Origin of the sequence: Exiguobacterium sp. LL15, assembly GCF_024436095.1 — a bacterium.
Taxonomy (GTDB): Bacteria; Bacillota; Bacilli; order Exiguobacteriales; family Exiguobacteriaceae; genus Exiguobacterium_A; species Exiguobacterium_A indicum.
Genome location: NZ_JANFNX010000006.1, coordinates 1 through 41,535 on the forward strand (window position 1 = coordinate 1; position 41,535 = coordinate 41,535).

Here is a 41,535-nt window from a genome sequence, read left to right on the forward strand (position 1 = left end):
TGTATTCCGTAGAATACGATTTTTGCCTCATCGTTCAGTTTTCAAAGTTCGTCGTGTCGTTTTCAGCGACTTTAATATCTTAACAAGTTATCAACCCGATTGTCAACAACTTTTTTGATATTTATTTTTGTGTGTCACGACCATTCGCGGCACAAGAAGTAATATACCATGGCTTTTTAAATCGTACAAGCATTTTATTAGAAAAACATTTAAAAAGTTTTATTTACCCGTTTTTTGACTCGTTTATCCCTACATTGACTTCAAAAAGAACGCTCCGTTCCTTCTATAAGCTATAGAAGAAACGGAGCTCTACTCATTAATTTTGTTGGTGACGCATTGTCGGGAAGAGTAACACATCACGAATCGATGGCGCATTCGTCAACAACATGACGAGACGATCGATCCCGATGCCAAGACCACCCGTTGGCGGCATACCGTACTCGAGTGCTTCAATGAAGTCTGTATCCATTTCATGTGCTTCGTCGTTTCCTGCTTCTTTTTCGACGAGTTGTGCTTCGAAACGTTCACGTTGATCGATTGGATCGTTCAATTCCGTGAAGGCATTCGCATGTTCACGACGGACGATGAATAATTCAAAGCGATCCGTAAAGCGTGGATCCTCTGGATTTTTCTTCGCAAGTGGTGATACTTCAACAGGATGACCATAGACGAATGTTGGTTGAACGAGTGTTTCTTCTACTTTTTGTTCGAAGAACTCATTCAAGATATGTCCCGTCGTCATGTGTGACTGGACTTCAACACCGTGTTCATGCGCTAGTTCGAGGGCACGTTCGTTTGAAATCTGTTCAAAGAAGTCGACACCTGTCGCTTCTTTAACGAGATCTACCATGTGTGCTCGTTTCCAACCGACAGATAGATCGATGACGTCTTCTCCGTAAGTGACTTGTGTCGTACCGAGTACTTCTTGCGCGACGTGAGCGATCAGGTTCTCTGTTAAGTTCATGATGTCTTTATAATCCGCATACGCTTCATAGAGTTCGATCATCGTAAACTCTGGGTTATGGCGTGTTGAGATTCCTTCATTACGGAACACACGACCGATTTCGTAGACTTTCTCAAGTCCACCGACGATCAAACGTTTCAAATGGAGCTCGATCGCAATCCGCATGTAAAGCGTCATGTCGAGTGCATTATGATGCGTGATGAACGGACGAGCCGATGCTCCACCCGCAATCGTATGCAACATTGGTGTTTCGACTTCCAAGTATCCGAGGTTATCGAGATATTGACGAATTCCACGAATGACTTTACTCCGCGCGATGAATGTCTCACGTGATTCTTGGTTCGTAATGAGGTCGAGGTAACGCTGACGGTAGCGTTGTTCGATATCTTTTAATCCGTGATATTTATCCGGAAGCGGACGTAACGATTTTGTTAATAACGTAAATGCTGTAACGTGAACAGACAGTTCACCAACATTCGTTTTGAACACATATCCTTGAATTCCAACGATGTCACCTAAGTCACATGTCTTATAAATCTCGTACGCCTCTTCACCGATGTCATCTTTACGGACATACAACTGAATTTGACCTTGTACATCCTGAACATTCGTAAAGCCAACCTTCCCTTTACGACGTGTCGTCATGACACGACCCGCGATCGCAACTTCCGGTTTTAGTTCAGCTAATTCTTCTTTTGTATGTTCACCAAATGATGCACGAATGCTCGCAGTATCCGTCGAACGTTCAAAACGTGCGCCGAATGGATCGAGACCTTGTTCACGCATGGCGTTCATCTTACCGAGACGCACCTGCATTTGATCGTTCATTTCCATATCCTGACTCACTGTCTTCACTCCTTTTAATAATGGTTCACGACGATTCTCTCGAATAAAAAGCTGTCGGAATGACCGACAGCCCTTTTAGAAAACCGATACGCTCATCTTCAATGCAACTAGCGTACCACAAAACGACGCTGTCCGACTATACTTTACCTGTTAGGCATATGCTACGTCTTCTTCGAGTGTCTGCAAGTACTGCTGTAACAGTTCGACGAGTCCTGCGTGTGTGTCGATATTGAATAACGCATTGCGAACGCGACCGTTCCCCTTCATTCCTTTCAAATACCAGGCGACATGTGTCCGCATTTCGCGTACGGCGAGTTCTTCTCCCTTTAGCGCGACTAGTCGTGTGGCGTGTAAGAGACAGATATCAATCTTCTCACGCGCCGTCGGTTCTGCCGGAAGCGTTCCTGATTCGAGATACTGGATCGTCTGATACAACATCCACGGGTTCCCGAGAGCTGCCCGTCCGATCATGACACCGTCGACGCCGATCTCATCAATCATCCGTTTTGCATCTTGCGGCGTCTGAACATCTCCATTTCCGATGATCGGAATGTTGACCGCTTTTTTCGCTTCGCCAATGATGTTCCAGTCTGCGACCCCTTCATACTTTTGCGAACGTGTCCGCCCGTGGATGGCAACGGCTTTCGCACCACCCGCTTCTGCCGCTTTGACATTATCAACACAATAGATGTGATGACTGTCCCAGCCGGTCCGCATCTTAACAGTAACGGGTTTATCGATCGCTTGCGTCACCGCATGGACCATCTCATATACCTTATCCGGATCAAGCAACCATTTCGCTCCAGCATCACTTTTCGTGACTTTCGGGACCGGACAGCCCATGTTGATGTCAATGATATCGGCATTCGTGTTCGCTTCGACATATCGTGCCGCTTGAACGAGTGTCTCTTTTGAACCGCCATAGATTTGAAGGCTGAGCGGTTTTTCCCGTTCATCTACGTACAGCATCTGAAGCGTCCGTTCGTTTTCGTACAAGATCCCTTTATCGCTGACCATCTCCGCACAGACGAGTCCTGCACCAAACTCCTTTGCGATTAACCGAAACGCCGGATTACAGACGCCTGCCATCGGTGCCAAGATGACTTGATTCTTCAGTTTGACATCACCAATGTTAAATTCCATTATTGTTCCTCCGCTTCTAAAAGCCCACCTAACCGTCGTACACCGTTTCGTTCTGTCTCTGGTAACTGCTGATACAACTGCTCGACACTTTGCTCAAGACCGGGTATGACGCATGTTGCTGCGAGTTCACGTAATGGCGCAAGGACGAATGCCCGCTCTTGCATCCGCGGATGCGGAACGGTTAATCCTTCGAGGTCAATGCGTTCTTCCTCATATAGCAAAATATCTAAGTCAAGCGTTCGTGGTCCATTTTTGAACAAACGCTCGCGTCCTTCTAGCTGTTCAATTTCCTGCAGTCGCCCAAGTAAGACAGATGCCTCATCCGTCGTTTGAATCGCGACGACCATATTATAGAATAAATCCTGCTCGAGATACCCGACAGGTACCGTCTCATAAATGGAAGAGGTCTTTACGTCATGAACGGACGGTAATGCTCTCAGGCGAGCAATCGCTGCTCTTAAGTGAGCCGCTTTATCGCCGATGTTCGAGCCGAGTGCAATGTAAGCTTCCTTCATGCATAGTCCTCCCGAAGGCGATTGATCTCGACCGCCACATGTTCATAATGACCGGCAATCGGCGGATCCGGTTTGATGACCTTGATCGACGCTTCTTGAATTCGTTCGTCTAACGCAAATACTGCTTTTGCAATACGGTCCGCCAAGGCTTCGACGAGTTGGAGCGGTTCTCCTTCGACGACACGTTTCGTCGCTTCATACAATTCGGCGTAATTGACACTTTTCGTCAAATCATCCGTCCGACCGGCTTCTGCCAATGCAAGTCCGATCGATAAGTCGACATTGAAGCGTTGACCGAGTTTCGTCTCTTCTGCGAATACACCGTGGTACCCATAAAAACGCATTCCTGTTACATGAATTCGATCCACCGTTATTCCCCCTTCGTCGCAGCCAACATGATGTCCATCATCTGCGCTGCCCGTTTGACTTCTTTGACGTCATGCACACGCATCCAGTCACATCCTTGTTGAATTCCGTAACACACCGTCGCAATCGTTCCTTCGAGTCGTTCTTCTGTCGGTAATCCGAGCGCAAGTCCGATCATCGATTTACGGGACGTTCCGAGTAAAACCGGATACCCGAAGTCCGTTACGATCGATAGATGACGCATCAGGTACAAGTTCTCTTCATGCGTCTTCATGAATCCAATCCCAGGGTCGAGCCAAATATGCTCTTCCGCTACGCCTGCCTGTTTTGCTAACCGAATCGATTCCTCCAGGTCAGCCCGGACTTCTACCAGCATATCTGTCCCATGCGCCGTCTCCCGGTTATGCATCAAAATGATGGGTACTTTATACTGCGCAGCAACGTTGACCATCGAACGATCGCCCCACTTCGAGCCCCAAACATCGTTGATGATATCTGCTCCTGCTTCAATAGCAGCCTCTGCGACGACCGGTTTGTACGTATCGATCGATACGAGGACGTTCAGCTCTCGTTTGATGCGCTTGATGATCGGTAAAACACGGGTGAGTTCTTCTTCGACTGATACGAATGCTGCACCCGGTCGTGTCGATTCTCCACCGACATCGATTGCATCTGCTCCATCCGCGACGAGCTGACGCGCTTGTCGCATCGCTTGCTCGACATCGACATATTGTCCACCGTCCGAAAAGGAGTCCGGTGTCACGTTCAAGATACCCATGATGTAAGTCATCGTTGTTCTCTCCTTGTCGTCACCTGTTCGACGGATTGATCAAACAGCGTCATGATTTGTGCATATCCTGTTCCGTTGATTCCAGGGAAAGGGCGTCCGTCAAGTGACGAAATAGCGACCGCTTCCTGAACGGAATTCGTATAGATGATCTCATCTGCTTCTTCGAGCTGCGGTAAATAAGCCAAGCGTTCTTCGACCGGTACATATTGCATGAGGAACTGACGGGTAATCCCGTTCAGTGCACCGGTTTCAAGCGGTGACGTATACCATGTACTTCCGTAACGCCAAAAGATGTTTGACGTAATGCCCTCACAGACATGACCTTCCTTCGTCAAAAACAACCCTTCTGCTTCCGGATTGAACAATTGGCGTTTCGCCACTAGATTGTTCATGTAATGATGTGACTTCAAGCGGTAAGTCGTCTCCGGTGTACTGCGCGGTAAACGAATCGTCTCGAGTGCACGTTCCGCCCGTTTTCGCGGAGCGATTGGTTTCGCATAGATCAACACGGTCGGCGTGTCGTAAGGATCGATTGATAAACCGATCTCACGTGGACCGGCAGAGACGTTCAACCGAATGTATAAATCGTTCGCCCCATATGCCGCATATAAATCTTGGATCGCTTGCCGTAAGGCTTCCCGATCATATGCTAGCTGGATTCCGAGTGCGACACAACTCATCCGTAAGCGTTCAATATGATCATCGAACAAAAACGGATGTCCGTTATAGGTCCGAAACGTCTCGAATACACCCATCCCGTAGACGAATCCGTGATCGAGCGGGGAGATGCGTACTTCTTCTTCTCGTTTAATGGTTCCGTCATGCCAGAGATACATAATGCGTCAACTCCAAGAAATTTTTTAACATCTGCTTCCCGTCTCGCGTCAAAATCGCTTCCGGATGGAACTGGACACCGAGAATCGGCAACGTCCGGTGACGGAGTGCCATGATCTCCCCACCGGATTCCGCCGTCACTTCGAGCACTTCCGGGAATGTCTCGCGTTCAACGACGAGCGAGTGATAACGTGTCACCGGCGTCGCTTGTGGGATTCGTTCAAAGATGCCTTGTCCGTCATGCGTCAGTGGCGAGACTTTTCCGTGCATCAATTCCTTCGCGCGGACGACTTTACCACCGAATACTTGTCCAATCGCTTGATGACCTAAGCAGACCCCTAGTATCGGCACCTTCCCAGCAAAATAAGCAATCGCTTCTAGACTGATCCCCGCTTCATTCGGTGTACAGGGGCCCGGTGAGATGACCAGATGATCCGGTTGCAACGCTTCGATTTCCGCAAGGGTGATCGCGTCGTTGCGAAATACCCGGATGTCTTGCCCAAGTTCGCCGAAATACTGGACTAAGTTGTACGTAAAGGAATCATAGTTATCAATCAATACAATCATTGCGTTCCCTCCGCTGTTTCTTTTGTCACCCATAACGCTTTGGCTTTACTAAGTGACTCTTCGTATTCACGTGCTGCGTCCGAATCTGTGACGACTCCAGCACCTGCTTGAACATATGCCATCCCGTCTTTTGCGACGAGTGTCCGGATCAAGATATTGAAAATGACATCATCCGCCCAACTGATGAAGCCAAGCGACCCAGTATAGATACCGCGCTGGACCGGTTCCAGTTCTTCAATGATTTCCATCGTCCGGATTTTTGGTGCGCCAGTGATCGTACCACCTGGGAACATCGCAGCGAGCACCTGACTCCCAGAGTGTTCCGGAGCTACTTCCCCTCTGACGTTTGAGACGATGTGTTGTACGTGCGAGTATTTCTCGATCACCATCAGCTCATCGACATGAACCGTACCATAACGACTGACGCGTCCTAAATCATTGCGCTCTAAATCAACAAGCATCACATGCTCTGCCCGTTCTTTTTCATTATCGAGTAAGGTTTTCGCAAGTCGTAAATCCTCCGCTTCATCCTTCCCGCGCGGCCGTGTTCCGGCAATCGGACGTGTCGCTAACGCATCACCGATTTTTTCGACGAGCAACTCGGGTGAGGCGGACACGAGTGTTAAATCTTCATCCGCAAAGTAACCCATGTATGGAGAAGGATTGACTTGTCGTAATACATCATACAAATGTTCCGCTGTCGTCCCAAGCGGTTCCTGTTGACGGACGGACAAATTAACTTGGAAAACGTCACCGTCCTCAATATAGGATTTAATCCGGTGTGCCGCTGTCATGAACGCTTCCTGCCCGAAAGCCCGTTCTCGCTCACCTGATAAACCAGTCGGTGTAAATTGAGGTGCATCCGTCTCGATGCACCAACGCGCGACTTCCGTTTCAAGAACTCGCTCTGCTTCTTCTGCCGTGTCTCGTGTCACGGCAATGAACAATTGCTTCGTTTCTTCATCAAACACGGCGACTTCATCGTACCAGTAAAATGATAGATCGGGTGTTTGCAAATCATCCATCGCTCGTTCAGGTAGCTTTTCTAAATAACGGACGGCATCATAACTGACATATCCGGCAAACCCACCAAAGAACGGTGGCATTCCATCCGGTCGGACTGATTCACGGTCGACGCGAAGTCGTTCGAGTACATCAAACGGATTCGCCGTCGATGTCTCGACTTTTCCATCTGTCTCAATCGTCGTCGTTCCGTCCTTTGTCCGAACGTATCCGACAGGACGAGTCGCCGCCATCGTATACCGGCCGATTCGACCGCTTTCGAGCCAGACGTGTCCCGTTTTGCCATTCGTCTGTTCAACATATCGATTGTAAAATTGTTCTTTCGTCCATGGTACTGCTTTGTATTTCGTCTGTCGCATACGCGTCCCCCACTTCACACTATTCTGCTCTCATTATACGCAAAAAAGTACACGGAAGCTGAATGACTTCCGTGTACGTCCAGTTGATTACTTCGATTGGTCTGCTTCTTCCTCGATTTGATACAGCGGTGTACTTAAGTACCGCTCCCCATTCGAAGGAATGATCGCGAGAACGTTTTTCCCTTTACCGAGACGTTTCGCTGTCTTGAGCGCTGCTGCAATCGCAGCACCTGACGAGATACCGCCTAAGACACCATTCGTCTTCGCTGCTCGGCGTGCGTAATCGAATGCTTCTTCCGTCGTGATTTGCTCAACACCATCATAAATCTCTGTATCGAGAATCGACGGCACGAATCCAGCACCGATTCCTTGCAGTTTGTGTGGTCCCGGTTTACCACCTGATAAGACCGGTGAATCCGTTGGTTCGACGGCAATGATTTCAATCCCTTGGAAAGCATCACGTAACACTTTACCAGCACCGGTGATCGTTCCACCCGTTCCAATTCCCGCGATGAACGCATCGAGTTGCATGCCTTCGAACGCTTCGACGATTTCAGGACCTGTCGTTTTTTCATGAACGACTGGATTGGCACCGTTATTGAATTGTTGCGGCATGAAGTAACCGTGTTCTTCTGCTTCCGCTGTCGCGCGAGCGATCGCACCCTTCATCCCTTCAGGACCCGGAGTCAGAATCAATTCCGCACCATAGGCGCGAAGCAACGTCCGGCGCTCCATGCTCATCGTTTCCGGCATGACGAGGATGGCGCGGTACCCTTTCGCCGAAGCGACCATCGCGAGTCCGATTCCTGTGTTCCCACTCGTCGGCTCGATGATCGTGTCTCCTTCTTTGAGTTGACCCGCTTCTTCTGCGGCCTCAATCATAGATAACGCGATCCGGTCTTTTACGCTTGATCCAGGGTTCATGTACTCCAATTTCAGATACACATCTGCATCCTCAGGACCCGTTAGATGATGTAACTTGACGATCGGGGTGCGACCGACTAAATCTAATACTGAATTCGCAATACGCATGACCATTCCTCCTCATTAGTGAACCGCTTGAATTCCAAGTAATCCGATAAACTAATTATCAGCGGACTGGATGAAATCTGTCAATCAAAGCGTTTGACTTCCGGCTTTTTTCCATCCTTCGTCTGGCGTTCGACCGCTTCTTGAATCAAACGATCAATCGTCTGTTTTTCCTGTTCCGTTCGCATCGTCTGATAGACCATCGCGCGCGTGATTTTCTCATCACCGACTTCGGCGACGACATCCTCGAGCGGACCACCGATGCTGTCTTGAACGATTTTAGGAGAATCGACCTTTGGGAGCTCACCCATGAAGGCGTAAGCACCGGTCATGAAATTCGTCAACATTAAGATGAAGATCAACATCCACAAGTACTTAGGTTGTACATTCCCCATATTCGATCCCTCTTATGCTCTTTCGAGTGATTTTTCGCGAAGTTCCTCTAATTCTGGAACATCATAGTGATAATGCTCTGAACAGAAGTGACAAACAGCTTCCGCACCACCATCTTCATCAATCATCGCTTGAATCTCATCTGGTCCAAGGGCAATGATTGCTGTCGCTAATTTGTCACGGTCACACGTACATTCGAATGATACTGGAATCGTATCAAGATGTTCGTAGTCACCGAGAACGAGTTCTAACATTTCTTCTGGTGTTTTTTCCTCACCGACGAGAATCGAGATCGGTTTAAGGGCTCCAACACGTTTTTCGAGTGCTGCAATCGTCTCTTCCGATGCACCTGGCATCAATTGAACGATCAAGCCACCTGCTGCGATAACTGATTCGTCTTCTGGATAAACGAGAACGCCAGCCCCAACGACCGATGGGCTTTGTTCCGATACAGCGAAGTAATACGTAAAGTCTTCGCTGATCTCACCTGTTTGAATCGGCGATTGACCACCGACGAAGTCACGTAACCCGAGGTCTTTGATGACAGAGATGTTTCCGCGACCGACCGCTTCACCGACTTTTAGTTTCGTCAGACCATCTGCATTGACATACGTATCCATCTCGACACGGGGACGACTCACATATCCACGTACGACACCTTTTGCGTCGGCATCGACGATGATTTTCCCAATCGGTCCATCGCCTTCGACTTTTAATGTGACACGTGTATCGCCTTTTTGCATCGTACCCATCATTGCACCGATCGTCAGTGTCCGACCGAGCGCTGCTGTGACGACAGGTGTCGTCTGGTGGCGCAGTTGTGCTTCATAGACCGTCTTCGTCGAACGGATTGCAAACGCACGGACTTCTCCATTGAAGCCTAACGCCCGTACTAAATAGTCATCTTTTAATTGTGCTAATAATTCTTCACGTTTCATCTTGATTCCCTCACTTATTTCGTTCGTAGATAATCCGTAATCCATCTAACGTCAAGAATGGATCGACGATCTCAATCATCGTGGATTCCTCGCTGATTAATCGGGCTAAGCCGCCGGTCGCAATGACCTTCGCTTCTCCCATTTCTTCTTTCATCCGGTGAACGAGTCCGTCCACCTGTGCCACATATCCGAAATAGGTCCCCGACTGCATCGCATGGATCGTATTCCGTCCGATGGCTGACTGCGGTTTCGCGATTTCGATTCGCGGCAATTTTGCTGCCTTATTATAGAGTGCCTCGGTTGCAACCATCACACCGGGTGAGATGATGCCGCCGTAATACCGTTTTTGTGCATCGATGTAACAATACGTCGTCGCTGTTCCGAAATCGACGATGATCATCGGTCCCTCGTATTTCGCCGTCGCTGCTACCGCGTTGACGATTCGATCGGCTCCCACTTCTCGTGGATTATCGACTTTTAAATCGAGTCCTGTCTTGATTCCTGGTCCAATCAAGAACGGACGGCGTTTAAAGTAACGCACACACATATTTTCTAGTGGAAACACGACGGGGGGTACGACAGATGATAACACGATTCCCTCGATTTCTTCCACGTTTAGCTCTGCGTCACGGAACAACGCTTTGACGAGCATACCGTATTCGTCCGTCGTCCGTGTCCGGTCTGTCGCAATCCGCCAATGCTCAATCAACTCTTGTCCTTGATAGACACCTAAGACGATATTCGTATTTCCGACATCGATGACTAAAATCATTTGCTTATTTCCCCGCTTCTTCTCAATTTTCATGCTTCGATTGTATTCCGTTGTTTCACGATCGGAACTATATACGTTGTGATTATACCATGCTCGTATGGTCACACCTACCGATGTGTATTCGCTCGGTCTGCCACAAAAAAGAACGGATTCGATATCAATCGAATCCGTTCCATCCGTTTACACTTGATCGTCGCGACGCGGCGTATCTGGTGTATCCGTATCTACATTTTTCCCTTCGTCAACGACTGAACCCATTTGCGTTGGAGACTCTGTCGGTTGATCAACAGTTGCATCTGTCGATTCCGGTGCTTTCTCTTCTGCTTTTGGAGTCATTGCTTCTGGTTCATGTTTTTTGTATTCGCCCGTCTCTAGGAGGTGGTGAATTTGTTTTTGATCGAGTGTTTCGACTTCAAGCAATGTCGTTGCAATCAAGTCGAGCTGATCGCGCTTCTCAGTCAGGATATCTTTCGCTTTTTGGTAACAGCGGTTGATGATCGCTTGGATTTCCGTATCGATCTCGTGTGCGATTGCATCCGAGTAGTTCTGTTCGTTTTGGAAATCACGGCCGAGGAAGACGTTACCGCTTTGACCTGATCCGAATTGAAGCGGTCCGAGTTTTTCACTCATCCCAAACTCCATGACCATTTTCCGTGCAAGACCTGTCGCACGCTGGAAGTCATTGCTTGCCCCAGTCGAGACTTCTCCGAAGACGATATCCTCTGCGACACGACCACCGAGCAATCCAGTAATCTTATCTTCGAGTTCCGGCTTCGTCATGAAGTAACGATCTTCTTTTGGCAACATGACGACATATCCGCCCGCGTTTCCGCGAGGAACGATCGTTACCTTGTGTACTTCATCCGCATCGTCGAGCGTGACACCGATGATTGTATGTCCAGCTTCGTGCCATGCGACGATCTTTTTCTCTTTCGGCGAGATGATCCGGCTCTTCTTCGCTGGTCCAGCGATGACGCGGTCAATCGCTTCTTCGAGGTCAACGATCGAGACTTTATCACGGTCTGCCCGAGCGGCAACAAGTGCTGCTTCGTTTAGAAGGTTTTCAAGATCCGCACCTGAGAATCCAGGTGTTCGTTGTGCGATCGCTTTTAAATCAACCGTTGAATCGAGCGGTTTATTCCGCGCGTGAACCTTCAAGACTGCTTCACGACCGATGACATCTGGACGGTCAACCGTGATTTGACGGTCAAAACGACCTGGACGGAGTAAGGCTGGGTCAAGAATATCAGCACGGTTCGTTGCTGCGATCATGATGATGCCTTCGTTTTCACTGAATCCATCCATCTCAACGAGAAGTTGGTTCAATGTCTGCTCACGCTCATCGTGTCCACCACCGAGACCTGCGCCCCGTTGACGACCGACAGCATCGATTTCATCGATGAAGATGATACATGGTGCATTTTTCTTCGCGTTTTCGAACAAGTCACGGACACGTGATGCCCCGACACCGACGAACATCTCAACGAAGTCAGAACCTGAAATCGAGAAGAATGGTACGCCAGCTTCACCAGCTGCGGCACGCGCGAGCAACGTCTTACCTGTACCTGGAGGACCTACGAGGAGGACCCCTTTCGGAATACGAGCACCGAGTTTCGCGAATTTACGCGGATCTTTCAAGAATTCAACGACTTCGACGAGTTCTTGTTTCTCTTCGTCTGCGCCGGCTACATCATCAAACGTAATCTTTTTCTTCTCTGTGTCATAGAGGCGTGCCTTCGATTTCCCGAAGTTCATGACGCGACCGCCACCACCGCCACCTTGTGCTTGATTAATCAAGAAGAAGAAGAGGATGAAGATGATGATGAATGGAACGATCGTCGTCAGTAACGCGATCCAACCACCATTCGTTTCTGCTGCCTTAAAGTCCAATTTGACTCCTTGGCTTTTCAATTGCGTATAAAGATCCGTTAGTTCCGTATCAACAGCCGGTACGACCGTCTCATACGTTGAATCTTTTTCACGCAAATCTCCTGTCACATTATACGTCTGCCCTTCGTATTGGAAGGTAGCCGTCTTGATTTCACCTTTTTCAACAGACTCGACAAACTGTGTGTAATTGATTTCTTTGCTTTTGTTCACTGGACTCTGCAAGTATTGCAGAAACAAGATCAAAGCTAGAAAAATGACCCCAAACACGAGGGTATTCTTCACTGCTCGGTTCATCTTATGCCTCCTCTCCGCATCCATCTCGTTTTTCTAGTGGATGAATACGAATCCTGGCGCGACAGGGCGCGCTTTGTAATTGGTTTCATCTTATCATGGGACAGACGAGATTAAAAATAATTAGCCACCGTAGACTGCAGGTTTCAAGACACCTACATATGGAAGGTTACGATACTTCTCTTCGTAATCCAGACCATAACCGACAACGAATTCGTGTGGAATGACGAAGCCGCTGTAATCTGCGTGCAAGTCATTCTTCCGTCCTGTTGGTTTGTCGAGCAACGTCACGATCTTAACGGACTTCGCTTTCCGGTACTTAAAGAGATCGACAAGGTAACCAAGCGTCAATCCGCTGTCGATAATATCTTCGACAATCAAGATGTCGCGTCCTTCTACCGATGTGTTCAAATCTTTTTCAATCTTGACTTCACCTGTTGATGTTGTCCCACCGTGATACGTTGAAACGTCCATGAAGTCCATTTCAAGGTGCATATCCATCTTTTTCACAAGATCAGACATGAACGGCATTGCGCCTTTTAAGACGCACACAAGCAACGGAAAACGATCGTGATAATCCGCTGTCAATTCGCCGGCAAGTTCGCCCACTTTATTTTGGATCTCTTCTTCTGAAATCAGTACTTTTTCCATATCGTTCATCAAGGTCATGCTAGGTATTCCTCCTCCATAATAAACACTACATTACCATTCTATCATTAAATAAGATTTTGCGAGGAGTTCAAATGACCCGAATATTGCAATTCGATGTCCAATGACGGCTAAAATCACTCCATTTGCATCGACGACGACCGGAACCTGTTCCCGGAGATAACGCGGAACCTTAGCATCAATCAGAATTCGACTGACTTTTTTCGATCCTACTGCAAGCTGAATCCGATCTCCTGGACGAGGCGGACGTACCGTCAATGGGAACGCAATCGCGTCCAGCGGGATACCTTGATTTCCGATTGAGAAGCGAACCATTTGTTCACCATAATGATACGTTCCCAAATTCTCCCCTACTTGAAACGATAAATCGTCATTCATTGACCGTATCACACGATCCTGCATCAAAAAGCCATATGCACGTCGCATCCTCCAGTTTCCATAATACACTTCGTCTGAGCCCTTATCCACCCGAAGCCATGTAACAAAGTGACGAATCACATCCGAAGAAAACATTTCTCCCGTTAATGTCGGCAAAACAAGCCGCTGTAAATCCGTCGGTAATTCTAAAATACGTGCGACCGGAATTCCGTTCGCTTCCTTACACCGTTCGAGATAGGTCGCGACGAATGCCGCCTGTTCACGGATGATTTGCTGTCGCGCATGTGCTGCCGCTGCCGTTGCCTGTTCAAACTCAGGACGCATGTCTCGGAGTGATGGAACAATCGTATGCCGGATTTGATTACGCAAATAAGTAGTTTCTGCATTTGACGCATCTTCTCGCCATGGAACTTCATGTTGCAACGCATACTCGCGTAATGTTTGCTTCGATTCATGTAGCAACGGTCGATGCAACCAACCGTTACCAAACGGACGAACGACGGGAATACCATCAACCTGCGCTTCTCCACGTATGAGCTGAATGAGTAGCGTCTCAATTTGATCGTCTTGATGATGGGCGAGAATCAGACGCGAACGCCCGGTCTCTTCCATGATTCGTTCAAAAAACGCATATCTCTCTTCGCGACAAGCTGCTTGAGAGCTCGTACGTCCTGTCCATTCTAAACGCGTCATGAAAAAAGATATCTTTCGGGTCGTTGCCCACTCCTTAATAAAGCACGCTTCTTCGTCGGACGCCTCTCGTAATCCATGATGCACATGCGCAATCGCGATATCGTAGCCCTCTTTGTACAACTGATCGACGAGTACCATCGAATCACAACCTCCCGAAACACCTACTAAAAGTGGTTCGAACGGCACACCTTCCATAACGATTTCCCCCTTTCCGTTAAAACCTAAAAAAAGCTATCTCTATATAATAGAGATAGCTTTTGAGAATGACCCGTACGGGATTCGAACCCGTGTTACCGCCGTGAAAGGGCGGTGTCTTAACCGCTTGACCAACGGGCCAAAAAAATATGGTAGCGGCGGAGGGAGTCGAACCCACGACCTCACGGGTATGAACCGTACGCTCTAGCCAGCTGAGCTACACCGCCATATTTTTAACTCGTGCGTCTTAAGCACATTTTCTATAATACGGGCAGGTCAAATGAAAGTCAACGCTTTTTCTAAAAATAATTTCAAAAAAATAAAAGATGGAATGAACGGCGTCATTCCATCTCTATTCTTATAAAGAACAGGTCAGCAAGTTATTGACGTTTTGCGCCGCGTCCGCCACGTTTTGAATCCGTTTGACGTTTCAATGTAGCAAGACGATCTTCACTATCTTTCAGGAAACTAGACATCAGCGTATCGAACGATTGTTCTTTGCGCGGTGGTGGTGTACCACGGCCGCCTTTGTTGAAGCCTCCACGGTTACCGCCTCCACGTGGTCCTTTGTTATCGAACGAACGTGGTCCACGATCTTGTCCTGCTGGACGTGGTCCACGGTCGAACTGACGTGCAGGACGAGGACGTTCGCCTTCTGGACGATCGACGGCTTTTTTGATGGAAAGACCGATCTTACCATCGTTTTCAACACTTAAGACTTTGACGGTGATTTCTTGACCAACCGTCAACACATCATTGATGTCTTTAACGTAAGAATCTGCCACTTCACTGATGTGAACAAGACCAGTTTTCCCTGTTGGTAACTCAACGAACGCTCCGAAATTCGTGATGCCTGTTACTTTCCCTTGCACTTTGCTGCCTACTTCAATCGACATAAATTGTATTGCTCCTTTTTAGTTGATTCGTTTCTTATTATACGAGTGATTCATTCTTTTTTCAATCAATCGGCAACCTTCAATTAGTCTTCCGGTGAAAAGTAGAAGATCGTTTCCCCTTTTTTCGAATAGAGCAACTCGCTTCGAGCTAAGTTCGCTACATACTCTTTATCATTGAGACGATTGATTTCTTCCTTCAGACGGGCGGTCTCTTTTTTTGCTTTCGTCTGCTCTTGTTCGGCGACTTGAAACGACTGCTTTTGTTCAGCGATCAATTGCCGTTTCTCCATGTATGACCACCCCATGAGGGAAAAGATGAGTAAAAAGACGGTCAGACACAGGAAAAAGCGATTTTTGAGACGTCGACGGTTTTCGATGGCATTCTGACTCAACTGCTTTTTACGGTCATTGAGCGGCTTGATCTTTGGCGCAGGACGCCCTGATTCGAGCGGTGTTGGCATATCATCCCTCCTCTTTCTGAGTGGTCACCCCTGACACTCTTTAGTATACTTCCTTTTTCCGGTAAATTACATTGATTCTTCGGAATTCACCTTTTCTTCACGGATGATCTCATACATATCAGATGCTTCTTCTTTTTTGGCATGTTCTTTAATGCTCGAAATCGCAACCGTGACGATCTTGTTTCCGAACCGAATCGTCATCTCATCACCTGCTGCTACCGTGCTACTTGCTTTCGCCACATTACCATTGATTGTAATCCGACCTTGATCGGCTACTTCTTTCGCAAGCGTCCGTCGTTTGATCAGACGCGATACTTTTAAAAATTTATCAAGTCTCATGACTGTTCCTCCTGCTTCGCTTGATGCCAGAGTGAATCTTGCTCTTCAAGCGTCATCTCAACGAGCGGTCGATCCGCTAGCTGTTCCATTCGCGTAAAGCGACGGATGAATTTATCGTTCGTCTGTTGTAGCCCCTCTTCTGCCGAGAGACCAAGGTATTTCCCAACGAGTGTTATCGAAAACAGAACGTCTCCGAATTCACCTAGTCGTTCTTCTGGTGCGGCTTCCTTCAATTCACGTAACTCTTCGATTACTTTTTCAAGTGCACCCTCGACGTCACTCCATTCAAAACCGACTTTCGCCACTTTCTTTTGAATATCTTCTGCGCGCATCAAGGCAGGTGCCCCTTTAGTTACGCCATCGAGCAAGGAAGTTCGCTCCGGTTTTTCTTGTGCTTTAATGTCTTGCCAGTTCGAAACGACGTCTGCTGAAGAATCGACAATCGTTTCTCCGAAGACGTGTGGATGACGACGAATCATCTTATCACTGACGCTTCCGATGACATCTCGAATGTCGAAATACCCTTCATCTAGACCAATTTGTGCGTGGAGCATGACCTGTAAAAGGACGTCTCCTAGCTCTTCTATCATTAAGTTATCGTCCTGAAGGTCGATTGCTTCCAGTAATTCGTAAGATTCTTCGATTAAATGACGTTTTAAGGACTCATGTGTCTGCTCTTGATCCCATGGGCAACCGCCTTCACCACGTAACCGTGCGACAATCTCTTTTAATGTCGCGAAGTCACGGTTCAGCGTCTGCTCATCCGTAACAGGTGGTACGTAGACTGTCGTCAAGTTACTGAGCGTCGTCACATGATCGAGTTCATACAACGGCACGCTTTGGACAGTTTGTTTGCTTGTACCCGCTGCTGTGACCAGAGTGACGAGATGTTCGTCCGGATAACGTTCCATCAGCTGAACCTTTAAATCACCGGCGACGAGCGCATCATAGACTTGTCCAATCAGCAAATGTTGACGGATCTGCGCTTCATCGACGGTAAACGCCGTCGCATCAAGCAACTGAAATCCTTCAATCGGATCCACGCCAAGCGCGGCGAACATCGGATCAAGAAAACTTTGTCCGCCTACAACGTCGACCGCGTCCGTCCGCTCTAATAACTGCTGGACGGTACTCTCAGCGACCAGTGGATGACCTGGGACGGCATAGATGATGTCCGTCGTCTTTGAGAGGCGAAGCAATTCCTCAACGATTTCTGTGTATACGTCTTCAAACCGACTATGTCGTTCGTAAACCGAGTCAAATGATGTAAAGTTCATTCCCTCTGCTGCGAGTTCTGAAACGACTGGATGATCCATTGTCCGTAAATAGACAGGCTGTGTCGTGTTTTTTAATAATCGATAGATGCCAAACGGCAATTGTTCGAGTTCGCCGACGCCAAGGCCGACGATCGTGATTCGGTGTGTCATATACTCCTCCTACGTTGGTACATCTGATATAACTTATCTCCTAAAGGCAATAGCGCCCACTCTTGTGCTGTTAATGCACGAACGCGTAATGCCATACTGCCATAAATGATGGCACCACCGACGACAAGGACGCCGACTTCGAGTGCCGCACCGATTCGTGTCTCAAGCTCAAACAGCCGGAAGAACGTTTCGATCAGGTACAGAAACACACTCATGGCGAGCACAGGTAAGACCAGTCGTCGGTAGAACGCGTTTCCTGCCGATACGCGACCGAACTTCCGGTTCAATAAAATCCATTGTGCTGTCGCCATGACGGCAAAACCGCCAAATGTCGCCATACCCGCCCCGATCATACCATATCGGGGAATGAAATAGAGATTCAGAACGAGCTTCGCCCCTAATCCGACAAGAACACCAACGAGCGCATATTTTTCAGCATCGACCGACTGGAGACAAGAGATGATCATCATCGCAATCGAAGCGGCAAATGCCGTCGCCGCGAGCCAAATCAACCCTGCTGTTCCCTGGTCATCTTGATACAACGCAATATTGAGCGGACGCATCACACCCATTAGTCCGATTGTCGCTGCAGCGGCAATCAATAGACCGGAACGGAGTAATGTCTCGAGTTGTTGACGCATCATCTGCGGATCATGCTTTCGATATGCGGTTGATAAGGATGGAACACTCGCAAGACTCATCGACGTCGCAAAGAGAATCGCGAATTGCAGTAACGGATACCCACGGTCGAGCACCCCTTTTTCAATTTTCGTCTCTGTCGTATTGCCAAGTAGATTGACGAACGTCAATCCATCGATCAATTGCATCAGTAACAAGGCAAGTGAGGCGATACTGACCGCCACCCCGCTTGTCACGAGCACCTTCCCGACCCGCCGTACATGAATACCTGAAAACACAGGACGACCAATCTTCCCTTTCGCAAAACGCAACAGGACGAATAACGAAACGATGCTGCCGCCAATCGCTGTCAGATGGGCACTGGCACCAATCCAGTAAGGGTCCGCCTGCATCGAGACGCCGATATAGGTCACGAGCAACAAGAGTCCGACACGGACGGCATTTTCAGAGACTTGGGATACAGCCGTCGGTCGCATCTCGAGATCTGCTTGAAACATGCCTCTAAGAACGGCAATCACAGGTAGTAAATAAAACGTACACGTGACGGCTCGCAACGGAACAACGAGTTTATCGTCTCCAAACCAACCCGCCAGTGTCGGGGCAATCCACCATCCGAACAGACCAAAGAAGACCGTCATCGCAAGTAAGACGTACAAAATCGACCATAAAACTTCTCGTTTTTCATCTGGATGATGGAGCGTCAACTTCGCCACGATGACGGGCAGCGCATAAATACCTAGCGCTGCCGCTATCGCGAATAAGGGATAGACCGTCTGATAGACGTACAGTCCGAAGTCACCTGCAAGGTTCTGATACGGAATCCGGTAAAAGAAGCTGAGCAGTTTCGAGATATAACTAGAGATCGCAAGCAGTGCTGCGCCTTGCGCAATCGTTCGTCTATTCATCGTGCGACGAGCCGACGATCAAGCTCTGCTAGCAACTGTTCTGCTTGCATCGTCATCTGTTGCGTCGACTGCTTGTTGCGGTTGAGCGTCAAGACGAGTTTCTGTTCTTGTTGCCCCATCCCTAGACCACGTCCAAGCGGAACGGTCCATTTGACGAAATCCGCCACATCCAGCTGCTGTGTTGATTGAAGTGACAAGACGATCTCGATTTTCGGATCGGTTTGTTTGACGCGCTCGACACGCGCTCGTTCAGCAAAAATCCGCATCCGTGTCAATTGGATCAAACGAGCAACCTCATCCGGGAACTCACCGAATCGTTCGAGCATCTCTGTTTCAAGTTGTTCGAGACTATCGACGGTATCGACATATTTCAAGCGTTTATAAAATTCGATTTTCAGCTCGGAGTCCGTCATGTAGTGCGATGGAATATACGCATCAAGACTGAACGTGAACTCAGGTACGAATTTCTGGACGCGTTTTTTGCCCTTCATCCGTTCTTTGCGTTCTTCAACCGCTTCTGCCAGCATCTGCGAATAAAGATCGAAACCAACAGAGTCGATGAAGCCCGATTGTTGGGAACCGAGTAAGTTCCCGGCGCCACGAATCGATAAGTCACGCATCGCAATTTTAAAGCCGCTACCGAGCTCCGTGAATTCCTTGATCGCTTGCAGTCGACTTTCTGCAACTTCCGTCAATCGTTTTTGCGGACGGTACGTAAAGTACGAATAGGCGACGCGACTTGAACGACCGACACGACCGCGCAATTGATACAGTTGGGATAGTCCCATTTGATCCGCGTCATGAACGATCAACGTATTGACATTTGGAATATCGATTCCTGTCTCGATGATCGTCGTACTCACAAGAACATCTGCATCCCCTTCGAAGAACGCGATCAACTGACTTTCGAGTTCGGTTTCCGTCATCCGACCGTGCGCCGTGACGATCCTCGCTTCCGGTACGAGCGCGCGAATTTCTTCTGCCTTTCGCTCGATACCTTCGACCCGGTTATACAGGAAGAACGCTTGTCCACCACGGCCGAGTTCTCGTTCGAGCGCTTCGCGCATGACGATTCCGTCGTATTCCATGACGTATGTCTGAACCGGATACCGGTTTTCCGGCGGTGTCTCAAGGACCGAGAGATCACGGATCCCGATCATCGACATGTGCAATGTCCGCGGAATCGGTGTCGCTGTCAACGTCAAGACGTCAACGTTCGTCTTCAACTGTTTCAGACGTTCTTTGTGTTTCACACCGAATCGTTGCTCTTCATCAATGATCAATAATCCGATATCAGCAAACTGGACGTCTTTCGACAGCACACGGTGTGTCCCGACGACGACATCGATCGTTCCCTCTTTTAGACCTTGTTTCGTCGCCTTTAATTCTGCTGGCGAACGGAACCGGCTCATGACCGACACACGAATCGGCCATTCACTAAATCGCTCAAGCATCGTTTCGTAGTGTTGTTGTGCAAGGACGGTCGTTGGTACGAGTAACGCGACTTGTTTTCCAGACATGACCGCTTTGAACGCTGCTCGAATCGCAACTTCCGTTTTCCCGTATCCAACGTCGCCACATAATAGACGATCCATCGGACGCGGACGTTCCATATCCTTCTTGATCTCGGCAATCGATCGTAATTGATCGACCGTTTCCTCATACGGGAACGAAGCCTCGAATGCTTGCATGTTATCGTCGTCCTCTGGGAACGCAAAACCGACGGCAGCCTCGCGAGCCGCATAGAGCTTGATCAACTCATCAGCAATATCCTCGACCGATTTCTGGACTTTCGCTTTGACCTTTTTCCATTCCGTCCCGCCGAGTTTATAGATCTTCGGCTCTTTCCCTTCAGCCCCGACATACTTTTGAATCAAGTCGATCTGATCGACAGGAACATACAAAGAGTCCTCTCCCGCGTAAACGAGATGGAGATAGTCCTGATGATTACCGGCTACATCAATCGTCTTGATGCCGTGGTACCGACCAATCCCATGATGAATATGAACGACGTAATCGCCTGTCTTCAATTCTTGGTAGCTCTTAATCCGTTCAGCGTTCGTCAGCTTCGTCGTTTGCTTCCGGCGACGCGCTGGTTGCTTGAAGACTTCTTCTTCCGTGATGACGACGAGACGCGCATTCGTCATCTCGAATCCACCATGAATTCCCCCAATCAGGATTGCTGGTTGACCACGAGTGATGCCTTCTTTCGTTACGATCGAGGCTTCGACCCCATAATCGGATAACGTCTGACGCATCCGCTCGGCACGTTCTCGGTTACTCGCTAAGAAAACCATCCACATGTCAGCGCGACGATATCGCTCGACTTCTTGCTTCAGGCGTTCCATCTGACCATGGAACGGTGCAATCGGTTTGATGCTGAAATGGATTGCCGCACTTTCCGGTACCCCGCTCCGACGAGTCGGTAGGAGCGAGAGATACAACAATGGTTGTCCTTCAAAGACATGTGCCATCGGAACGGACAGGACGTAATCACTGACGCTTTGTCCGCGTTCAATGAGAGACGCCATCCATTCTGCTTCCTCTGCATCCTGGACTTCCGCCGCTTCTTCGACCCGTGCGACTTCATCGACGATCAAGACGCTTCCCGTCACGTCTTGACGTAACGTCGACGTGTAGAGGATCGGTGCATACTTCGCGAACTGTTTCGGACGATCGCCGTTTTCTAGCAACTCGACGTCATAAGCAATTCCCTCTTCAAGTGCCGCGAGGACTTCCGTACTTTGGACGCGCTCTTTCGTCGCCTCATAAAGACGACGGACTTTTTCACCCGCGTCCTTCAACTGATCCTTCGTCGCGAAATGTTCCGCCGCTGGCATCAAACATGCTTCTGCGACGACACCGAGTGAGCGTTGTGTCTCCGCATCGAATGTATAGATCGAGTCGACTTCCTCGTCGAATAGATCGAGCCGGTATGGACGTTCGACCGTGAGCGGATAAATATCGATGATACTTCCGCGAACAGCAAACTCACCAGGTGTCGTCACGGTCGCTGTCCGTTCGTACCCCGCATCGACTAAATCTTGGACGAAGTCCGGAATCGATAAGATGTCGCCCGGCTTCACTTGTTTGACGTGTGACAGGAACGTCTGTGCATCCGGAACATATCGGCGTAAACCGACGAGCGGAATGATCAAAATTCCGTCGTCCGTCGTCAGTAAACGATGACGGGTCTCGATCCGCGTCGCCCGCAGTTCTGGACTTGCGCCATAAGAAAGTTCTGCTGCTAACGTCTCATCGACCGGATAGAGCATGACGTCTTCTTCCGGTACAAGTTCAATCAAATCATCGTGCAGTTTTTGTGCTTGGAACATATTATGTGTCACGAGTACGAATCGACGTTTCGTCTCCTGATAAATCCCGGCGACGAACAATGCTTTCCCACTGTTCATCAGACCGGTGATCAACTGAGCGTTGACACCGTCCCGGAAGCGTTCCCGAACCGTCTTGATTTCAGGAATCGCTAGTAAGAGTTCTTGTAATTGTTTCATCTTCTTCCTCCTAAAACACGACAGCAAAAACGCTTTGGAACCCCAAAGCGTTGCGTTCAGTTATACCGATTCATCAAAGCGAGAAACGGTGTGTCTATGAAGTCTGTCGCTACATCGACAGACGCATTGAGTACGTGTTGCAAACTTCCTTGTTCTGCCTTCGAAAAATTCATTAACACCCAGTCAATGACTTGGATGGGTGCCGGTGGTCGACCGACGCCGAGCTTAAGACGCTTGATCTCCTGCGTACCGAGGTGCTGGATCAACGACTTGACGCCGTTATGACCGCCTGCACTGCCTTTTGAACGCAACCGTAGTTTCTCAAGCGGCAAGTCCAGATCGTCATAGATGACGAGCACATCTTCGACCGCAATTTTATAGAAATCAAGTAACGGTCGCACCGCTTCACCTGATAAGTTCATATACGTCAATGGCTTGACGAGCACGACACGTTCTCCGTTTATCATTCCCGTTCCGAAGAGGGCTTTAAACTTCGATTCTGAAAGCTTGATCCCGTGCTTCTCCGCTAAGGCATCAATCGCAAGAAAACCGATGTTGTGGCGCGTATTCGCATACTTCGCTCCAGGATTCCCTAATCCGACGATACATTTCATATCGATTCCTCATTTCTATTTAAAAAAGTAAACGAACAAGGGTCCGATTTCAATAAACCGGACCACGTCGTTCGTATGCATCAAGCAATCAGCTGAAGAGCGGGCTGATTGATTTCTGTTCGTGTACACGGATGATTGCTTCTGCAAGCAAGCGTGCTACAGAGATTTGTTTGATTTTGCTTGCACATTCGCGTTGTGTCAAGTCGATCGTGTTCAAGACGACGAGTTCTTCGATCGCTGAGTTCTCGATCCGTTCCATTGCTGGACCCGAAAGAACAGGGTGTGTACAACATGCATAGACTTGTTTCGCTCCGTTTTCGATCAAAGCGTTCGCTGCAAGTGTGATCGTACCCGCTGTATCGATGATGTCATCGATGATGATGGCAATCTTGCCATCGACTTGACCGACGATGTTCATGACTTCTGCGACGTTCGGTTTCGGACGGCGTTTGTCGATGATCGCGATCGGTGCTTTTAATTGTTCTGCTAATTTACGTGCCCGTGTGACACCGCCATGGTCTGGAGAAACGATGACGAGTTCGTTTGGATCGATGTTCTTTTTCTCGAAGTATGAAGCGAGAAGCGGTACACCCATCAATTGATCTACTGGAATATCGAAGAACCCTTGGATTTGTGCTGCATGGAGATCCATCGTCACGACGCGTGTCGCCCCTGCTACTTCAAGCAAGTTCGCAACGAGTTTCGCCGTGATTGGCTCACGTGAACGTGCTTTGCGGTCTTGACGCGCATAACCGTAATACGGAATGACGACGTTGATTGTCCGTGCAGACGCCCGTTTCAGTGCATCGATCATGATGAGAAGTTCCATCAGGTTTTCGTTGACTGGTTGGCTTGTCGATTGAATGATGTAAATATCATCCCCTCGGACACTTTCTTCGATGTTCATCGAAATTTCGCCATCACTGAAGTGTTTGACTGAACTTTCGCTGACCGGGATTCCGATGACTTTAGCGATTTCCTCTGCCAGTGGTTTGTTCGAGTTGAGTGCGAAAATACGAATTTCATGTTCTAAGACAGTAGACATGTGTAGGTGGCCTCCATTTGTTTGGGTTTAGACGAGTAGAGCGACAAGTAATGAATTAACGATAATCGGGTTTCGTCGTTTGACGTTCCCGTGCGATCGCGAGACCGTTTTCCGGCACATCATCCGTGACGGTTGATCCGGCAGCAACAAGGGCGTTCTTTCCGACCGTGACCGGTGCGATCAAGTTGACGTTACAGCCGATGAAGGCATCGTCCTCAATGATCGTTTGGAATTTATTTTTTCCATCGTAGTTGACCGTGATCGATCCACAACCGAGATTGACGTTCTCTCCGATCGTCGCATCTCCGACATAGCTCAGGTGGGCTGATTTGCTACCTTCACCGAATGTTGATTTCTTGATCTCAACGAAGTTTCCGACGCGTGTGTTCGCCCCGAGAACTGCTTGTTGACGTAAATGCGCGAATGGACCGACTTGCGCTGCTGGACCAATTTTGCTGTCCGTGACGACGGATTGACGAACAATGGCACCATCTGCCACTTCACTGTTACGGATATCCGAGTTCGGACCAATCGTACATTCTGAACCAATGACCGTCTGACCGAGTAATTGCGTTCCCGGATAAAGAACAGTATCTGAACCAATCGTGACATCCGGTCCGATATACGTCGAAGACGGATCAACGAACGTGACACCTTGACGCATCCAGTACTCGTTCGTCCGCTTGCGCATCGATGTTTCCGCTTGCGCAAGTGCGACGCGATCGTTGACACCAATTGTCTCTTCGAACGTAGGTGCCGCATACGCTGCGATTGTTTCGCCTGCTGCCTTTGCAATCTCAATCACGTCTGGTAAGTAATACTCACCTTGCGCGTTATCGTTCTTGACCTGCTTCAGCGTCGCGAACAACATCTCATTATCAAAGACATACGTACCAGTATTGATTTCACGAATCGCGAGTTCTTCTGCATTCGCATCCTTATGCTCGACGATTTTCGAGACGTTTCCGTCTTCACCGCGTACGATTCGTCCGTAACCAGTCGGATCGTCAGCGAGTGCCGTCAAGACAGTCACTTTTGCGTTCGTCTCCGTATGATGTTGTAACAATGAAGCTAATGTCTCGCTCGTCAAGAGCGGTGTATCGCCGCAGACGACGAGTGTCGCTCCCTGTTCGTTCCCAAGTACGGGTTCTGCCATTTGAACAGCATGTCCTGTGCCAAGCTGCTCACTTTGAAGTGCGTATTCCACCGATGTGCCAAGCACTTCTTTGACGGATTCCGCACCGTGACCGACGATGACGACCTGTCGCTTGACGCCGAGCGTCGCTAATTGATCGACGACGTGCTGTACCATAGGTTTCCCAGCGACTGGGTGAAGTACTTTGTAAAGCTTCGATTTCATCCGAGTTCCTTTACCCGCTGCTAGAATTACCGCGAAATGATTCATCCTTGTCGCTCCTCCACGTAAATTAGTGTTGATTTCGTTCTGAAATAGTACACTCGTTCCAACTATAACGAAAACGGCACCGTTATTCAATGATGGGACGAAGCGGAATCGAGGAAAAAACGAGAAAAAAGACAGCTTTTCCCAAGAAGAGAAAAGCTGTCTTTTTCCTTATACTTGATCTGTCGTTTGAACAGAAGCGACTTCGTAACCGATGCCTTCTTCTTGTTCCTCACGTGCCGCATAAGCTTCGAGTACTGAATCTTCGACCTTTTTTCGCATTAATGCATTGATTGGATGAGCGACATCCCGGAAGATACCTTCTTGCGTTCGTTTGCTTGGCATGGCGACGAAGAGACCACTATTCCCTTCGATGACACGCAAATCATGTACCACGAATTCGTGGTCGAGCGTAATAGAGGCAAGTGCTTTCATTCGACCCTCTGCCACGACGCGACGAATTTTAACGTCCGTAACGTTCATTTTGTCCGCACCCCTTTAACCGTTGTCACAACTCTTCGTTGTCTACTTCTACTTACGGCTTAAAACAAATAAAGGTTTAGTCTTTCCCAATCTTTTTACGCATAATTTCCAAAAGTTTGATAATTACAGTATAGTTACAATCCATGCGGCTGTCAATTTCAGGTAGTCTCGGCTTCCGAGAAATAGTGATCGACGTTTCCACGCTTGACTTGGATTTGACCGAGATCGACGTCGACGTCCGCTAATTTCATTAAACTGACGTATTCGTTGACCATCTTCTTCTCAGCACCCTCTGCCTCGATCAAGACCCCAACACCTGCAACCTTTGCTTCGAACTCGCTCAAGAGACTCATCATTCCACGAATCGTTCCGCCAGCTTTCATGAAGTCATCGATCAATAAGACGTTCGCTCCACGCGGCAAGCTCCGACGCGCAAGTGCCATCGTCCGGATCGCTTTTGAAGACCCTGAGACATAGTTGATGCTGACCGTAGATCCTTCCGTGACACGACTATCTGAACGCACGATGACGAACGGCACACCCAGTTGCTCAGCGACCGCATAAGCAAGCGGAATCCCTTTCGTCGCGATCGTCATGACGACATCAACTTTCTTTTGGCTAAAGACAGATGCAAACACTTGCCCCATTTGTTTGACCATCTTCGGATCCCCGAGTAAGTCCGTCAAATAGAGATATCCCCCCGGTAACAGTCGATCTGGACGTGCGACACGTTCACATAGATCATCGATGAACGGTAACGCCTTCTTACTGCTCCACGTCGGGATGAACATGACGCCACCCGCAGCACCTGGTACCGTGACGAGACGACCCGTTCCCTCATGTTCTAACATCTCGCTGACGATATCTAAATCTTCACTGATCGACGATTTCGCCGATTTGTAGCGTTCTGCAAAAATCGTCAATGAGACGAGATGATGGGGATGGTCAAGCAAGTACCGCGTCATGTCGACCAATCGACCACTTCTCCGAATTTTCATTTGTTTTGTTCCACCTCTCCGTAATTCCGAATATTCAATAGTGAATATATCATTTTCATACGGATATTATCAATGGTTTTCGCCTAAAAGACGAACGACGTAGACTTCGTTACAAAAGCCACGTAATCCATTATAGAGACGTTGTGCCCGATTCTCGTGTTCCGTCAACGCAAAGACTGTCGGACCACTTCCGCTCATCAAGACGCCTTCTGCGCCACAACTCGTCATGAATTCCTTGATCTGCTCGACTTCCGGGTGCATCGGCAACGTGACCGATTCGAGAACGTTCCCGAGTGACTGGCAAATGCCTTGGAAATCTTGCGCCTTCACCGCATCGATCATCGCTTCGACGTTCGGACGTTTTGCCGTGTTCAAGTCGAGAGCACCATAGACGTCAGCCGTCGAGACACCAATCGTCGGTTTGGCAAGAACGACCCAGCATGGTGGTGGTGAGACAAGTTTTTCTAGCTTCTCTCCGCGACCTGTTGCAATCGCTGTTCCACCCATGACACAAAACGGAACATCAGATCCAACCGCTGCGCCAACTTCCGCCAACTCTTCAAGCGTCAAGCCGAGTTGCCATAACTCATTCAAACCGCGTAACGTCGCTGCCGCGTCACTGGAACCACCAGCAAGTCCCGCTGCGACCGGGATGTGTTTCTCTAAAAAGATTTCGACCCCCGTCTTGACGTCGTATTTTTCTTTTAAGATCGCTGCTGCTTTATACGCAAGATTACGTTCGTCGTTTGGAACGTAAGCATGCTGGGCATTCATGCGAATTTCTCCTGACGGCAGCTCCGTCAATTCTAGACGGTCTGCCAAATCGACTGTCGTCATCACCATATGTACATCGTGATAGCCGTCCGGGCGCTTTGCCGTCGCATCCAGGACTAGGTTGATCTTGGCCGGAGCCTTTACAATAATCGTCATCGTGCCGTTCCTCCTCTAGTTCGTTTCCTGTAGGAATTGTATCAACCTTTCCACAAAAAAAGAAGCGAACATTTTGTCCGCTTCGGAAGGTAAGTTTACGAATTCGCAAATTCGATTTGTACGGAGTCTGTTAGCACGTCGGCGTAGCTATAAGAAACTCGCTCGACATTGTGGCGCTCTGCGTCTAGCTTGACTACAAACACCGAAGGATACGTCTCAACGAGCGTTCCGATTCGGGTTACGACCTTTTTACGACCGCCGCTTGCTTTTAGCGTCAGTCTTTCACCAACATGTGTTTCGAAAACATGTCTGATTTCGTTCAACGTCTTTGGCATACGCTTCACCTCACTAATATTTATTATAGCATATTAAATAAATATTAGAAAGGGGAAATATTATATCTGTTCTAATCGTATCCGTCAACGTTTTTTAATTGGCAAAAGTGCATCCGCTAACTGTGCGAATTCCTGCAGGCTGAGCGTTTCTCCGCGACGACGTGGTTCGATTCCAGCTTCTAACAATGCCGCTTCGACCGCCGCCTTTTCTGTCTTCCCAAAGTGTGTCGTCAAGTTGTTCAGAATCGTTTTCCGACGTTGTGCAAAACTTGCTCGGACGATTTCGAAGAAGAGGGCCTCATCTTGCGTCTGTACCGCTGGCTCTTTTCGAATGTTCAAACGGATGACAGCTGAATCAACGTTTGGTGCTGGGATGAAGACTTGTTTTGGAACCGTGAAGCAGACTTCAGCTTCCGCATAATACTGAATCGCGATCGATAGAGAACCGTATGCTTTCGTGCCCGGTTTTGCACCGATTCGTTCAGCGACTTCCTTTTGAATCATCATGACGAGCGTCCGAAACGGTGCTTTCGCTTCGAGAATCCGCATGATGATCGGTGTCGTGACGTAATACGGGAGGTTCGCGACGACGGCAATGTCAGTGATGCCTTCTTGCGTGAACTCTTCTGCGACGATCGTCGAAAGATCCAGTTCAAGGGCATCACCGTGAATGACCTTCGTATGAGGATACGGTGAAAGTGTATCGTCAAGAATCGGTAATAGACGCTGATCGATTTCAAGAGCGACGACTTTTTTCGCCTGTTTCGCCGATTGTTCCGTCAATGAGCCGATTCCTGGTCCGATCTCGAGTACGCCGCTCTCCGGCGTTAATCCAGCTGCTCCGACGATGTTTCCTAATACGTTTAAATCGATTAAAAAATTTTGTCCTAACGATTTTTTAAACGAAAAGCCATGTTTCGCTAAAATTTCCTTCGTCCGGTGCAATGTAGCAATGTCTTTCAAACTTCTTCCTCCTCTAATTGTTTCAAAGCCGCTTCCCATTCTGCCCGCGTGATCCGGATTGATGCGACGCGTTTGACAAGTTGTTTGGCATTTGGTTCACCAATCGCAAGAATCTGACCGAGACGACGACGGCGGATCGAGGCTGCTGGTCCACCAATCAAATCAGCTGCCAGAATCATCTCACGTGTCACTTCAGCAACCGGTGCTTCTTCCGTCTCATAGACAGCAGCGAGCGCTTCTTCGATTGCGGCAGGTGAGGCATGCTCCACACCGATTTTGCCTCGCTTGTCTTTTGCTTGAGCACGCGGAAGATAAGCATGTTTACAGCCTGGTACGCGTTCATTGATTCGAGCACGGATACGATCTCCTGGAAAATCAGGATCCGTGAAAATGATGACACCGCGCCGTTCCAGCGCCTTCTCGATGCGTTGCATCGTTTGTTCGTTGACGGCTGAGCCGTTCGTTTCAATTGTATCGACATCAAAGACTTCTTGTAATCGTGTCGTATCATCCCGTCCTTCGACGACGATGACTTCTTTTAAGCGTTTCCGCATGATCTCTCCACCTTCTTCAAACACTCTCGTAATTGTACCTGTTTCCACGAAAAAAACAAGGAAGCGTCACGTGTCCGCTTCCGTTGCACTAGGAATGACCCAGACTTGCAGTTGTTTTCGACCGAACGTCTTCGCTTTTTGTTCTCCGTCGACCAAGACATCAATCTTATTGCCTTTGATGGCGCCACCGGTATCGAGGGCGATCGCAAGCCCCACTCCTTCGACGTAGACCTTCGTACCAAGCGGAATGACCTTCGGATCAACCGCGATAATTGGCATCCCTTGATAGGTGATCGTATCCGTCACGTCATACCCGGTCGCGGTCAAGGCGCGACCGTTATACAAACGACTGCCGTTTGAAGCTGGATCGTTCGTATACGCCGTCGCTTCGACCATCAAGCTCTTCGCACTTGCAAAATCAAGATCCGTATCGGCCTTCGGTGTTTCAGCTAACGGATTCGTCGCCTGTTCTTCGTTGAAGACAGGCGCTTCGACGGGTGTCTCGACCGGTTTGGTTCCGACTTTGACAACTTGTTTGACGGGTGTCTGCGTCACTTGATCACCAATCAGTTTTTTCTCTTTGCTCAAACCGTTAGCAAGCGTCAATTGATACTTTTTCGTTCGGACACCTGGACGACCAGATGCCGTCACGAGTTGTTCGCCTTCCGGTAAAGTTGGGTCCTCGACTTCTTCGATCTCAAACGGAACGAGCTGTTCCTGCGTCAACGTTGCACGACGTGTCGTGTTGACCGTAATCAACGTCCCTTCCGTCACGCGGGTGTCGGGATCTGGAGCGACCCGATCTTCTTTTTGCAAGCGAATCCCTTCTCGCGCTAACAATTCCCGGACCGACGTCTCATACGTGTAGAGTTGTCGGGCTTTTCCACCGACGACAAGATCAACAGGAAAAGCTTCTCGGTATCGCACCGTCATGCCACTCTTCAGAACAGCGTCAGAGGACGGATAGATATCATCCGTCTCCGCTTTCTTGATACCACGTTCTGCCAGCAAATCCTTCACTTGGCGCGCCTGCGTCCGAACACGACGGGATTCACCATAGCCCATGATCAGTGTGATCTCTTTCGCACGCTGAATGACGATCAACCGTTTTTCTGGTAAATCAGCACTGAGCGCTGGTTCGATGATGTCATTCGTTCGCGTCGTGATGCCTGCTTCTTTAAGTACGCCATAAACGGAATCGGCTGTCGTTTCAATTTGCTGCTCTTGTCCATCAATCAAGACGGTCACGATTTGTGGATGATCCATCATTCCATAGATGAGTGCAGCAACAAGTAAGAGGCTGAATCCAATCGTAGTAAACGTCAACGAACGCATCATGGCAAGCGGAAGACCCGTTTGGCATTTTCGGTCGTTGCTGCTTCCACGTCGGCATACATCATGCCACGGAGCTGCGCAATCTCTTCAGCGACGAACCGGACGTAAGCGGGTTCGTTGCGTTTCCCGCGGTGTGGCGTCGGTGTCAGATACGGACAATCCGTCTCGACGAGTAGACGATCGAGCGGGACTTCCTGCGCAACACGCTTCGGCATCTTCGCATTCTTGAACGTGACGGGACCTCCGAGTGAAATATAGAAGTTCATCGCCAGGCAGCGTGGTAATAATTCAGCACTCATGCTGTAGCTATGCAGAATTCCACCGACTTCTTTCGCATCTTCTTCTTCAAGAATCCGTAATGTATCTTCTGTCGCTTCCCGGTTATGGATGACGATCGGCTTCTTTTTCTGCTTCGCAAGCCGGATTTGTTTACGAAAAGCTTCCTGCTGCACATCTTTCGGTGACGTATCCCAGTGATAGTCGAGCCCAATTTCTCCAAGCGCAACGACTTTTTCGTGATCCATCAACCGTTCGACCTTTTGGTACGCTTCCTCATCAAAATCAATCGAGTCGACGGGATGCCACCCGATTACCGCATAAAGATCATCGTACGCTTCGACGAGTTCCATCGCACGATCAATCGTCTTATGATCAAATCCGACGACGATCATCGGTGAGACACCGTTCGCGCGTGCCCGCTCAATCGTCTCGTGGACGTCGTCCGCGAATTGGTCTGCATTTAAGTGAGTGTGTGTATCGATTAACATAGCTGTTCGACTCCTTCTTTAAAAAAATGCCTGTGACATGGAGTCCACAGGCATCGGTTTTATTTTACGCTTGCGCCGTTCGCCATCGTTGACGGAACCGTCGCCAGTTCAAGTTTTCCTGCTTTTTCAGCAGCAAGGACCATTCCTTGTGAGAGTTCGCCACGTAACGTGACCGGTTTTAAGTTCGCCACGACGATGACTTTTCGTCCGACTAAATCTTCCGGCTCATACCACTGAGCGATACCAGAGACGATTTGGCGTGTTTCTTTGCCCATATCGACTTGTAACTTCAATAGTTTTTTCGCCTTTTTGATCTTTTCAGCCGTCACGACTTCACCGACACGGAGTTCGATTTGGTCAAAGACATCGATTGTCGTTTCTGGACGAATATCTTCGTCTTCTTCTTCAACTTCCTCTTCCTCAACACGTGCTGCAGAAGCTTGGCGCATCATGTCGACGATTGCTTCGACTTCTTCTTTGACGTCGAGACGTGGGAAGATCGGTGTCGCTGTACCGACTTTCGTTCCTGGTGCGATGTCTGCGAATTTCTCGAGCGCTGCCCAGTCCATCGCTTGTCCAGAGAGACCCAGTTGCGCGAAGATCTCTTTTGGTGAACGCGTCATGAACGGTTGCAACATGATCGCCACATGACGCAAGACGCCAACGAGATGCACCATGACAGAACCGAGTTCCGCCGTTTTGGATTCGTCTTTTGCAAGCACCCACGGTTGTGTCTCATCGATGTATTTATTGGCACGGCTGATCAATTGCCAAATGTTCGACAGTACGACAGAGAATTCCATGTGTTCCATCGATGCTTCGACTTTCGTGACCGTTTCTTTTGCAAGATCCGACAGTGTCGCATCAAACGGTGTCACGTTACCTGTATAGGCTGGGATCTCACCATCAAAGTATTTCGTGACCATCGCGATCGTCCGGTTGAGTAAGTTCCCGAGATCGTTCGCCAAATCATAGTTCATCCGCTCAACGAATGCTTCAGGTGTGAACATACCGTCCGAACCGAATGGCACTTCCCGTAAGAGGTAGTAACGAAGGGCGTCGAGACCGTAGCGATCCGTCAACGGAATCGGATCGACGACGTTTCCTTTTGATTTCGACATTTTTCCGTCTTTCATCAACAACCAACCATGTGCGAAGACTTTCTTCGGTAATGGGAGGTCAAGCGCCATCAAGAGTGCCGGCCAAATGATCGTGTGGAAACGAACGATTTCTTTTCCGACGAGATGGACATCTGCTGGCCAGTACTTATCGAAGTTACCGTGATCGTCCGTACCATAACCAAGTGACGAGATGTAGTTCGTCAACGCATCGATCCAGACGTAGACGACGTGTTTTGGATTCGACGGGACTTGTACACCCCAGTTGAATGTCGTCCGTGAGACCGCTAAGTCTTGAAGACCTGGTTTAATGAAGTTATTGATCATTTCGTGTTTACGTGATTCTGGCAAGATGAATGACGGATTCGCTTCAAAGTACTCAAGCAGACGGTCCGCGTACTTACTGATCCGGAAGAAGTAACATTCTTCGCGAACGAGTTCGACCGGGTGTCCACTGTCAGGGCTCTTCCCGTCGACGAGTTGTGATTCCGTATAGTACGTCTCATCCGGAATCGAATACCAACCTTCGTATTCACCTAAATAGATATCGCCTGATTCAAGAAGTGTCTCGAACACTTTTTCGACGACTTTCTTGTGACGTGGTTCTGTCGTCCGGATATAATCATCGTACGAGATGTCGAGACGATCCCATAAGACTTTAATCTGTTCGACGACACCGTCGACGAATGCCTGTTCCGAAATCCCTGCTTCTGCTGCTTTTTCCTGGATCTTTTGACCGTGCTCATCGCTACCTGTCAAATACCGGACGTCGAATCCTTGAAGTCGTTTGTATCGTGCCATCGCATCTCCAGCCACCGTCGTGTACGCGTGACCGATATGTAGTTTTGCACTTGGATAATAAATCGGGGTCGTGATATAAAATGTCTTTGCCATGTTATTCCTCCGTTCTCTGATTTCCATCTTCATTATAGGCTATTATACGCTGTTACGGGACTGATGTCGAAACTCACTTTTTGTCGAATCAAAACATTTTTTGACATCAGACATCAAATTACAAAAAAACACACTCTATAGTTTCATTTCCTTTAAAAAGGGAAAATGTATTAATAAATCGTTTCAAATATGGTGTTTTTGAGAAATAAATGACATTTTGATTTCAAGCTATTCAGATTGGTTGACTACTTTTGGAAAGTCTAGTATTCTACATTCTATAGAAACGATGTCGAATTTTGACGATTTTTCAAAAGAAAAAGAGATCCATGACATCAAAGGAGGAACAACAAAATGAAATCAACAGGTATTGTACGTAAGGTAGACGAGCTCGGTCGTGTCGTAATTCCAATCGAATTACGCCGTACACTTCAAATTGCAGAAAAGGATGCCCTCGAGATCTATGTCGACAACGAACAGATCATCCTTAAAAAATATAAACCAAACATGACTTGCCAAGTAACAGGAGAAGTATCAGAAGATAACTTCAAATTGGCTGATGGTAAATTGATTCTTTCACCAGATGGCGCACAACGCGTTCTCGTTGAATTAAAAGATTTCCTCGATCGTCATTACGCAAGCAACGAGTAAACAAAAAAGGAAGCTCCTGACGGGGCTTCCTTTTTTTAATCTGCTTCGTGAAACGCAAGATACAGCTCCTGACGATCCAGTCCCCGTTCCTTGGCGACACGCTTCAACGCTGCATTCGGCTTTTCGCCTTCTTCGATATACCGACGGATTTGCTCGAGCGGATCACTGTCTTGGATGACAGCATCCGGTCGTTCTTCGTTTGATCCTTCAACGAGGACGACGAACTCGCCCCGAACGTCTTCTGCTGCCCAAGCACGTAATTCACTCACGCTCCCCCGAATGTATTCCTCATACCGTTTCGTTAGTTCCCGTGCTAACGTCACCTGACGATCACCGAGTACTTCCTCGATCCCTTGCAACATCTCTTTCAAACGATGTGGTGCTTCATAAAAGACGAGCGTTCCGGTTTCGTATTTCAATTGCTCCAACGCTTCGCGACGCTCTTTTTTCTTCCGTGGCAAAAAGCCGTAATATAAAAAGCGTTCCGTCGATAATCCGGACGCGACAAGAGCGGTCAATGCAGCGTTCGCACCCGGAAGAACGATGACAGGGATGTCTGCTGCAATCGCTTGGCGGATCAAGTCGCTTCCCGGGTCCGAGATGCCAGGCATACCGGCATCGGAGACGAGGGCAATTTGTTTTCCTGCCTCTAAATCAGCGAGGAGTCGTTCGCCGCTTGTTTGTTTATTGTGTTCATGGTAACTGACAAGCTTCGACTCAATCGAAAAGTGTCGAAACAGTTTCATCGTCTGCCGCGTATCTTCTGCTGCGACGATATCGGATTCCTGTAAAATCCGTACGGCCCGATACGTCATGTCTTCTAAATTGCCGATTGGTGTCGGGACGATATAGAGACCGGCTCCTTGCTGTTGATAGCTACTCGTCGCTTTCATGAGGTTCCTCCTTGAATCAACCGTTCTTTTTGTGAACGGGTTAATTGTTTAATCGCATATTCCCGCTTCATTGCCTCTGACTTCGTCGCGAAAACTTCCTGATGAACGAGGACGACCGGCAGACGGGCACGTGTATACTTCGCACCCTTACCTGCGTTATGTGTCGCAATGCGTTGTGTGACGTCTACGGCGTAACCCGTATAATACGTATCATCTTGGCACCGAACGATATAGACTGCATGCTCAGACATCGAACAGTTCTTTCATCTGAGCCGCATACGAGTTGTCCGCTTCATAGACGATGAATGGGGGAAGCACCTTCAGTCCAGGTTTTGCATCCTTGATCCCCTCGATCAACAGCATGTTTGCTTCCTTCCCTGCTTTCGGATAAATCAGCTGCATCCGTTTCGGTTCCAAGCGATACGTCCGCATCAAGGTGACGATATCGAGCAGTCGTTCCGGTCGATGGACGAACGCTGCTTTTCCGCCTTGTTTCAACAAATCAGATGCACCTCGAATACAGTCTTCAAGGGTACAGAGGACTTCGTGCCTTGCAATCGTATAATGTTCACTTTGGTTTTGGTTCGATGTCTCGTTTGCTAAAAAATATGGCGGATTGCAGGTGACAGCATCATAGATGCCGTATCCAAGACGCGCTCCCGCCTCTTTGACGTCCCCTTCAATCATCTCAATCCGGTCGTTCAGTTCATTCAAGGTGACGCTCCGTCGTGCCATCTCCGCTAGTCGTGGCTGGATTTCAAGACCCGTGATCTGCCCTTTCGTCCGGTAGGATAAAAAGAGTGGAATTGCACCGTTTCCTGAACAGAGATCGGCAATCCGTCCCTGTTGAATCGGGACCCACGCAAATCGTGCAAGCAGTGCCGCGTCAAGTGAATACGAGAAGACGGATGGACTTTGAATGATTTTCCCTTCCTGTCCTAAGAGATAATCAAGTCGTTCGTCTGGTAATAGTTCAAACATGTCGTGCCTTCCTTTCCGAAAAAAAGACTGACTCATGTAGAAGTCAGCCTCTCAATGTTTCGTTAACATGGATAAGCAAAAGAGACAATCGCCGTCTTTTCGTACTTGTCCATAATGCAAGTTACAGATGTGGAACCCTTCCTGGTACAATCGCCCGAGATTATCGTAGCCCGCACCGACGCCTGCTTCCGCTTCTTCCGCTTCCGTGACCGGCTGTTGTTCATCGCGTTCGACTTTTTCTCGAAGATGATGATTCTCCAGGTACAGATGTTGGTTCTCTTCCATCATGTAAGCCAGCTGATCCTTTAACACGCTCAGATGCTCAGTCAGCAAATGAATCTGTTGCTCAATCGCATCGACACGCGTAATGATTTCTTTTTTATCGACTCTCTCCACGCGTATGCACCCCGTTATTCTTTTGGTCGTTTTGGTTTTACGGCACCAACGGATAATAGTTCTTCCATTGAATACGTCAAGACGCGGGAACGATCCTTCAGTTCGATTTGAACGACTTGATCGAGGATGTTCAAACCAACGACGCGTCCTTCGCCTTCAGGTACTGTCAAACGTTTTCCGTAGTCCGGCAAATCACGGCGCATTTCTTCATACGTATCGTTCTCGTATTTCAGGCAGCACATCAAACGACCACATACTCCTGAAATCTTCGTCGGATTCAACGACAGGTTTTGATCTTTTGCCATCTTGATCGAAACCGGTTCGAACTCACCGAGGAAAGATGAACAACATAAGACACGACCACACGGACCGATGCCTCCCAGTAACTTCGCTTCATCCCGAACACCGATTTGACGGAGTTCGATACGCGTCCGGAAGACCGCCGCTAAATCTTTGACGAGCTCACGGAAGTCAACACGTCCTTCTGCCGTGAAGTAGAAGATGACCTTATTGCGATCAAACGTGTACTCGACATCGACCAATTTCATATCGAGTTTATGTTCACGGATTTTTTCGACACATACCGCATGCGCATCAAGCGCTGCGACTTTATTTTCGCGGACGATCATTGCATCCTTATCGTCAGCAATCCGAAGAATGGATTTCAGTGGCAACACCACATCTTCTTCGTCCATTTGTTTATCGGCGATGACCACTTCGCCATATTCAATGCCCCGTACCGTCTCAACGATGACTGCTTGTCCTCGTGATAATGACTCTTGTCCAGGTGCAAAATAATAAATTTTGCCCGCTTCTTTAAAGCGAACGCCTACTACTTCTAGCATGTCGCTCTACCCTTTCTGTAAGTCAAACATGAGACGCTCAACTGTTAATTGGGGATTAACATTCGCTTCGACCCGTCTTACTGCGGCAAGCACAGCTTGCAACCAGCGGGTGATCGTCGTCTGGCTCTTGGACCCCATCTGTTCAAGTTGGGGTTTACTATTCGTATAGGTCATACCTTCCCACGCCGGATTCAGTTTCAGACGTAAGACATCCTCGAAGAAACAAGTGACGAGTTCAAGACCGATTCGGACATCCTGACGGTTTTTGAATTGTCCCATCCATTTCTCTTGTACGAACAGTGGTAAATCAGCCGGACGATTCGCTAATTCCTCCATCAATTGTAACACTGACGCTCGCGCATTTACAAACCAGTCTTCGAGTAATGCTTCTTCTGCATCCTCGACTTTTGGATAGACACGCGCTGCCAATTGCGTCAACTCGTGGTCCCGTCCCGTTTTTTCAGATAAAACCTCGCCAATCATTTGACGATCCGCCGGACGAAAACTTAATAACTGTCCCCGCGATCGAATCGTCGGTAAAAGGAGCTGGGGTTGATTCGTCAACAATAAAGCCACTTTTCCTTCTCCTGGTTCCTCAAAGAACTTCAGCAAACTGTTTGCTGCTTGGGGAGTCATCTTATGGGACTGGGTAATGACATAAATCTGACGATCACCTTCAAGTCCTCGGAGTGAGAGATCATGCATCAATTGTTGAATCTGTTCTTTTTTGATGGTCGCGCCATCTGGTTCGATTTCATAATAATCGACCAAGTTGCCACTTTCCATCCGCCGACAGCTACGACAGACACCACATGGCTCCACATCGACCGGTGCCTCACAAAAAAGGCTTTTCGCGAACAAGTGAGCCGCTTCAAGTAGAAGCGGCTCATAGTCTCCGGTGAAGATATAAGCGTGATTGATTCGATCGTTCCGTAACGAATTTTGAAGAATCGTCGAAATGACCGATTGTGTCTGTTCCAGTTCATGAAACGTCTGCATCAGAATTGATGAAACCCTTCGATTGGCAAGACGAAGACCGTTGCCCCGCCTACCTGGACTTCAACGGGATACGGGATATAAGAATCGGCATGACCACCCATTGGTGAGATTGGAGAAACCATCTGTTCGCGACTTGAACAGTTCTTTTTAATCAATCGCAACAAATCATCGAGACGCTCGCTCTGTACACCAATCATGAACGTCGTGTTCCCCTCTTTAAGAAAACCACCTGTCGTTGCCAGTTTCGTTGCTCGGAAATCATGCTCGACAAGTGCTTCCGCCAAACGTAAGCTATCTTTATCTTGAACGATCGTAATGACCATTTTCATGAGAATCTCTCCTTTTCTTCTAAATAGGTAATGACATCTTCCACTAAGTCCTGATGAATCGCTTCAATCGATCGATTGGCCCGTACGATCTGCACCCGTTCCGGATCCGATGCTGCAATCTGTTGGAAACCTTCATAGACGCGGGCACGAAACGCATCATCTCGCTGCTCGATTCGATCAAGTGCTCCCCGGTCCATCATTCGTTTTTTAGAATCCGTTACCGTTAAATCAAATAAATACGTTCGGTCTGGCGCTAACCCACCTGTTGCAGAATCATTGATTTGACGCACGAGATCAATCGGATGTCCGAGACCATACCCTTGATACGCAAGTGACGCATCAACGAATCGGTCACATAAAACTATTGTGCCTGCCTCTAACGCCGGTCGAATCAATTCCTCGACATGCTGGGCACGAGACGCTGCATACAGCAGAATTTCCGTCATCTCTTTCATCTCTTCAAAATCAGGATTCAAAATCAACGAACGAATTTCGTTTCCAACGCGTGTGCCACCTGGCTCGCGGGTCGTCATGACGTTATAGCCCTTTTCTTTTAACACATCACTAAGCAATTGTAGTTGTGTCGTTTTACCGGCACCATCTGGTCCTTCGACAGTAATGAACGTACCTTTCATTCTTCAAACCCTTCCTCTATGACGCGTAACGCTCCTCGTTGCAATTGTTCGCCCCCTTGCAAATGAACAGCTACGGTTTGATAATATCGTAAACGTAGTACCTGTTCCGCCGTAATGCGTTCGCCTCTGACGATCAACGGAATGCCTGGCGGGTATGGAATAATCGTTTCGAGTGAAACATGACCGATACACTCATCCAGCTGACGGAACATACCTGTTGCTTGTTCTAACTGTTCATAAGAACAAGCTAAAGCAGATACCTGTATTTTACCCATAATTGGTTGCTCGATATACCTTTTCAAAGGAATTCCTTCTGATTTCATCATTTGAATGGCTCGTTCGACACGGTGGACCCAGTCATTCTGCTCAGATTTTGTGAGCGGACGAAGTGGCAAAATACAGACGACGTGATCTCCTAGAGCAAATTCCGCATCGAGTTGAACAGCTCGTAACGCGTGCAACAACGCATCTCCTGAATATCCCTCATACGTTAATGTCATCCGCGACCAATCATCGAATCGCAGAACCGTCATATGATCGAACCGTTGAAGTGCTTCGATGAATGCATCATGACTAGCTTGAACATCTGACATCCCTTTAACTGTCCATTGTTCACGATAGGAACGGGCGTAATCTAATGAAGCCAGGAGTAAATATGAAGGACTCGAAGTCTGAAACGCTTGAAGCGCTCGCTGTAACTTCCTTCTCATCTTTTCTGAAAATCGCTCATGCATCCATGCTCCCATCGTCAGTGCTGGAAGTGTTTTATGGGCAGACTGGACAACAGCAGTTGCTCCTAATTCAAATGCAGAGCGTACACCAAATGCTTCACCGAAGTGTGCACCATGTGCTTCATCCACTAATAAAGGGAGTTCATGCGACGCTGTGAGCTGAACGAGTGACGCGATATCAGCTGCTTCCCCGTAATAGGTCGGTGAAGTGATAAACACGCCGACTCCTCCTGGATATTTCGTAAACGCTTCCTTTAATGTTTCACGTGAAACATGTCCACTGATTTCCGTTTCCTTATGGATGTCTGGTTCAAGAAAGATCGGTTCGATTCCTAACCATTCTAGTGCATTAAACACGGATTTATGCGAATTACGCTGTACATAAACACGCTCTCCTCTTGCTGCTGTAGCGGCAAGCATCGCCCAGTTTCCAACGGTCGAACCATTCACAAGGAAATGACTCGCTTTTGCACCATAGACTTTTTGCAACAAAGCTATCGCGTCAGCAATAGCCTCTTCCGGATGATGAAAATCATCTAGACCAGGTAATTCTGTGACGTCCCATTTAAAGAAGTCAGGAAGAGGCGTCAATGTCCCATTCTTATGACCAGGAACATGCCATGAGATGGGCGATCGATCTAAATGACGTTGAAGTGCATGTACAATGGGAAGTTCGTGTTTCATGAAAAAACTCCTTTTCCTCTAAAATGATTACACAAAAAGACCGACCTGCAATCTGCAGATCGGTCAAGTGCCTGGCAACGTCCTATCCTCACAGGGGGAAGCCCCCAACTACTTTCGGCGTT

The 41,535-nt window shown here is 48.4% G+C and carries 43 protein-coding genes and 2 tRNA genes; 1 reads left to right on the top strand and 44 read right to left on the bottom strand.

Annotated features, from left to right (window positions below; translation table 11 throughout):
• Positions 1-316: 316 nt before the first annotated feature.
• The 35 genes from lysS to metG all read right to left on the bottom strand — a co-directional run bounded on the left by lysS (position 317) and on the right by metG (position 34,299).
• Positions 317-1,798, bottom strand: coding sequence for a lysine--tRNA ligase (gene lysS, locus NOM72_RS15760; protein WP_145981747.1), 1,482 nt, complete (start codon positions 1,796-1,798; stop codon positions 317-319).
• Between the two features lie 162 nt (positions 1,799-1,960).
• Complete coding sequence (gene dusB / locus NOM72_RS15765) at positions 1,961-2,953, bottom strand: tRNA dihydrouridine synthase DusB (RefSeq protein ID WP_023466575.1); 993 nt, start codon at positions 2,951-2,953, stop codon at positions 1,961-1,963.
• A complete protein-coding gene (folK, locus tag NOM72_RS15770; protein WP_023466573.1) occupies positions 2,953-3,468 on the bottom strand; it encodes a 2-amino-4-hydroxy-6-hydroxymethyldihydropteridine diphosphokinase in 516 nt (171 codons plus the stop codon). Before folK ends, dusB begins: the two co-directional genes overlap by 1 nt.
• Complete coding sequence (folB, locus tag NOM72_RS15775; protein ID WP_023466572.1) at positions 3,465-3,836, bottom strand: dihydroneopterin aldolase; 372 nt, start codon at positions 3,834-3,836, stop codon at positions 3,465-3,467. The genes folK and folB overlap by 4 nt, the downstream gene beginning before the upstream one ends.
• Before the next feature lie 2 nt (positions 3,837-3,838).
• Positions 3,839-4,624 carry a dihydropteroate synthase gene (gene folP, locus NOM72_RS15780; RefSeq protein ID WP_255999450.1) on the bottom strand — a complete coding sequence of 262 codons (786 nt, stop codon included), beginning with the start codon at positions 4,622-4,624 and terminating at the stop codon, positions 3,839-3,841.
• The gene (locus tag NOM72_RS15785; protein WP_023466569.1) at positions 4,621-5,460 is read right to left on the bottom strand and encodes an aminotransferase class IV; all 840 of its coding nucleotides are present in this window, start codon (positions 5,458-5,460) and stop codon (positions 4,621-4,623) included. The genes folP and NOM72_RS15785 overlap by 4 nt, the downstream gene beginning before the upstream one ends.
• Positions 5,444-6,025 (bottom strand): anthranilate synthase component II, encoded by a 582-nt coding sequence (locus tag NOM72_RS15790; RefSeq protein ID WP_023466567.1) that lies wholly within the window; start codon positions 6,023-6,025, stop codon positions 5,444-5,446. The genes NOM72_RS15785 and NOM72_RS15790 overlap by 17 nt, the downstream gene beginning before the upstream one ends.
• Positions 6,022-7,407 carry an anthranilate synthase component I family protein gene (locus tag NOM72_RS15795; RefSeq protein WP_255999451.1) on the bottom strand — a complete coding sequence of 462 codons (1,386 nt, stop codon included), beginning with the start codon at positions 7,405-7,407 and terminating at the stop codon, positions 6,022-6,024. Before NOM72_RS15795 ends, NOM72_RS15790 begins: the two co-directional genes overlap by 4 nt.
• A gap of 87 nt (positions 7,408-7,494) precedes the next feature.
• The gene (cysK, locus tag NOM72_RS15800) at positions 7,495-8,439 is read right to left on the bottom strand and encodes a cysteine synthase A (protein WP_255999452.1); all 945 of its coding nucleotides are present in this window, start codon (positions 8,437-8,439) and stop codon (positions 7,495-7,497) included.
• An 80-nt stretch (positions 8,440-8,519) separates the two neighbouring features.
• The gene (locus NOM72_RS15805) at positions 8,520-8,831 is read right to left on the bottom strand and encodes a SurA N-terminal domain-containing protein (RefSeq protein ID WP_023466564.1); all 312 of its coding nucleotides are present in this window, start codon (positions 8,829-8,831) and stop codon (positions 8,520-8,522) included.
• A 12-nt stretch (positions 8,832-8,843) separates the two neighbouring features.
• Entirely contained in the window at positions 8,844-9,767 is a 924-nt protein-coding gene (hslO, locus tag NOM72_RS15810; RefSeq protein ID WP_023466563.1) for an Hsp33 family molecular chaperone HslO, read from the bottom strand.
• A 10-nt stretch (positions 9,768-9,777) separates the two neighbouring features.
• Positions 9,778-10,539: a type III pantothenate kinase gene (locus NOM72_RS15815; protein WP_035399500.1), complete on the bottom strand. Its 762-nt coding sequence runs from the start codon at positions 10,537-10,539 to the stop codon at positions 9,778-9,780.
• A 180-nt stretch (positions 10,540-10,719) separates the two neighbouring features.
• Complete coding sequence (gene ftsH / locus NOM72_RS15820) at positions 10,720-12,723, bottom strand: ATP-dependent zinc metalloprotease FtsH (RefSeq protein ID WP_075643142.1); 2,004 nt, start codon at positions 12,721-12,723, stop codon at positions 10,720-10,722.
• A gap of 120 nt (positions 12,724-12,843) precedes the next feature.
• The gene (gene hpt / locus NOM72_RS15825; protein WP_023466560.1) at positions 12,844-13,389 is read right to left on the bottom strand and encodes a hypoxanthine phosphoribosyltransferase; all 546 of its coding nucleotides are present in this window, start codon (positions 13,387-13,389) and stop codon (positions 12,844-12,846) included.
• 33 nt (positions 13,390-13,422) lie between these two features.
• Positions 13,423-14,655, bottom strand: coding sequence for a tRNA lysidine(34) synthetase TilS (tilS, locus tag NOM72_RS15830; RefSeq protein WP_255999453.1), 1,233 nt, complete (start codon positions 14,653-14,655; stop codon positions 13,423-13,425).
• A gap of 69 nt (positions 14,656-14,724) precedes the next feature.
• Positions 14,725-14,796: transfer RNA gene (locus NOM72_RS15835), tRNA-Glu, on the bottom strand.
• A gap of 9 nt (positions 14,797-14,805) precedes the next feature.
• Positions 14,806-14,882, bottom strand: a tRNA-Met gene (locus NOM72_RS15840).
• A 153-nt stretch (positions 14,883-15,035) separates the two neighbouring features.
• On the bottom strand, positions 15,036-15,551 hold the full coding sequence (locus NOM72_RS15845) for a S1 domain-containing RNA-binding protein (protein WP_023466558.1): 516 nt from the start codon (positions 15,549-15,551) through the stop codon (positions 15,036-15,038).
• An 83-nt stretch (positions 15,552-15,634) separates the two neighbouring features.
• On the bottom strand, positions 15,635-16,012 hold the full coding sequence (locus NOM72_RS15850; protein WP_023466557.1) for an FtsB family cell division protein: 378 nt from the start codon (positions 16,010-16,012) through the stop codon (positions 15,635-15,637).
• A gap of 66 nt (positions 16,013-16,078) precedes the next feature.
• The gene (locus NOM72_RS15855) at positions 16,079-16,351 is read right to left on the bottom strand and encodes an RNA-binding S4 domain-containing protein (RefSeq protein WP_023466556.1); all 273 of its coding nucleotides are present in this window, start codon (positions 16,349-16,351) and stop codon (positions 16,079-16,081) included.
• Positions 16,348-17,778 carry a bifunctional methyltransferase/pyrophosphohydrolase YabN gene (yabN, locus tag NOM72_RS15860; RefSeq protein WP_023466554.1) on the bottom strand — a complete coding sequence of 477 codons (1,431 nt, stop codon included), beginning with the start codon at positions 17,776-17,778 and terminating at the stop codon, positions 16,348-16,350. Before yabN ends, NOM72_RS15855 begins: the two co-directional genes overlap by 4 nt.
• On the bottom strand, positions 17,775-19,322 hold the full coding sequence (locus NOM72_RS15865) for a putative polysaccharide biosynthesis protein (RefSeq protein ID WP_023466552.1): 1,548 nt from the start codon (positions 19,320-19,322) through the stop codon (positions 17,775-17,777). Before NOM72_RS15865 ends, yabN begins: the two co-directional genes overlap by 4 nt.
• A complete protein-coding gene (mfd, locus tag NOM72_RS15870) occupies positions 19,319-22,834 on the bottom strand; it encodes a transcription-repair coupling factor (RefSeq protein WP_255999454.1) in 3,516 nt (1,171 codons plus the stop codon). The genes NOM72_RS15865 and mfd overlap by 4 nt, the downstream gene beginning before the upstream one ends.
• Positions 22,835-22,890: 56 nt before the next feature.
• Complete coding sequence (gene pth / locus NOM72_RS15875; RefSeq protein WP_023466549.1) at positions 22,891-23,448, bottom strand: aminoacyl-tRNA hydrolase; 558 nt, start codon at positions 23,446-23,448, stop codon at positions 22,891-22,893.
• An 88-nt stretch (positions 23,449-23,536) separates the two neighbouring features.
• Positions 23,537-24,493 carry a ribose-phosphate diphosphokinase gene (locus tag NOM72_RS15880; protein WP_012368955.1) on the bottom strand — a complete coding sequence of 319 codons (957 nt, stop codon included), beginning with the start codon at positions 24,491-24,493 and terminating at the stop codon, positions 23,537-23,539.
• 55 nt (positions 24,494-24,548) lie between these two features.
• The gene (gene glmU, locus NOM72_RS15885) at positions 24,549-25,898 is read right to left on the bottom strand and encodes a bifunctional UDP-N-acetylglucosamine diphosphorylase/glucosamine-1-phosphate N-acetyltransferase GlmU (RefSeq protein WP_023466548.1); all 1,350 of its coding nucleotides are present in this window, start codon (positions 25,896-25,898) and stop codon (positions 24,549-24,551) included.
• A 168-nt stretch (positions 25,899-26,066) separates the two neighbouring features.
• On the bottom strand, positions 26,067-26,378 hold the full coding sequence (gene spoVG / locus NOM72_RS15890) for a septation regulator SpoVG (protein WP_023466546.1): 312 nt from the start codon (positions 26,376-26,378) through the stop codon (positions 26,067-26,069).
• Between the two features lie 158 nt (positions 26,379-26,536).
• A complete protein-coding gene (gene purR / locus NOM72_RS15895; RefSeq protein ID WP_023466544.1) occupies positions 26,537-27,376 on the bottom strand; it encodes a pur operon repressor in 840 nt (279 codons plus the stop codon).
• Positions 27,377-27,445: 69 nt separating this feature from the next.
• On the bottom strand, positions 27,446-28,306 hold the full coding sequence (ispE, locus tag NOM72_RS15900; RefSeq protein ID WP_058713009.1) for a 4-(cytidine 5'-diphospho)-2-C-methyl-D-erythritol kinase: 861 nt from the start codon (positions 28,304-28,306) through the stop codon (positions 27,446-27,448).
• A gap of 95 nt (positions 28,307-28,401) precedes the next feature.
• Positions 28,402-28,641 (bottom strand): Veg family protein, encoded by a 240-nt coding sequence (locus NOM72_RS15905; protein ID WP_012368950.1) that lies wholly within the window; start codon positions 28,639-28,641, stop codon positions 28,402-28,404.
• 84 nt (positions 28,642-28,725) lie between these two features.
• Positions 28,726-29,604 (bottom strand): 16S rRNA (adenine(1518)-N(6)/adenine(1519)-N(6))-dimethyltransferase RsmA, encoded by an 879-nt coding sequence (gene rsmA / locus NOM72_RS15910; protein WP_023466540.1) that lies wholly within the window; start codon positions 29,602-29,604, stop codon positions 28,726-28,728.
• Positions 29,601-30,158, bottom strand: a complete 558-nt coding sequence (rnmV, locus tag NOM72_RS15915) for a ribonuclease M5 (protein WP_023466539.1) — start codon at positions 30,156-30,158, stop codon at positions 29,601-29,603. The genes rsmA and rnmV overlap by 4 nt, the downstream gene beginning before the upstream one ends.
• Positions 30,159-30,224: 66 nt before the next feature.
• The gene (locus tag NOM72_RS16140) at positions 30,225-31,496 is read right to left on the bottom strand and encodes a 3D domain-containing protein (protein ID WP_055966567.1); all 1,272 of its coding nucleotides are present in this window, start codon (positions 31,494-31,496) and stop codon (positions 30,225-30,227) included.
• Positions 31,493-32,260: a TatD family hydrolase gene (locus NOM72_RS15930; protein ID WP_023466535.1), complete on the bottom strand. Its 768-nt coding sequence runs from the start codon at positions 32,258-32,260 to the stop codon at positions 31,493-31,495. Before NOM72_RS15930 ends, NOM72_RS16140 begins: the two co-directional genes overlap by 4 nt.
• Positions 32,261-32,319: 59 nt before the next feature.
• Entirely contained in the window at positions 32,320-34,299 is a 1,980-nt protein-coding gene (gene metG / locus NOM72_RS15935) for a methionine--tRNA ligase (protein WP_255343760.1), read from the bottom strand.
• Positions 34,300-34,623: 324 nt separating this feature from the next.
• Between metG and NOM72_RS15940 the strand changes: the two genes are divergently transcribed.
• A complete protein-coding gene (locus NOM72_RS15940; RefSeq protein WP_023466531.1) occupies positions 34,624-34,920 on the top strand; it encodes a transition state genes transcriptional regulator AbrB in 297 nt (98 codons plus the stop codon).
• Positions 34,921-34,955: 35 nt separating this feature from the next.
• Here the strand turns inward: NOM72_RS15940 and rsmI are convergent, their stop codons facing one another.
• The 9 genes from rsmI to NOM72_RS15985 are packed head-to-tail and all read right to left on the bottom strand — an operon-like array spanning position 34,956 to position 41,413.
• Entirely contained in the window at positions 34,956-35,813 is an 858-nt protein-coding gene (gene rsmI, locus NOM72_RS15945; protein ID WP_055966569.1) for a 16S rRNA (cytidine(1402)-2'-O)-methyltransferase, read from the bottom strand.
• On the bottom strand, positions 35,810-36,064 hold the full coding sequence (locus tag NOM72_RS15950; RefSeq protein WP_023466528.1) for a GIY-YIG nuclease family protein: 255 nt from the start codon (positions 36,062-36,064) through the stop codon (positions 35,810-35,812). Before NOM72_RS15950 ends, rsmI begins: the two co-directional genes overlap by 4 nt.
• Positions 36,057-36,794 carry a tRNA1(Val) (adenine(37)-N6)-methyltransferase gene (locus tag NOM72_RS15955; RefSeq protein WP_023466526.1) on the bottom strand — a complete coding sequence of 246 codons (738 nt, stop codon included), beginning with the start codon at positions 36,792-36,794 and terminating at the stop codon, positions 36,057-36,059. Before NOM72_RS15955 ends, NOM72_RS15950 begins: the two co-directional genes overlap by 8 nt.
• Positions 36,795-36,845: 51 nt before the next feature.
• On the bottom strand, positions 36,846-37,196 hold the full coding sequence (gene yabA, locus NOM72_RS15960) for a DNA replication initiation control protein YabA (protein ID WP_119182633.1): 351 nt from the start codon (positions 37,194-37,196) through the stop codon (positions 36,846-36,848).
• Between the two features lie 8 nt (positions 37,197-37,204).
• Entirely contained in the window at positions 37,205-38,035 is an 831-nt protein-coding gene (locus NOM72_RS15965) for a PSP1 domain-containing protein (RefSeq protein WP_029343044.1), read from the bottom strand.
• Between the two features lie 6 nt (positions 38,036-38,041).
• The gene (locus NOM72_RS15970; protein ID WP_050677360.1) at positions 38,042-39,034 is read right to left on the bottom strand and encodes a DNA polymerase; all 993 of its coding nucleotides are present in this window, start codon (positions 39,032-39,034) and stop codon (positions 38,042-38,044) included.
• Positions 39,034-39,363, bottom strand: coding sequence for a cyclic-di-AMP receptor (locus NOM72_RS15975; RefSeq protein ID WP_023466519.1), 330 nt, complete (start codon positions 39,361-39,363; stop codon positions 39,034-39,036). The genes NOM72_RS15970 and NOM72_RS15975 overlap by 1 nt, the downstream gene beginning before the upstream one ends.
• The gene (gene tmk, locus NOM72_RS15980; RefSeq protein WP_255999455.1) at positions 39,360-39,998 is read right to left on the bottom strand and encodes a dTMP kinase; all 639 of its coding nucleotides are present in this window, start codon (positions 39,996-39,998) and stop codon (positions 39,360-39,362) included. Before tmk ends, NOM72_RS15975 begins: the two co-directional genes overlap by 4 nt.
• Positions 39,995-41,413: an aminotransferase class I/II-fold pyridoxal phosphate-dependent enzyme gene (locus tag NOM72_RS15985; RefSeq protein WP_255999456.1), complete on the bottom strand. Its 1,419-nt coding sequence runs from the start codon at positions 41,411-41,413 to the stop codon at positions 39,995-39,997. Before NOM72_RS15985 ends, tmk begins: the two co-directional genes overlap by 4 nt.
• Positions 41,414-41,535 lie beyond the last annotated feature (122 nt).

Excerpts from the sequence above, each read along its gene's own strand:
- lysS (WP_145981747.1), bottom strand. The coding sequence starts at position 1,798 with ATGGAAATGAACGATCAAATGCAGGTGCGTCTCGGTAAGATGAACGCC.
- dusB (WP_023466575.1), bottom strand. The coding sequence starts at position 2,953 with ATGGAATTTAACATTGGTGATGTCAAACTGAAGAATCAAGTCATCTTG.
- folK (WP_023466573.1), bottom strand. The coding sequence starts at position 3,468 with ATGAAGGAAGCTTACATTGCACTCGGCTCGAACATCGGCGATAAAGCG.
- folP (WP_255999450.1), bottom strand. The coding sequence starts at position 4,624 with ATGACTTACATCATGGGTATCTTGAACGTGACACCGGACTCCTTTTCG.
- NOM72_RS15785 (WP_023466569.1), bottom strand. The coding sequence starts at position 5,460 with ATGTATCTCTGGCATGACGGAACCATTAAACGAGAAGAAGAAGTACGC.
- NOM72_RS15790 (WP_023466567.1), bottom strand. The coding sequence starts at position 6,025 with ATGATTGTATTGATTGATAACTATGATTCCTTTACGTACAACTTAGTC.
- NOM72_RS15795 (WP_255999451.1), bottom strand. The coding sequence starts at position 7,407 with ATGCGACAGACGAAATACAAAGCAGTACCATGGACGAAAGAACAATTT.
- cysK (WP_255999452.1), bottom strand. The coding sequence starts at position 8,439 with ATGCGTATTGCGAATTCAGTATTAGATTTAGTCGGTCGCACCCCGATC.
- NOM72_RS15805 (WP_023466564.1), bottom strand. The coding sequence starts at position 8,831 with ATGGGGAATGTACAACCTAAGTACTTGTGGATGTTGATCTTCATCTTA.
- hslO (WP_023466563.1), bottom strand. The coding sequence starts at position 9,767 with ATGAAACGTGAAGAATTATTAGCACAATTAAAAGATGACTATTTAGTA.
- NOM72_RS15815 (WP_035399500.1), bottom strand. The coding sequence starts at position 10,539 with ATGATTTTAGTCATCGATGTCGGAAATACGAATATCGTCTTAGGTGTC.
- ftsH (WP_075643142.1), bottom strand. The coding sequence starts at position 12,723 with ATGAACCGAGCAGTGAAGAATACCCTCGTGTTTGGGGTCATTTTTCTA.
- hpt (WP_023466560.1), bottom strand. The coding sequence starts at position 13,389 with ATGACCTTGATGAACGATATGGAAAAAGTACTGATTTCAGAAGAAGAG.
- tilS (WP_255999453.1), bottom strand. The coding sequence starts at position 14,655 with ATGGAAGGTGTGCCGTTCGAACCACTTTTAGTAGGTGTTTCGGGAGGT.
- NOM72_RS15845 (WP_023466558.1), bottom strand. The coding sequence starts at position 15,551 with ATGTCGATTGAAGTAGGCAGCAAAGTGCAAGGGAAAGTAACAGGCATC.
- NOM72_RS15850 (WP_023466557.1), bottom strand. The coding sequence starts at position 16,012 with ATGCCAACACCGCTCGAATCAGGGCGTCCTGCGCCAAAGATCAAGCCG.
- NOM72_RS15855 (WP_023466556.1), bottom strand. The coding sequence starts at position 16,351 with ATGAGACTTGATAAATTTTTAAAAGTATCGCGTCTGATCAAACGACGG.
- yabN (WP_023466554.1), bottom strand. The coding sequence starts at position 17,778 with ATGACACACCGAATCACGATCGTCGGCCTTGGCGTCGGCGAACTCGAA.
- NOM72_RS15865 (WP_023466552.1), bottom strand. The coding sequence starts at position 19,322 with ATGAATAGACGAACGATTGCGCAAGGCGCAGCACTGCTTGCGATCTCT.
- mfd (WP_255999454.1), bottom strand. The coding sequence starts at position 22,834 with ATGAAACAATTACAAGAACTCTTACTAGCGATTCCTGAAATCAAGACG.
- pth (WP_023466549.1), bottom strand. The coding sequence starts at position 23,448 with ATGAAATGTATCGTCGGATTAGGGAATCCTGGAGCGAAGTATGCGAAT.
- NOM72_RS15880 (WP_012368955.1), bottom strand. The coding sequence starts at position 24,493 with ATGTCTACTGTCTTAGAACATGAAATTCGTATTTTCGCACTCAACTCG.
- glmU (WP_023466548.1), bottom strand. The coding sequence starts at position 25,898 with ATGAATCATTTCGCGGTAATTCTAGCAGCGGGTAAAGGAACTCGGATG.
- spoVG (WP_023466546.1), bottom strand. The coding sequence starts at position 26,378 with ATGAACGTTACGGACGTTAAAATTCGTCGCGTCGTGGCAGAGGGTCGA.
- purR (WP_023466544.1), bottom strand. The coding sequence starts at position 27,376 with ATGAAAATTCGGAGAAGTGGTCGATTGGTCGACATGACGCGGTACTTG.
- ispE (WP_058713009.1), bottom strand. The coding sequence starts at position 28,306 with ATGACGATTATTGTAAAGGCTCCGGCCAAGATCAACCTAGTCCTGGAT.
- NOM72_RS15905 (WP_012368950.1), bottom strand. The coding sequence starts at position 28,641 with ATGCCAAAGACGTTGAACGAAATCAGACATGTTTTCGAAACACATGTT.
- rnmV (WP_023466539.1), bottom strand. The coding sequence starts at position 30,158 with ATGCGGAAACGCTTAAAAGAAGTCATCGTCGTCGAAGGACGGGATGAT.
- NOM72_RS16140 (WP_055966567.1), bottom strand. The coding sequence starts at position 31,496 with ATGATGCGTTCGTTGACGTTTACTACGATTGGATTCAGCCTCTTACTT.
- NOM72_RS15930 (WP_023466535.1), bottom strand. The coding sequence starts at position 32,260 with ATGTTAATCGATACACACACTCACTTAAATGCAGACCAATTCGCGGAC.
- metG (WP_255343760.1), bottom strand. The coding sequence starts at position 34,299 with ATGGAAATCAGAGAACGGAGGAATAACATGGCAAAGACATTTTATATC.
- NOM72_RS15940 (WP_023466531.1), top strand. The coding sequence starts at position 34,624 with ATGAAATCAACAGGTATTGTACGTAAGGTAGACGAGCTCGGTCGTGTC.
- rsmI (WP_055966569.1), bottom strand. The coding sequence starts at position 35,813 with ATGAAAGCGACGAGTAGCTATCAACAGCAAGGAGCCGGTCTCTATATC.
- NOM72_RS15950 (WP_023466528.1), bottom strand. The coding sequence starts at position 36,064 with ATGTCTGAGCATGCAGTCTATATCGTTCGGTGCCAAGATGATACGTAT.
- NOM72_RS15955 (WP_023466526.1), bottom strand. The coding sequence starts at position 36,794 with ATGTTTGAACTATTACCAGACGAACGACTTGATTATCTCTTAGGACAG.
- NOM72_RS15965 (WP_029343044.1), bottom strand. The coding sequence starts at position 38,035 with ATGCTAGAAGTAGTAGGCGTTCGCTTTAAAGAAGCGGGCAAAATTTAT.
- NOM72_RS15970 (WP_050677360.1), bottom strand. The coding sequence starts at position 39,034 with ATGCAGACGTTTCATGAACTGGAACAGACACAATCGGTCATTTCGACG.
- NOM72_RS15975 (WP_023466519.1), bottom strand. The coding sequence starts at position 39,363 with ATGAAAATGGTCATTACGATCGTTCAAGATAAAGATAGCTTACGTTTG.
- tmk (WP_255999455.1), bottom strand. The coding sequence starts at position 39,998 with ATGAAAGGTACGTTCATTACTGTCGAAGGACCAGATGGTGCCGGTAAA.
- NOM72_RS15985 (WP_255999456.1), bottom strand. The coding sequence starts at position 41,413 with ATGAAACACGAACTTCCCATTGTACATGCACTTCAACGTCATTTAGAT.